This is a genomic window from Comamonas piscis (assembly GCF_014109725.1).
Taxonomy (GTDB): Bacteria; Pseudomonadota; Gammaproteobacteria; order Burkholderiales; family Burkholderiaceae_C; genus Comamonas; species Comamonas piscis.
The window spans coordinates 2669519-2727189 of the sequence record NZ_CP058554.1; the positions used below are offsets into that span (position 1 = coordinate 2669519).

The following is a 57671-nucleotide window of genomic DNA, read 5'->3' on the forward strand; positions in this document are numbered from 1 at the left end:
GCCGGAGCTCAGACGCTGGCCGTTGAACAGGATCTCGCCGCTGTCAAACGGTGCCAGGCCCACAATGCAGCGGCCGAGCGACGACTTGCCCGAGCCAGACTCTCCAACGACGCCTAGTGTCTGGGCGCGGCCCAGGTCAAAGCTGATGCGCTCGGCGGCCACCACCTCACGCGCGGGCCGCAAAAATCCGCCGCCAGTGCGGTAGACCTTGCACAGGTCTTTGACCTGCAGCACCGGCTGCGCGGTGCTGGCCTGGGTCTCGCGCACATTGCCATGCGGAATGGCGGCCAGCAGCTTCTTGGTATAGGCGTGCTGGGGGTTGCGCAGCACCTGGCCGGCCGGGCCGGCTTCCACCACCACACCGGTTTGCATCACCACCACATGGTCGGCAATCTCGGCCACCACGCCAAAGTCGTGGGTGATAAACAGCATGGCCATGCCGCGCTTTTTCTGCAGCGCGCGCATCAGTTGCAGGATCTGTGCCTGCGTGGTCACATCCAGCGCGGTGGTGGGCTCGTCGGCGATCAGCAGGCTGGGCTCCAGCAGCATCGCGATGGCGATCATCACGCGCTGGCGCTGGCCGCCCGAGAGGCGGAACGGGTAGGCGTCAACCATGCGCTCGGGCTCGGGCAGGCCCACATCGGTCAGCGCGGCGATGATGCGGCGGCGCTTGTCGGCAGCGGGCAGCTGCAAGTGGGCATCCAGTGCCTCGGCCATCTGGTCGCCAATGCGCATCACCGGGTTCAGCGCCGTCATCGGCTCCTGGAAGACCATGGCCATGCGGCTGCCACGCAGCTCGCGCAGCTGGTCTTCGCTCAGGCTCAGCAGGTCTTTCCCGTCAAACAGGATCTCGCCAGCGAGCGGCTCCACCTTGGGGCGGGGCAGCAGGCCCATGATGGCGTTGGCGATCATCGACTTGCCCGAGCCCGATTCGCCAACCACGCAGAGGGTTTGGCCGGGGAGGATCTGCAGGTTGGCCTGGGTGACCGCCAAGGCGCGGTCGGCGCCTAGGGGCAGGCGGATGTCCAGACCGCGCACGGTCAGCACTGGCTCGGGGGCGGCGGGTGCGGCGGGGGTTTGGGCAAGCATATGCAGGGCTTCGTGTGAATAGGCGTTCATTTCGTCTTCCCGTCCTGGCGGGCATTGAGACCGTCGTTCAACCCTTCGCCGACCAGGTTGAAGGCCAGCACGGTCAGCAAGATGGCGACGCCGGGGAACACGGCCATCCACCACGCCTGGCGCAGCACGGTGCGGGCCGAGCCAATCATGTAGCCCCAGCTCATCAGGTTGGGATCACCCAGGCCCATAAAGCTCAGGCTCGATTCGAGCAGGATGGCGGTGGCCACCATCAAGGAGGCCATCACCACGATGGACGAAGCGGCATTGGGCAGGATCTGCGCCAGGATGATGCGCGGCGTGCTTTGGCCGGCCAGCTGGGCAGCGGCAACAAAGTCACGCTGGCGCAGGGTCAGGAACTCGCCGCGCACCAGGCGCGCTACTGGCGGCCAGGACACCAGCGCAATGGCAACGATGATGGAGTTGACCGAGGGCTCAAAAATGGCTACCAGCACCAGGGCCAGTGCAAAGCTGGGCACGGACTGGAACATTTCGGTAAAGCGCATCAGGGTGGCATCGACCCAGCCACCAAAGTAGCCCGAGATGGCGCCAATGCCCACGCCAATCAGCAGCGACACCAGGGTGGAGATCACCGCGATCAGCAGCGAGATGCGGGCGCCCAGCACCAGGCCCGAGAGAATGTCGCGGCCCATGGTGTCGGTGCCCATCGCAAAACCGGCGCGCTCCATCGGTGCCAAAAACGGCTGCTCCACCATGTCCCAGGGGTTGTGCGCAGCCAGCAGCGGGCCAAAGCAGACCACGAGCGCCACGACCAGCAAGATGGCCAGGCCCAGCAGGGCGCCACGGTTGCGGCAAAAACGGCTCCAAAAGGTCGAACGGTGCTTGTTCTTGGCGGAGGGCGTTGCGGCCGCCAGGGCCGGCTCAGAGAGTGCAGTCATAGCGAGGCTCCGTTTCAGCCCAGCTCGATCCGGGGATCGACCAGGGTGTAGACAAAATCAGTGATCAGGTTGAACAGCACCGCCACGGCGGCTGCGACCAGGAAGCAGCCCAGCAGCAGGTTGTAGTCGCGCTGCAGCAGGGCATCAAACATCAGGCGGCCAATGCCGGGCCAGGCAAACACGGTCTCGGTCAGCACCGCGCCGCCAATCAGGCCGCCGGCCTGGATGCCCGCCAGGGTGACGATGGGCAGCAGGGCATTGCGTAGAATGTGCTGGCGCTGGATGCGGCCCATGCGCACGCCCTTGGCGCGGGCGGTTTTGACAAAGTCCATCTGCGCGACTTCGAGCATTGAGGCCCGGGTCATGCGGGCATAGACCGCCATATAGAAGAGCGCCAGGGTGAGCGAGGGCAGCACCAGATGCTGGGCAATGTCCCAGGCACGGGCAAAGCCGGTGGCATCGCTGCCGACGGTGAAATAGCCAAAACCGGGCAGCCAGCTCAGCTGCACCGAGAACACCAGCACCGCCATCATCGCCAGCCAGTACAGCGGCGTGGCATAGAACACCAGCGCCACAAAGGTGATGGCGCTGTCCACCCATTTGCCGACATGGCGGCTGGCCGTTGCGCCCAAGGCCACGCCAAAGATCAGCGACATCACAAAGGCGCTGCCGGTGAGCAGCAGGGTAGCGGGCAGACGCTCTGCAATCAACTCCAGCACCGGGCGCTGCTGGCGATACGAGAAGCCCAGGTCCAGCTGCGTGATGTGGCCCAGGTAGTTGGCCAGCTGGGTGGTGACGGGTTTGTCCAGGCCAAACTGCTCGCGCAGCTGGGCGACAAACTGCGGGTCGGATGCCCCCGCTTCACCCGCTATCACCGCGACCGGGTCGCCGGGCGCTGCGCGGATCAGCATGAAATTGACGGTAGCTATGCACATGAGCACCAGCAGACCCTGGAGCACCCGGACGGACATGTAGCGGAGGCGGTTCATAGCGGGGAGACCTTGGAGCGAGACAAAAGCGCTGCCATCCCGCACGTGCCAGTGGGGGCTGGCAGCGTGCGGAACTCAGCAAAGAAGAAAACCATGCTGCGGCGCTGGGCCGCAGCGAGTAGCGACCGCTTTAGCCTATCGAGGCACGGCTCAGGCTGTCGTTCAAACCCACGCCGGAGCTGATCGGGTTCTTGATCTTGGTCCGGTAGAGCGTGGGGAAATTAATCTCATGCAACCAGGCCACGGGCACCTCTTCGGTCAGGATCTTCTGCACCTCGGCATAGGCCTTGGCGCGGTCGGCATCGGTCAGCGCCTTGGCGCCGGCATCAAACAGCGCATCCACCTTGGGGTTGACATAGCCTTCGATGTTGTTGAACGGCGAGCCCTTGGCAATTGTGTGGCTGGTGTAGGTACGGGCGACGCCCAGGGCAGGATCGGGGTACTGGTAGACATAGATGATGGCCATGTCGAAATCCCATTCGGCGGTGCGCTGGTTCCAGCCGGCCACATCGGTGCCGGTGGTCTCCACCTTGATGCCGGCCTGGATCAGGTTCTGGCGGATCATCTCGGCCAGGCGCTGCCAGGATTCGCCATAGGGCAGCGGCAGCAGTTTGACGGTTTCGCCCTTGTAGCCGGCTTCCTTCAGCAAGGCCTTGGCCTTGTTCAGATCACGCGGGTACTTGGTGACATCGTCAGAGGCGAACTTCACATGCTGGTTGAAGGGGCCGGCCGCTGTCTTGGCAAAGCCCTGCCAGGCGACCTTGACCATGGCTTCGCGGTCCATCGCATACATGACGGCCTGGCGGAACTTGGGGTTGTCAAAGGGCGCCTTGCGGTTGTTGAGCACCAGCCAGGAGTGAGGCGAGTAGAACTCCCAGCCCTTGGTGGTGACGGCAGCTCCAGGCAGCTTGGCCAGGCGCGCCACATCAAAGAACTCGACCGCGCCGCCGGGCACCACATCGACCTTGCCCGATTCAAACGCCGCAGCGCGCGAGGCCGCATCCGGGATGATGTGGAAGTAGAGGTTCTCCACCATGGGCTCGCCCTTGGTGTGATAAAGCTCATTGGCCACCAGCTGGATGTAGGAGCCGCGCACCCATTCCTTGTACTTGAAGGGTCCGGTGCCAATCGGCTTGGCATTGGCCGGGTTGGTGGCGAAGTCGGTGTTTTCGTAGATGTGCTTGGGGATCATCGGCATCGAGCCGGTGTCAAACAGGCTGATGAAAGGGCCAAACGGGTACTTGAGCTTGAACTCCACCGTGTTGGCATCGATGGCGCGCACGCTCTCCAGCGGCTCCAGCGATGCGCGCAGGCGCGCATGGGTCTTGCGCAAAAACTTGTCGACCGAGAACACCACGTCATCGGCAGAGAAGGGCTTGCCGTCATGCCACTTGACGCCGGACTTGAGCTTGAAGGTGTAGGTCAGGCCGTCATCGGAGCGGGTCCAGGCCGTAGCCAGCAGGCCATGGGGTTCCAGCTTCTCGTCGTAGCGCAGCAGGCCTTCGTAGATATAGCCGGAGACCAGCTGGGTAGGGCCGTTTTGCACAATGCCCAGCATCAGGCCCGAGGGCTCGGGCTGCACCATCACATTGATCGTTCCCTTGGTCTGCTGCGCCAAGGCCGCCATGGGCACGCCCGCAATGCTGAGGCCGGCTCCCGCCAGGCTGTAGGAGATGAGTTCACGCCGATTGATCATGGTTGCTTCCTGTCTTGGTATCGAGGGGTGCCTGGGCCGGGCGGGCTTGCGGCGGTGGGGCCGCAAAGGCGGCGGCATGCAAGGGTCGGGGGGTCTTCAGTTGCGGGTCAGTCGCGCTGGTCAGTCGCGGTAATGGCTGCGGCCCGGGGGCTGCAAAAAGCCCAGTAGGCCCTGCCATTCGCGTTCATGCGGATCGGCACGCTTGGGCTGGCCGGGCATCACATCGGTGTCGCCGCTTTCGTACTGACGGGCGGTCAGCTCGCAGACTTCGGGCGGCACGGGGTTGATGGCCTGGCCGCTCGATTGGATAGCCAGCTGCACGCGGCAGGCGCGGTCCAGGTTGAGCATGAGGATGAAGGCCTCGGCCACGCTGTTGCCCAGGGTGAGCAAGCCGTGGTTGCGCAGCACCATGGCCTTGGCCGTGCTGCCCAGGTCGGCGACCAGGCGTTCGCGCTCATGCAGATCCAGCGCAATGCCTTCAAAGGTGTGGTACGCCACGCGGTTGTAGAACTGCAGTGCCCATTGGTTGCTGGGCTGCAGGCCGCATTGCAGTGACGACACGGCCACGCCGGCTTCGGTGTGCGAATGCACCACGCAGGCCGCATCATGCCGGGCGGCATGTACGGCGCTGTGGATCACAAAGCCGGCCGGGTTCACCTGGTAGGGCGTGTCCTCAACGATGCAGCCTTCGGCATCGATCTTGACCAGCGAGCTGGCCGTGATGTCCTTGAACAAGGTGCCAAAGGGGTTGATGAGGAACTGGTCATTGCGGCCCGGCACCCGCGCCGAGATGTGCGTGTAGATGCTGTCGTCCATCCCGAAATGGGCCATCAGGCGGTAGGCGGCGGCCAGGTCTTCGCGAACCTGCTGTTCGCTCTCGGTGTGCGCATTCTTGTAGCCGGATTGGACTTCGGCATCAGCCATTGCAAGCATTTTTGTCCTCGTTAATAGGTGTCGTCTAGCGACAGTCGTCTGTCGACAGGGCATAAGTTAACAGACTGAATCGCCCATGAAAAGGGTTTGGGACTAGGTGATTTCCAGCATGCGCGCTTTGATCTGTCTCAGAAAATTTGCAAAGCACCACAATGGGTTACGTGGCTATCGCGTTGCCTGGATATGGTGCAGGAATCCGCAAAAAATGCCTTGGCTTGGTGCATGCGCGACTGCACAAGCGGCGCTGTGCACCATCGCGGTGGCATGGGTGTTTTCCCTGGTTTGGGGGTTTTGGTGCTGCTGAAATTGACCGTGGCCCAGACCTTGGCTTGGCGGTTGGCGCGCGACTAGCCAAGCTCTGCTCGGTTAAGATGGCGCCTGCTCCGGGGTGCACGCCAGTGCTGAGATCTACACCCGAGAACTTGAACCGGGTCATTCCGGCGGAAGAAGAGCCAACTCCCTGCCATGGGGCGCCTTGCGCGCATGGGGGGGAGCCTTCGGAGCATGACATCACCGCTCTCGAAGGAATTCCATGGACAAGGCCGATACGCTGGTCGCAGACCTGCTTGCATTCATCGCAATGGATGGCTGCACCGATGACCAGTTTGACCAGCTTGCGCTGCGTCTTTTTGCCTACCAATACGCATCCAATACACCGTTCCGCAGCTTTTGCCAGCGCCGTGGTGCCAGCCCGCGCACGGTCAAGACCTGGAGCGATATCCCCGCCGTGCCCATCGATGCCTTCAAGGCGCTGGAGCTGCGCAGCGAGCCGTCATCGCCGACCGAACGTGTCTTTATGACCAGCGGCACCACCGGCCGCGCCGCACGGGGCCGGCATTTTCATCCCGCCTTGCAGGTGTATGACCTGTCGATGCAGCAGCACTTCGCCACCCGCTTTATGCAGGGCACGGCGCGCATGCCCATGGGCATCCTGTTCCCCGATGAAGTGACCATGCCCAACTCCTCGCTGGCGCATTACCTGGCGCTCGCCAAGTCGGCGTTTGGTACGCCGGAGAGCCGCTATTTTCTGGGGCCGGAGGGCCTGGACATGGACGGGCTCTGCGCCGTGCTGGAAGCGGCCGAGCGCACAGGCCAGCCCTATGCGCTGCTGGGCGCCAGCTTCAGCCTCGTGCATGTGATGGATGCGCTGCGCGCCCAGGGCCGCCGCTTTCAGCTGCCAGCGGGCAGCCGCATTTTGGACACCGGTGGCTACAAGGGCCAGTCGCGCGAGCTGCCGTTGGCCGACTTTTATGCCGGCCTGACCGAGCTGCTGGGCGTGCCGCCCGAGCTCTGCATCAACATGTATGGCATGACCGAGCTGAGCACCCAGTTCTACGACAACGGCAATGCCAGCTTGCCCTCCGTCAAATCCGGGCCGCACTGGATTCGCTCACGCCTGGTCGAGCCCGTCAGCGGCCGCAGTGTGGCGCCGGGTGAGCGCGGCATTCTGGTGCACTGCGATCTGGCCAACTACAACGCGGTCAGCACTATCCTGACCGAAGACGTGGGCCTCTGGGCCGATGGCGGCTTTTTGCTGCTGGGCCGGGCCGAAGGAGCCGCAGCCAAAGGCTGCTCCTTGGCCGTCGATGAGTTTGTGCAAGCGGCGCGCGCATGATCCCGCAAACCGCTGAACGCATGCGCGCCGGCTACTTGCCGGGCTTGGATGCCAACCAGCTGCGCTGGCAGGTGCTGGTGTTTGAGCGTGCGGGTAAGCGGCTGGAGGTTGAGGTGCCCCTGCTTAGCGGCGCGCAGATGCAGGCGCTGACCGAGCGGGTGCGTGCGGCTGCGCAGCGCCAGTTGCAAAGCATGCCTTTGGCCGAGATAGTTGGCGCTATTGACCGCGCCATTGCCCGCCTGCTAGACCCTGCCGACCCCTATCGCCGCCAGATCGATGCCTGTCTGCCCCCTGTCTGCGGTTATGACGCGGCGATGGTGCGCCTGGGACTGAACGGGCTGTTCAAGACTTTCAGGGCGCCCCAGCTATGGCGCTTTATTGGCGAGGATTTTGCCAATCCCGCTGTGCTCGATGGCTTTGTGCCTGCCATCAAAGGCGGGGCCGTGCGCGCCTATGGCCCGGGCCTGCTGCTGCACAGCTGGGCCGGCAATGTGCCGGCGCTGTCGCTGTGGAGTCTGGTTTGCGGCCTGCTCGTCAAAGCGCCCAGCGTGGGCAAGCTGGCCAGTGCCGAGCCGCTGTTTGCCGGCTGGTTTGCGCGCTTGCTGGCGGAAGTGCATCCACCACTGGCCGACTGCCTGGCCGTGGTCTGGTGGCCCGGCGGCGCCCAGACGGGCGACAGCGCCGAAGGCGCGCAAGTGCTCTACGCCGAGGCCGATACCGTGATGGCCTATGGCAGCAACCAGACCCTGGCCGCGCTGCGTCAGCAGCTGCCGGTGACGACACGATTTTTGCCCCATGGCCACAAGCTGGGTTTTGGCATGGTGGGTAGGGCGGCACTGGATGCCGTCAAAGCCCCAGCCAACGCGCGGCTGGCGGCCTGGGATGTCATGCGCTACGACCAGCAAGGCTGCTATTCGCCCCATGTGTTTTATGTAGAGCGGGGCGCTACCGTTTCGCCACGCGCCTTTGCCGCATACCTGGCCGCCGAGCTGGCCAACCTGCAGCAGCGCTTTGCGCGCCGGCCGCTGGACCTGGAAGAGGGCGCCGGCCTGGCCCGCTGGCAGCAGTCGCTGGAGTGGCGTGCACCGGCAGACGATGGCGCCGCCCCGCAGCTAATTGGCCCGGCCGATGCGCCCTGGAGCGTGGCCTATAGCGACAGCCTGGAGCCGCTGGCGCCCACCGCCCTGTACCGCAGCATTGTCGTGGTGGGGGTAGACAACCTGGACGGCGTTGTGCCCTTGGTGGCAGCCCAGCGCGACTACCTGCAGACCGCCGGCCTGGCCGTGGGCCCCGAGGATTTGTACCGTTTGGCAGGCCTGCTGGGCGCCGCCGGCGTCACCCGCATCAGCGCGTTGGGCGCCATGGGCGTGCCCGAGGCCGGCTGGCACCACGATGGGCGCTTTAGCCTGCTCGATCTCGTGCGGATGACCGAGATCGATGCCGCTGCCGAGGCCGCCGCCCAGCCGCTGGCGCGCTATGCAGACTGAGGGCGGCGCAATGGCATGGATTGATATCGAGCGCCTCAGCTTTGCCTACCCGGGCCAGGCTCCGGTCGTGGATGGCGTGAGCTGGCAGATGGCGCAAGGCGCCTTCCACTGCCTGCTGGGCCGCAGCGGTTGCGGCAAGACCAGCTTGCTCCAGCTCGTCGCTGGTCTGCTGCAGCCGCAGGCGGGCCGCATTGTGCGCGCAGGCGGTGCGCTGGCAGCGCCCGGTCCGCAGCTTGGCGTGATGTTCCAGTCGCCCACTTTGTTGGACTGGTTGACGGTGCTGGACAACGTGCTGCTGCCGCTGTCGCTGCAGCGCAAACCCACGGCGCAGGACCGTAACGCCGCCGAGCAGCTGCTGGCCCAGCTGGGGCTGGCGGCGCTGCTCCACCAGCAACCCGGCCAGCTATCCGGCGGCCAGCAAAGCCGGGTGGCGCTAGCGCGGGCCTTGATTCGCGAGCCGGCCTTGCTGTTGCTCGACGAGCCCTTTGCATCACTCGATGCCATCACCCGCGCCGAGTTGCAAGACGAGCTGCTGCGCAGCTGCCGCGCGCGGGGCACTACCGTGCTCTTTGTCACCCATGACATCAACGAAGCCGTGTACCTGGGGGATAGGGTGGCGCTGATGCATGGCGGGCGCCTCGTCGCTGATATGGCCATTGATCTGCCGATGCCCCGCACCCAGGCCATGCGCCATGGCGCGGCCTTCAACGCCTATGCAGCCCAAGTGCGCGCCGCGATGGACGGGGCCAGCGCATGAACCCGATTCTTCTAGCCCGGCTTTGGGCCGCTGCGCTGCTGGTGCTGTTGCTGGCCGTGTGGGAAGGCGCTGGGCGCTTGGGCGGCATCTCTGCCTTGGTGCTGCCGGTGCCGTCCGCCATCCTGCAGGCCTTGTGGACGGGGCTCGCGTCCGGCTACTTTTGGCCGCACTTATTGGCCACCGTGCAGGCGGTGCTGCTGGGCCTGGCGGCCGGTGCCTCTTTTGGCCTGTTGGCAGGGATGGCCTTGGCCGAGTCGGTCTTGCTGGAGCGCGTGCTCAAGCCCTATGTCGTCGTTAGCCAGGTGGTGCCCAAGCTGGCGCTGGCGCCGCTGTTTGTGCTGTGGTTTGGCTTTGGCATGCTGCCGACGGTGCTGATCACCGCCTTGGTCTGCTTTTTCCCGCTGATGGAAAACACCTTGACGGGCCTGCGCCAGGTCGATGCGCAGCGCTTGCAGCTGTTCCGCATGCTGGGGGCCAGCCGCCTGCAGACGTTAGTGCGGCTCAAGCTGCCTACAGGCTTGCCGGCCATTCTGGCGGGCCTGCGTGTGGCCGTGGTGCTGGCGCTGGTGGGCGCTGTTGTGGCGGAGTTTATGGGCGCCAGCCAAGGGCTGGGCGCGGTGGTGATCGCCTCCCAGGGAATGATGGACACCACCCTGATGTTTGCCGCGCTGCTGCTGATTGCAGCGCTGGGCTTGCTGCTCTACCAAGCCTGCCTTCTGCTGGAGCGCTGGTTGATGCGCGGCCATACGATGGCGGCCAACCCGGCAGGCCCACGCCGTTGATTTTGATATTTGCTCGATTGCTTTTTAAGGACCGCTGATGTCTGCACCTTTTTTGACCTATCCCGTATCGCGCCGCCGCTGGCTGGGCGCCTCTGCCGGCCTCTTGGGCCTGGGCCTGGCGGGCACGGGCATCACAGCGGGCGCTGCTACTCCCGTCAGCGGCAAGATCCGCCTGGCGGGCTGGAGCAAACCGATCAGCGAAATCACCAACATCCTGGCTGAGCCGGACAAGGGCTTTTTCAAGGCCCAGGGGGTAGATTTGACCTACCTGCCCGGTGCCGGTGGTGGTGACGCGATCCGCAATATCCTGAGCGGGCAGGGCGATGTGGCCTTTACCGACCCGGGCTCGTTCTTTATGGCGCTGGACAAGGGCGAGAAGCTGGTCGCCATCTACGACATCTACCCGCAAAACGTGTTCAATGTCGTGTCGCTGCGCTCCAGCGGCATCCGCACACCGGCGGATCTGAAGGGCAAGACGATTGGCGTCTACAGCCTCGCCAGCGGCACGCGCCAGAACCTGCTGGTGATGCTGCACCAGGCGGGGCTCAAGGAATCGGATGTGCGCATTGTGGTGACGGGCCTTTTGAACTTTGCGCCGCTGATGCAAGGCCAGGTTGATGCGACCGCCGCCACCGACACCGGCCTGGCCGTGGGCCTGCGCAAAGGCATGGGCGACGTGCAGGTGATGCCCGTGCGCGACTACCTGAATATGTCCAGCGACATGTTTGTGGTGCGCCGGCAAGTGCTGGAGCAGCAGCCGGCATTGCTGCAGGCCTTTTTGCGTGGCTACCGCGACAGCGCAGCATGGATGATCGCCCAGCCCGAAGAGGCCGCCACCCTGGCCACCAAACGCGCGATTGATGGCACCCAGCGCGATATCAACCTCGATGTGATTGCGCTGCGCAATGCATCGGCCCAGCCCACCCTGCGGGTGCAGGGCAAGGTCGCGCCGCTGGGCAGCTTTGACCTGAACGCGCTGCAAAAGGGCGCCGACGCCTACCATGCACTGGGCATGGTGCAGCAGCCCATCAAAGTAGCCGATGTGGTGGACAGCCGCTGGCTGCCAGGGGCCTGAGATGGTAGAGAGCAGTGCTTTGAATTTGCGCGGCAAGGTGGTGCTGGTAACAGGCGCCAGCCGGGGCATTGGCGCGGCCATCGCCCAGGCCTTTGCGCGAGAGGGCGCCACCGTGGCGGTGAACTACCTGGCCAACGAAGCCGCAGCGGCCCAGACCGTCGCCGCCTGCCAGGCCGCCGGCGGCAATGCCTGGGCTGTGCAGGCCGATGTGGGCAACCCGGCCGCGGTGGACGCGATGGCCCAGGCCATTGCGCAAGAGGCCGGTCCCATCGATGTCGTCGTGAACAACGCCTTGCGCCCCTATGCCTTTGACCCCGAGCGCCGCCAGCCGCTGGATGCACTGGCCTGGAGCGACTACCAGGCGCAGTTCGATGCCGCCGTCGGCGGCGCCTTCCATGTCTGCCGCGCCGTGCTGCCGCAGATGCGCCAGCGCGCCCGGGGCAGCATTGTCAATATCAGCAGCAATCTGGTGGAGCACCCTGTTGTCGCCTACCACGACTACAGCACCGCCAAGGCCTCGCTGGTGGGCTTTAGCCGCAACCTCGCCAGCGAGCTGGGCCCCTTTGGCATACGCGTCAACTGCGTTGCGCCGGGCCTCGTCTACCCCACCCAGGGCAGCGCGCAAACCCGCGAATCCTTCCGCGAATCGCTGATGGCCGCCACCCCGCTGCGCCGCCTGGCCAGCCCTGAGGATGTCGCCGGGCCAGTGCTGTTCCTGGCATCGGACCTGAGCCGGTTCATGACGGGGCAGGTGCTGCTGGTGGATGGGGGCTTGGTGATGCGCTGATGGGCCAAGGGCAGCCCAGGGCGCGCAAGCCGCTCAATGGCAGCGGTAGTCGGGCGCGGCCTGGCTGTGGGCAAAAGGGTCAACCAGATCGGCCGAGTAGCGGTCGCCGATCAGGCGCTGGTGGGGCAGGCCATAGTGGCGGAACCACCGGCTGAACTGTGCCAGGCCCTCGCCCCGGGGCGTCAACAGCACGCAGCCTTGGTCATCGATGCGGATGGTACCCGATACCAGCTGCTCGGTGAGCCGGATGTCGATCAGGCGGTGCTCGCGCATGTACTCGTCCTTGAAGACCTGGTCCATCTTGCTGCGTGCGATGCCGCCACCACGCTGCTGCAGTTTCTCCAGAATGTAGAACGACAGCGAGCGGTCAATCACCGTGGGCACGCTCAGCGCCAGCGCGTAGCCCGTCAGCGCGCAGACCAGCAGATGCTGGCATTTCTCCAAGCTGCTGAAGGCCTGCCAGGCTGACAGGCAGCACAGCAGCAGTGCCTGCAGCGCCAGCGCAAGCGCTGCAGCGGCCAAGGCAGCGTAGAGCACCACATCAACCGCGAACAGCCGGATGTAGAGCAGGTAGCTGAGGGCCGCCAGCACAGGGTAGGCCAGCCAGGACAGCAGCGCGAACCGCAGCTTTTTCATTCAGGCCTCCGCTGCCCTGCGGCCGGTGCTGGCACATCGATGGTTGCGGCGACCATGGCCATGTCGGGCTGGGGGTAGCTGCTTGCCAGCTTCCAGGCCAGCAGTCCATACAGCAGCACGCACAGCAAGGCCAGCGCCGAGCAGCCCCAGAAGCCGAACAGCGCCATGCCTGAGCCACTCTGCCCGGTGCTGAGCCAGGCCAGTACGGCCGCCAATCCTGCCAGCAGCAGCGCCGCATGGCGCAGGCGCTGCAGCACGCGGGTCTTGAACACCCGGATGGCGCGCAGCCCATGGCCCACCAGCGCAGACAGGTTCATCTTGGAGACACCGGCATAGCGCTGGGCCCGGTCCACGGTGTGGCGGCCCAGGCGCAGATCGCTGGCCAGCAGGCTGGCGGCCATATGCACCGGCAAGCTGGGGCGGGCGGCAAGCGCTTGCGCGCCGGATGCAGAAAGCACCATGAAGTTGCCAAAATCCAGCACCCGCCCAGTGCTGAGGCGAAAGAGCAGCTGGTAGGCGCGGTAGCAGGCGACAAAGGTCCAGCGCTCACGGCGCCTGCCTCGGGCCGCGACGACGGCATCGATGGCGCCGGCAGACTGGCTGAGCTGGGCCAGCAGGCCGGGAATGGCCTCGGGCGCATCTTCGCCATCCGAATCCATCAGCACCAGTTGCTGCTGGGGCTGCAGGTGGGGGGCCAGGTACTGCAGGCCCAGGGCCAGCGCCTGCTGGTGGCCGGCATTGCGGCGCAAGCGCAGAATGCGCCCCGGCAGACCCGCATCAGCGAGCGCGCTCGCCGTCAGCGGCTGCTGGGGCGAGCAGTCATCGACGAAGAGCACAAAGCAGTCAGGCCCGAGCTGCGCCCGCAGCGCTTGCAGCAAAAGCTGGCAGGCCCGAGTGTCCTCGTAGTAGGGCATCAGCACCAGGGTCTTGGCGGTTGGCAGTAGCAAGGGCGGCAGTGCGTTGCAGCTGGGCATGGGTATGGGAGAGTCCATTGTCTAGCGTGACCTGGGGAGCCCAGCCCAGCAGCTGCCAGGCCTGGGAAATATCGGGCTTGCGCTGCCGAGGATCGTCCGGCTGGCCAGGGCGAAACACCGGGGCTGCAGCGCTGCCCGTCAGTGCGGCAATCTTTCTGGCCAGGCTGAGCACATCGATCTCTTCGGGGTTGCCCAGGTTCAGCGGGCCGGTGATGGCGGCGTCGCTGATCATCATGCGCATCAGGCCCTCGACCATGTCGCTCACATAGCAAAAGCTGCGGGTCTGCTGGCCATCACCATGGATGGGCATGCCGCTGCCTTGCTGTGCATGCGCAAAAAAACTGCTGATGACCCGGCCATCGCCGGGCAGCATGCGCGGCCCGTAGGTGTTGAAGATGCGCACGATCTTGATGGACAAGCCGTGCTGGCGCTGGTAGTCGGCAAACAGGGTTTCCGCGCAGCGCTTGCCCTCGTCATAGCAGGCGCGCGGGCCAATGGGGTTCACATTGCCTAGGTAGCTCTCGGGCTGCGGGTGTACCAGCGGGTCGCCATAGACCTCACTGGTAGACGCCTGCAGCACCCTGGCGCCGCAGCGCAAGGCCAGATCGAGCACCTGCATGGCGCCCAGCACATTGGTCTTGAGGGTCTGCACCGGGTTGCGCTGGTAGAGCTGCGGGGAGGCAATGCTGGCCAGGTTGTAGACCTGGTCGACTTGCAGCAGCCCAATGGGGTCCACCACATCCTGCTGCAGCAGACTGAACGCGGGGTGGCCGAGCAGGGCGGCGATATTGCCCAGTGAGCCGCTGGAGAAATTGTCCAGGCAGACGACTTGGTGGCCTTCGGCCAGCAAGCGTTCGCAGAGGTGGGAGCCCAAAAAACCCGCACCTCCGGTGACCAGAATGCGCTTGGGGGAAGTCGTGGTTGTCATAGGGCTCTGCGCAGCGGTTGGATTAGAGAATAAATTCGATCAATTGGTAAATAAATTACTAATCTGAATAATCACAATGGCTTGGATCGGATTGTGCCGTATCAAGCTATCTTTCGTTGCTATTTACACATCGCAGTGGGCGCACACTGCCCGCCAAACGTAGAATTATGCTTGCAAAAAGTAACGTGTAGCAGCATTTAAAAAGATCGCCATGTATGCGTTTTCACTCGGTTCGCAGGCTATGGGAGAAGGCGCTGACAGCGCTGGCGCAGATACCCGTGCTGGGCCAGCGCCCCCGGCCCCGCGGTGTGAGGCATCTCGCGGCCTGTCTGCTGCTGGGCCTGGTCTGCTTTGCGGTCTACAACGCGAATATGCGCTCAATAGGCGCGGGCGACAACTATCCGGCGCGCTACCTGCCGCTGTCGCTGTGGAAAAACGCCAGCCTGAGCCTGGACCCTGTTGCTGACCTGGTGGCGCAAGGGCACAGGCTGCCCAGCAAGCCGGGCGAGATTGGCGAAGCTGGCTGGGTGGTGCGCGGCACGGACGGACGCCTGGTCTCGCTCTACCCCATCGTCACCCCCTTGCTGGTAGCGCCCCTGTACCTGCCCGCCGCGCTGTATCTGTCGCACTGGGACTGGGCCCCTGCGCATGTGGATTCGGTGGCCCGCATCATGGAAAAGCTCGTGGCGGCGCTCGTCGCCTCGGCATCGGTGATGCTGATGTACCTCTTGCTGCTGCGCCAATGCAGTGAGCGCATGGCACTGGGGCTGGCGCTGGCCTATGCCTTTGGCACCAGCACCTGGGTGATCAGCAGCCAGGCGCTGTGGATGCACGGCGTGGCCCAGCTGCTGGTGACCTGCGCGCTGTGGATCGCCACCAGTGAGCGCTGCACCCCCAGGCGGGCCTGGGCCTATGGCTTGGTATGCGGTCTGATTGCCTGCAACCGCCAGCCCGACACCTGGCTGGCGCTGGGCTTTGCCGCCTATGCGTTGGTCTGGGCGCGGGGGCATTACCGGCTGTTTCTGGCCGGCGCCTTGCCACCGGCGCTGCTGACCCTGGCCTACAACCTGTGGTGGGTGGGCTCGTACATGGGCGGCTACTACGTCTTTGTGCTGAACCACAGCACCGATGCCTCCTGGCTCGGCCTGCCGGAAGGGGTGGCTGCCTTGCTGTTCAGCCCCGTCTATGGGCTGTTGGTGTTCTCGCCCTTCTTGCTGCTGCTGCCGCTGCGTGGCTCCGCCATCTGGCGCCAGAGCCGCTGGCGCTTGCTGGCCATGGTCCTGGTGGTGGCCGTAGTGCTGCAGATCCTGTTCTATGCCGCTGCGCACTGGATCCAGGGCATCAGCTGGGGCAGCCGTTTTTTGACCGACATGCTGCCCATCCTGGTCTGGTTGCTCCCGCCCGCGTTGTTGGGGCTGTCTGCATGGGGCAGGGGGGCTTTCACGCTGGCGGTGCTGGCGGCGGTGGTCGCCGAAGCCATTGGGGCCTTTGGCTACACCGGGCAGGCCCATGCGGCCTATATCGAGCGCCAGGGCGCCACCACGGTGGCCGAGCGTTTTGCGGCCCAGAAGCGTGCGGCCTGGCAGTTGGAGAACTCGCCACTCCTCAGCCGCCCGAAGTGGCTGCATGACCTGGGCTGGCTGCTGCACGGCGGGGTGGAACGGGTCAGTCTCAGCAATGACGACCAGGTGGTGGTGGAGGGCTGGGCGCTGGCCGGGGGCCGTACCCCCTATGACTTGCACCTGCTTGTCGATGGCCAGCCATGGCCCGCCGCCACGGCCCAGTTTGCGCCGCGCAGGGGGCAAGGGGCAGGCCAGGCACCAGCGAGTGGCTGGGCGCTGACCTTTCCGCGTGGCAACCTGGCCGTGGGCGAGCATGCGTTCAGCGCCCTGGTGCGGGCCAGTGCCGATACGCAGCCTCGGTTGCTGCCCGCCACAACGCTCCGGGTGGCCGCAACACCGCAGGCCTCAGCCAGCTTGCAGGGAGCGCATGGCTCGATCGACACGGCCCAGGTCACCGCAGGCGATGCCGTCGAGGTGGCAGGCTGGGCTTTGGTCGATGGGCAGACCCCCGCTCAGGTCGCGGTAGTGCTGGACAGCGGCCAGATGCTGGCCAGCAGCACGGCGTTCTTTACGCGCCCGGATGTTGTGCAGTCGCTGGGCATCGCGAATGCAGCGGGCTGGCGCCTGCGTTTTCCGGTGGGGACTTTGGCGGCCGGCAAGCACCGGCTGCGGGCGCTGGTGACGCCGCTGTCGGGCGCGCCTGCCTACCTGGCGGCCAGCGCCGAGTTTGAAGTGACTCGGCCGTCACCCGCCGTGCCCGCCAAGGGCAGCCCGCTGTCTGACGCGGTGCGCTACGCAGTCCAGATGTTGGACTACCGGCAGCAGGAAGGCGGCTACTGGCTGACCGAGCACACCCAGGCAGCAGTCTTTACCCAGCCCGCGCCTGAGCTGAATGTCTTTGCCAATGCGCAGATCGTCGACATCCTGGCGCCCGTGGCGGCGGCCGCCGCCGTGCAGCCGATGCTGGCGCGCACACGCCAATTTCTGCAGCAGCAGATTGAAAGCACTGGCCTGGTGCGCTACCACGGCAACCCCGCGCTGCCGACCCACGGCAGCCTGAGCTGCAAGATCACACCGGATGCCGATGACACGGCCCTGGTCTGGCGCTTGGCGCCTTTGGACGATGCCGCGCTGAGGGACAAGGCGTTGGCGACGCTGCAGCAGTTCCGCGACAGCGATGGCCTCTACCGGACCTGGTTGGCCCGGCGCGAAGACTACGAGTGCATTGACCCGGGCAAGGACGCCAATCCGGTTGATATCGGCATCCAGATCAATGTGTTGCGATGGCTGTACGAGGCGCGGCCGCCCGCCGCCCAGGCCTTGTGCCAGGCACTGCAGCAGCGGGAAGGAGACGCCAGCCTGTGGGTCTACTACCAACGGGCACCGGCGGTGGTGCGCTGGTCGCGGGATGGCTTGCAGCGTGCCGGTTGCCCGCTGTCATTGCCTGAGGCATCGCTGAAGACTTCGGTGCCCGGCCAGCAGCGCTGGCTGGATCTGATCGACCGCATCCAGCGCCTGGGCACATTGCAGCGCCCTGCGCCAGCGGAGCGTGCCGCCGATGTGCAACTGCTGGCGGGTCTGGCAGCCGACGGCTTTGCGGCACTGCGGCAGCAGCCGCTGCTCTTCTACCACAACGATTTGACTGCCACGGTCAGCCGTTATTACTGGTCGCAAGAGATGGCCTATGCGCTGTGGCTGCGGCTTTATTACCAGCATCTGGGGCAGTCGCAAGGCGACGCGCCGCCATCTGGCCAACAAGACCCAGGAGGGCGCCATGGCTGAGGCCCGCCAGTCCAGCGCTGGCGCCCGCCAGCTCCTCCGGCCGCAATGGCTGCGTCTGTTGGCCAGCATTCGTCTGGGCGAGGTGCTGGTTCTGCAAGGCACGCCGCTGATGGGCGCCATCCTCGCGTTGGGCACCCTGGCGTCATGGCATGGGTGGGCCATTGGCTGGCAAGGCCTATGGCTGGTGACCGCCAACCTGCTGTTTGTGGCCCATGTGTTTGTCGCCAACGACTGGGCCGGTATCGACGCGGATCTGCGCGACCCCCAGCGCCAGGGCCATACCTTTGTGAACCAGGGTGTGGGGCGGCGACTGTTTGGTTGGCTGGGCGTGGGCCTGTTTGTGGGGGCCATGTTGGCGCTGCTGCCGTTGGGGGACCAGGCGCTGCTGCTGGGGCTGGCGCTTTGCGCCGTCAGCGCGCTTTACTCGCTGCCTCCCTGGCAGCTCAAGGGCCGGCCGCTGTGGAACTCGCTGATGCATTTGCTGGGTGGCAGTTTGCACTTTCTGCTGGGCTGGGTGGCATTTGCGCCCATCCATGGCTCCAGTATTGCGATCAGCGTGTTTTTTGGCCTGGTGTTTGCAGCCGGCCACCTGGTGCATGAGGCCCGGGGCGTGGAGGGTGACCGTCTCAATGGCATCCAGACCAATGCCGTTCGCTTTGGCGCCAAGCGCTGTTTTGCAGCCGCCTTTGTGCTGTTCAGCGCTGCCTACCTGCTGCTCGCCATCCTGTGCCTGCGCCAACTGCTGCCCACCGCGCTGCTGCTGGCGGTCTGCCTCTACCCCTTGCATGTCTGGGCGACCTGGCAGGCCTACCGGCAGCAGTTGAGTTTCGCCAGCTTGCTGCGTCTGCAAACCTGCTACCGGGCGATGTATGCGCTGACGGGGCTGTTGATGCTGATGGCGGTGTTATTTGAAAGGGCCATAGGATGATTCAGCGACACGGCGTTGGCATCGGCGCTGGGCGGACTGTATGTATCTGCCACATCGGCATCATGGCTCTCCAAAATTGGCCGCCCTGTACGATAATTCACGATGTTTCACAAAGTGAATCTGGTAAACATCTGATGCCAGTACAGGCGCTTCGGTGCCGTGCTGGGGGGTGTTTGCCAAGGCATCCTCTGGCACATCCATGATTGCTCACAGTCCGCGCGCGATTTTTACCATCTGCTCGAACAACTACCTGCCCATGGCCAGGGTGTTGCTGCAAAGCGCTGGCCAACAGCATCCCGAGGCAGATATCTACCTCTGCCTGGCGGACACGCTCTGGGATGACCCCGCCTTCTATGCGGGCGACTTTCAGGTCATCACAGCCGAGGCGCTGGGCATTCCCGATTTCCAGGAGTTTGCGTTCCGCTACGGGATCATGGAGTTCAACACGGCGGTCAAGCCGTTCATGTTCCAGCATCTGATGGCGCTGGGCTATGCCCAGATGGTCTACCTGGACCCGGATATCGAGGTGATGGCGCCGCTGGACCATGTATTTGCTTTGCTGGCAGATGGCGCCTCTCTGGTGCTGACGCCGCACCTGACCCAGCCCGCAGAGCGGGAGGCCTTTCCGGACGATGTGGGCATCATGCGTGCGGGGGTTTTCAACCTGGGTTTTCTGGCGGTGGGTGCATGCCCGGAGGCTGAGCGCATCATGGCCTGGTGGGGCGGGCGGCTGCAGTACCAGTGTGTGAACGAGCCTGAGCGCGGCATTTTTGTTGACCAGAAGTTCATGGACCTGGTACCCGGCTTTGCTGCGGATGCGCGCATTCTGCGTGAGCCCGGCTACAACCTGGCTTACTGGAACCTGCACCAGCGCGATCTGCAGATGCAGGGCGATGGCTGGACGGTGGATGGAACGCCGCTGCGTTTTTTCCATTTCAGCGGCATTGACCCGGCCGATCTGCGGCAGCTGTCCAAATACACCACGGCCTTTGGCCCCGGTGCCATCTCGCCCGCATTGGCGGCCTTGATGCGGCGCTATGCCCGGCAGGTGTTGGCGAATGGCCATGGCCGCGTGCCGGCTGCCAGCTATGCCTATGCGCGGTTTGCGTCGGGTACGGTGATTCCGGAGGTGGTGCGGCGCATGTTCCGCGAGGGCCACCGCTGCTGGTCGGGGGGCGATCCTTTTGCGACCTATGAGGCCTACCTGCAACTGCCCAGCCCCCTCAGCCCGTTGTGCAACAAAGGCTATGTCACACGCCTGATGGCCGAGTTGCATGCGCGCGAGCCCTGGTTGCAGCAGAGCTTTGATCTGCGCTCAGCGCAGGGCGTTGCCGCCTATATTGACTGGTTCTGCTTACATGCCCGCAGCCAGCTGGGGGATTCGCGGCTGGTGGAGCCGGTGCAACTGCGTGCGGCGCGCGTACCGGTTGCCGCGCCGCCAGACCGCCTGCCGCCACCGGCTGCACCGGGCGAGACGCAATTGACGGTCGTGGGCTACCTGCAGGTAGCGTCCGGTGTGGGTGAGGCTGGCCGGCAGATGCTGCGCACTGCCATGCATGCCGGTTTTCGCAGCAAGGGCCTGGCCATCCAGCCGCCATCCTTGCCAGTCAGTGTGGATGAGGCACTCGTTCCCTGGATCAGCGATGGCCAGGCCGCCCGGGTGCAGATTTTTCAAGTGAATGCGGACCAGTTGCCCACGGTGATCCAGGATCTGGCGGACCAACTGCCCAAGAACAGCTGGCGGGCAGTGGTGCCGTTTTGGGAGCTGGAGCATTTCCCCGATGCCTGGATGCCGGCCTTTGACCTGGTGGACGAGGTCTGGGCGCCAACGCGCTATGTGCAAAAAATGCTGGCCAAGCGCTTGAACAAACCAGTGCTGCATATGCCGCCGCAACTGAGCTTTGTGCCGCCACCGCCTGCGCCGCGTGCACAGTGGGGTGTGCCGGAGCAGGCCTTTGTGTTTTTCTTTGCGTTTGACTTGCTGTCCTTTGTCGAGCGCAAAAATCCGCAGGCGCTGCTGCGCGCGTTCCGCGAGGCCTTTCCGCCCCAGGTGGCCGGTACGGAAGTCTGCCTGGTCATCAAAACCCTGAATGGGCATCGGGCGGCAGCGCATAGCCGGTCCTTGCTGGAGGCGCTGAAGCACGAGCCGGGCGTGGTGCTGGTTGACCAGCTGCTAAGCCGCGCTCAGAGCCTGCAACTGATGGCTTGCTGTGACGCCGTGGTATCGCTGCACCGCAGTGAAGGGCTGGGTTTGTTGGTGGCGGAAGCCATGCAGCTGGGCCTGCCCGTGGTGGCAACGGATTATTCTGCTACCACCGAGCTGGTTTCGCCGCAAACCGGGTGGCCGGTGGCCTGCAAGCTGGTGCCGGTGCCCGAAGGTGCTTACCCCTACCACCAGGGGCAGGTCTGGGCGGAGCCCGATGGGGTGCATGCCGCCTGGCAGATGCGGCAGGTGTACCTGAACCGGGCCGAAGCAGCGCGCCGCGCCCAGCATGCGCGTGCCCGGCTGGAGGCGGAATTTGGCGCCGATGCCACTGCCCAGCGCCTGCGCCGACGGCTGGCAGCTTTGCTGGCCGGTGGTGAGCGCTTGGGAGATGCGGCATGACGGAACAAGCCCGTTCGCCAGCAGCGACCACCATGCGGCGCTGGCTGGTCATCGGGGATATCGGCGGCGCGGCGCAGTTCCATGTCGGTGATGAGGCGATGTTTGCTGCGAATCTGCAGCTGCTGCAGCGTGCCAGCCCGCAGGCGCAGCGCATGGCAGTCTCGCCAGACCCGGCGTTCACGGCCACCACCTATGGCGTGGCAGCGGTGCCGGGCCTGGGTTTTGCCGATTGCGCGGATGACGCCGAGCGCGAGGCGCTGTTGGCGCAGCTCTCGCTGCCATCGCCGGCCCATTGGACGCAGCGCAGGCCCGCCGCGATGGAGGCCTTGCGCGATGCGCAGGATGGCCTGCTCATCTCCGGCGGTGGCAACCTGCGCAGCACCTGGCCGGCCTTTTTGTACGAACGCCTGGCCTTGGCGCGCCAGGCGCGGCGCTTGGGTGCGCCCGTGGTAGTGGTGGGGCAGACGCTGGGCCCGGAGCTGAGCGCCCGCCACCGCGCCATGCTGGCCGAGCTGCTGGCGATGACCGCGTGGGTGGGGGTGCGAGAGCAGCCCAGCTACCAGTTGGCGCTGGCGCTGGGCGTGGATGCCAGCCGGTTGTCGCTGCAGTTGGATGATGCCCATGGACTCTGGCAGCAGCCCAGTCGCGATGGCTATCTGCCGCAGCCCTTTGCGATGGACAAGCCCTGGATGGCGCTGAGCTTTCATCCGCTCTGCGATCCGACTGGCAGCGACCCGTTGCTCGACAGCCTGGCCCAACAGCTGGAGGAGATCGCGCAACGGACGGGCTGTAGGCCCGTGTTCATCCCCCATGCCCGGGCAGATGCCGCCCATGGCGCGCCTTGGTCCGATGCCGACATGGGCCAGGCGCTGGCGGCGCGCATGCGCCATACCCCCATGCTGCTGCTGCCGGTGATGCTGCCCGAGCAGGTGGCATGGCTCACGGCCCAGGCCCATCTGGTGATCAGCTCGCGCTACCACCCGCTGGTGTTTGGACTGGCGGCTGCCAAGCCTTGTCTGGGTATTTGGAGCGACCACTACACCCGCACCAAGCTGCAAGGCGCGCTGGCGCACCATGGCAGCGCCCATACCGCCTGCAGTGTGCAGGAGGTAGGCGATGGCTTGCTGAGCGGCCGCCTGGCCGACTTGTGGCAGGGCCGCCATGCCTGGCAGGCCCACCTGGCTGCGCAAGGCCGGCTCTTGGCCGACGGCGAAGCGCGCAGGCAGCAGGCGCTGACGAGCTTGTTGGCGACGGGCCAGATGCTGGAGCAGCCGATTCCTTCTATCCTGATCAGCAAGCCCCCCGCTGCAGCGGACGACATGCTGGCCAGCGCGCCACCCCTTTCTCCCGACGCTTTCCGCAGGAGGTCTTCCATGCTTACCGAGGCAGACTGGCAACAATTCGCCAAAGACGGTTTTCTCCACCTGGGGTCGGTGCTTTCGCCAGAGGCGCTGGAGGCATTGCGGCAGCGCGCCGATGCGCTGGCGCTGGGGGAGGTGTACAACCCGGCGGTGCAGATGCAGCTCGATACCGGGGGCGCCTACGAGGAACTACCCGGGGCCGTCGAACGCTTTGACGAGGGGACGCTGCGCTACCGCAAGATCCAGGGGCTGGAGCATGACCCGCTGTATGCACAGCTGATCGACCAGCCGGTTTTCAGGACCATCTGCGCGGGCATGTATGGCGCGCATGCGGCGGTATCGATCTTCCGGGCCATGGTGATGAACAAGCCTGCCGGCCATGGCACCGTGCTGCCCTGGCACCAGGATGGTGGCGCCGTCTGGCAGCTGGACCGCGACCCCTTGGTCACCCTCTGGGTGGCGCTGGACGATGCCAATACCGCCAATGGCTGCATGGATGCGGTCCGGGGCTCGCACCGGCTGGGCCTGCTCAGCACGCAGGGCAGCACCTTGACCGAAGACGCGGTGCGCGCGCATTGCCCGCCCGAATTGACCGTGCCGCTAGAGGTGAAGGCAGGACATGCAGTGCTGATGCACAACTGGCTGATCCACCGCTCGGGCCTCAATACGTCGCCCACGCCCCGGCGCGCCTTCACCATGTGCTGCATGGATGCCCGCACGCGCAACCTGCTGACCGGGGCGCATTTTCCGGTGGTGTACGGCGCGCAGTCCAGCGCGCCCGATGCCTATGTGCAGCAGCTGCAGGCCGACCTGGCTGCGCAGACCGAGCGATTTGGCCATGCGGAGCGCTATGCCGAGGACCTGCTGGCGACCAATGACAAGCGCCAGGCAATGATCGATGAGGCGACGCAGTATGCGCGCAGCCTGGAGGCCGAGCTGGCGCGTTGGCAGCACGGCGGCAACGCCACGCAACAGGGCCAGCGCGCGGGCTCTGCCGTGGTGCAGATGCGCCAGGAGATTCTGGATTTGAACCATGCCCTCAAAACCGCCTACGAGCAGGGCGGTGGGGGCGGCCAAGACATGGCGCGGCTGCGCCAGCAGGTGGTCGATTTGAATGCCAGCATCGAGGCGCTGCACCAATCGGTCTCCTGGCGCATCACGGCTCCGCTGCGCCGCTTGTATGAGCGCCTGGTGCTGCGCTCCAAAAGCTGATGGATCCCCGCACTTTGCCCCCCGCAGCGCTTAAGGCTCCGGAAACCGGTTGGCAGCGCCAGGCGCAGTTGCTGCTGCAGGACCTGTCGCAGTCGCTGCGGCAGTGGCCGCTGTGGACGCATCTGGGCTGGCAGGATTTGCTGCGCCAGTACCGCCGCTCGTTTCTGGGGCCGGCCTGGATCGCGATCAACATGGCGATCTTTACCGCCGCCTTTGGCTGGATCGGCTCACAGCTGTTCAACCAGAATCCCAGGACCTATGTGCCTTACTTCTGCCTGGGCAATGTGTTCTTTGGCTTTCTGACCACGATGTTCAACGAAGGCTGTCGCACCTATATCGATGCAGCGGCCTTTCTCAAGCAGGCCTCGTACCCCAAGTTCAGCTTTGTGTTTCGGGTGATGTGGCGCAGCCTGCTGATGCTTTTGCACCAGCTGCCGCTGATCGTGGTGGTGCTCTGGTATGGGGGTTACCTGGGCGGCGCGCTGTGGCTGGTCTGGCTGGCAGGAATGGTGCTGACCGTGCTCAGCGCCACCTTGGTGCTGGCCGTGTTGGCGGCGCTGGCCACGCGCTACCGGGATGTGCCCATGGTGGTGGCCAGCGTGCTGCAGATTGCCTTTTTTGTGACCCCGGTGATGTGGCATGCCAGCCAGCTGAGCAGCGACCGGGCACAGCTGCTGACCACCCTCAATCCGCTGGCAGCCTGGCTGGATCTGATGCGCCAGCCGCTGCTGGGGGCCGTGCCCGCGCCCAGCACCTGGCTGGCGGCCGGGCTGGTGTTGGCGCTGCTGCTGCTGGTGTGCAGCCTCACCTACCTTTTCGCGCGTCGGCGCATCAATTACTGGCTCTGAGCGCCGCAAGAAACCCAAGGCAAGGCAGCATGCAACCCTTTATCCAGCTCCGCGATGTCGACATTGCGTTCCCCGTGTTCGATGCGCAAAGCCTGGGCCTTATCAACTCCCTCGTGCGCTTCAGCGGCCTGCATGGCCGGCGCGCTGCGGGTCCGGCGCCGATGCGCTCGGTGCAAGCCTTGCATGGCATCAACCTGTCGCTGCAGCCGGGCGACCGCATCGGCCTGATCGGCCACAACGGCGCGGGCAAATCCACCTTGCTGCGGGTGCTCTCTGGGGTGTATGAGCCGGTGCGCGGCGAAATGCGCCAGCATGGCAGTATCTCGGCCCTGACCGACATCATGCTGGGAATGGACCCCGAGGCTTCCGGCCTGGATTTCATCATCACCCGAGGCATTGTCATGGGCCTGTCCAAACGCGAGGCGGGCGAGTGGGTGCAAGAGATCGGCGCCTTTACCGAGCTGAGCGAGCGGCTGCATATGCCCGTCCGCACCTATTCCACCGGCATGCTGCTCAAGCTGGCTTTTGCCGTGGCTACTGCGATCACCCCCGACATCCTGCTGATGGATGAAGTCGTCGGGGCGGGCGATGCCAAGTTCCAGGAGCGGGCGCAAAAACGCCTGCACGACCTGATGGCCCGGGTCAGCATTCTGGTGGTGGCCAGCCATAACGAGCAGCTGCTCAAGTCCTTTTGCTCGCATGCGCTGGTGTTGCGCCAAGGCACAATAGCGCACCGAGGGACGGTGGACGACTGCCTGGATTTCTACCATGCCAACCCCTGAGCCTGCGCTTGAGCGGGCGCCAGTGGAAGCTGGCACGCCCCCATTTCTGAACCCATAGCTAGACAAGGAAACCCCTTCACCATGGCCAGCCGCGCCCTGGTATGGATGCGTCGCGATTTGCGCTGCGACGACCATGCCGCTCTCTACCATGCCTTGCGCCGCTTTGAGCAGGTGTATTGCGTCTTCGTCTTTGACACCGACATCCTGGATCTGCTGCCAACGCGCGAAGATCGACGGGTGGACTTTATCCATGCCAGAGTGCTGGCGCTGGACGAGGACCTGCGCCAGTTGGCGGCGGACCATGGTGCGGTCGATGCGGGCCTTATGGTGCGCCACGGGTCAGCTGCGCAAGAGGTGGTGCAACTGGCGCAGGCACTGGGCGTGCAAGAAGTGCTGACCAACCGCGACTACGAGCCCGAGGCCATCGCCCGCGATGCCCGCGTGGCCGGTGATCTGCAAGCCGCCGGTATTGCATTCAGCGATTACAAGGACCAGGTGCTGCTGGACCGCGATGAAGTGCTGACCCAGCAGGGCCATCCCTACAGCGTGTTCACCCCCTACAAGCGCGCCTGGCTGCAAAAGCTCGATGCCTTCCAGTGCAAGGCCTACCCGGTGGCGCGCTATGCCGGGCATCTGGCGGCATTGCCCAAGGGCGAAGCGATACCCTCGCTGGCCGATCTGGGGTTTCAGCCCAGCAATCTGGCATCGCTGAAGATTCCTACCGGCAGCGCTGGTGCGCAGCAGTTGCTCAAGGATTTTTTGCCGCGCATGGCGGGCTACCAGGACGCGCGGGATTTTCCGGCGGTCAAGGGGGTGTCCTATCTGTCGGTGCATCTGCGTTTTGGCACCATATCCATCCGCCAACTGGCCACAGCGGCGGTGGCGCAGGCGCGCAGCGGCAGCGAGGGCGCGCAAACCTGGCTGTCGGAGCTGGCCTGGCGCGACTTCTACGCGATGATTCTCTGGCACCACCCGCAGGTGGTGACCCAGTCGTTCCGCCCCATCTACGACAAGGTGCAGTGGGACGACGCGCCCGAGCTGTGGCAGGCCTGGTGCGAGGCGCGCACCGGCTACCCCTTGGTGGATGCCGCCATGCGCCAATTGCTGCAGACCGGCTATATGCACAATCGCCTGCGCATGGTGGTGGCCAGCTTTTTGACCAAGGACCTGGGCATTGACTGGCGCGCGGGTGAGCGCTTTTTTGCCCAGCACCTCAATGACTATGACCTGTCCTCGAACAACGGCGGCTGGCAGTGGGCTGCCTCAACGGGTTGCGATGCACAGCCCTGGTTCCGCATCTTCAACCCCATCACCCAGTCGCAGCGCTTTGATGCGGACGGCAAGTTCATCCGCCGCTACCTGCCTGAGCTGGCCCAGGTGCCCGACAAACATATTCACTTTCCAGCCGCAATGAAGCCGCTGGAGCAGCAGGCCTGCGGTCTGCAACTGGGGCGCGACTACCCACACCCGGTGGTGGACCACGGCCGGGCGCGCGAGCGGACCTTGATGCGGTTTCACTTTATGAAGAATCCGGACTAACTGGATTGGCGGAGAGCGGCAGTTGCGCTACGGCGTATCTCGATCAGCGCCCTGCAGTGACCCTGTCTACTGGCAGCCGCATCGCTATGCGCCGCTCCGGCGGCAGCCCATGCAGAGCCTCCGCGTCCAGGCAGTGTTGCAGGCGTGGCCCCGGCTGCTGCAGCTGCTGAAAACCCCGCTTCGCATATGCAGGCGCACACCAGGCGAGGTCTGAAAAGGTGGTCAATGTCAGCGCGCTCAGGCCCTGCGCCACCGCGTGCCGGTACGCACTATCGATGAGCAGGGTCGCGATGCCCCTGCGCTGCCAGTCCGCGTGGACAGATAACTCCCAGATGTGAAGCTCGGTGTCAAAAATCTCCGTGCTAATGAAACCGATAAGCACAGCTTCATCCGTTTCGGCCACCCATACCGATTGCTGGAGGATGCGGCTTTCATGCTCAGCCTGCGCTATCAGGGGGCCATCTGCCAGCCATGCCAGGCCCGCAGCATGGCTATACAGCTGTGCAGCAGACTTTTCAATGGCTGGCAAATCTGCAGCGTCTTTGAGGCGGGCAGGGCGAATCAACATGCGGGGGGCTCCAGATCCATACCGTGCTCTCTGGGCATGAGGTCGGATGGCTCGGCATTGTAGTTCTGGGCAAGAGGAATATCTGCGCGGACAGCCGCAGTCACCGCCTGATCTGGGTACGGCAGCCAAAGCGCCTTGGACAGGATCGGTAGCGGCCTGGACCTTGCCAAGCCCTGCGGGCGTGCAGCCATCTAAAAGAAGATGCCCGCCATGATCCAGATCATGAAAGTACCAATATACTGCTTAATGTTTCAAATTGTGTCGTTTGCAGTGCATCCACAACACGAAACGAATGCTACTTCGCACTCCCAAGACTGATCCCTCCCACAGCCCAACGTCCTGTCAAAAGCCCACGCCCAGTGGGGCCCTGCCAGGACAGCCTCTCGCCACCCCACCACGATGAAAAAACGCTTCCTCAACGCACCCGCGCGCCTGGCTTTGCTCGGGTTCCTGGCTATCACTGGCGCCCACGCTGCGCCTCAGATTATTTATGACGGCAGCAGCCCGCCTGCGCCTGCCGTGTGGACCCAGGCGACGGTTGGCTCACCGACGGTGGCCTCTGCTGAAGGCCTGACACGCTTTACTACCAGGACGGCCCCCGGTGGAAGAACCAGTGATGCCAACCTCTTCAAATACGCAGCGGGCACCAATAGCTTTATCGCCTCCATCAAGCTCAAGGCCTATTCGGTGAACCGCCACAACCAATTAGATGCAGGGCTGATGTTCAGTGTGGGCGATGAATTTAGTGGTTCCGCTGGAAATACCATCCAGCGCTCGGCCATGCTCTACATCGATGCCACAGCCATGGGCTGGGCGGACGATTCGGCATCGGTTGCCAATGACGCCAGCGTGTTCCATGAATATGCGATTCGCTATACCAATGGACAGTTGGACGTTTTTGTCGACACCAGCTTTGACACCATCATTGCGGGCACTGCCAAGCCTGTTCTCAGCCGGGCGCAGCCTTCCTCAGGCAGTGACCGGGGCGCCATTGTTTTCGGCGACCAGTCCAATGACCCCAACGTGGATTCCGACTTCGCGGTGGAGTTCGTCAAGTTCCAGAACCTGCGCCTGCCCACGGAGCCAGGCTATGTATTTACAGAAACCGGTGATGGCCAACTGACCGCCTACTGGGGCACCCCCGCTTACGCTGGCGAGTCGCCGATCAGCGGCTACACCGCCACGGCATTGACCACCGATACGCCGCCGAAGACGGCTGGCAGCTGCAGCACCTCCGCTACACCGCCAGAGCTTGCAGCCGACTTTTGCACGATCGGCGGTCTTGCCAACGGCACGCCGTACACCGTCAGTGTGCAGGCTACCAATGCTGCTGGTGTCGGTGCCAGCGCGTTGACGGATCGGGCAGCCACGCCGGTCGCGAGTGTTGCCGTTCCTGACACCTCGGTGCTCGTCAACGGCGTCGTGGGTCAAAGCTACGACGCGGTCATCACGCCGACCGGCGGCCAGGCTCCCTACCAGTTCGAGATCATCGATGGCAGCTTGCCCCAAGGGCTGGCCGCACAGCTGTCTGACGATGGGCTGAGCATCCGCATCGCCGGTACACCCAGCCGCAGCGAAACGACCCAATTCACGCTGAGCATCTCGGACAGCACCCCTGCACCGGTGGAGCTGGCGAGCAAGGCGGGTCCGACATTGACGACGGTTGTGCAGGCCTACAGCATTACGGTGGCTGCCCCCGATGTGGTGGTGGTGCCCGCCAAGGCGACGCCCGTTCCGTCGCTGGGCGTTTGGGCTGTGTTGCTGCTGAACCTGTTGGCAGGTGGCCTGGCTGCGCTGGGACTGCGCGGCCGAAACAAGCCTGCGCAGGCTTGAGCTGGCAACGGCTGCTAGTTGAGACAACCACCTTCGGGTGGTTTGTTTTTTTCTGGGGCAGTGTTAGGGACCCTCTGCAAAACTCCCTGCCGTGGTCTGAACGCGGGCTCGGGCGATCCGCTGCGTTGTCTTCCTTGTCAATAGCTCGCTATTGACTGCAAAAGACGCCTTGCGTCTCATCCCGATCCGCGTCCATCCCCGCTTGGCGAGGGTTTTGCAGAGGGTCCTTAGTGCGGACTGGGGCGCTTTGGTGAAGCTTGGGCACGGCGCTTGCATAGGGAGTACAGCCCCCATAAAAAGAAGCCGCCCTTTAGGCCAAGCTCGGCACAAGACCACTCAAAAATCAATCAATCTTCAACCCAATGGCGGTGATAGCAAGAGCCGTGGAAGGAGGCCGGTTTGGGCTGCCATCCGCGCAGCGCCGCACAGACCCGGGCTTTGCTGGCGCCCTTTGTACGCTTTTGCTTACATAACGCACAGCGTCAATCTGCAAAATACATGGCTTAACATCTCACTCCGCCCATGCAATCAGAGCTTTTGCAACAGTACCAGCGCCGCATTGCTGATTTAGAAACCGAGCTGGCCGTCGCTCGCGACATATCGGCGGAAGCTATAGGGCATGCGTCCGTAGACAACTTGCCGGTGGACTTTGCATTGGATGCGGCCGGCATTGGTCTGTTCAATGTGGATGTCGGCACACAGACCATCCATCTGAGTGCGGGCGCCTGCCGGCTCTTTGGGCTGGCGGTGCAGGCGTCTTACCCGACGTCCACGTTCGAACGCCTCTTGGTGGACCGCAGCGAAGCATCGAACCACCACAGCCGCAGCGATGGTTCAGCGGCACTGGTGGTGACCTACCAGATCAGCCGTGCAGACAACGGCGCATTGCGTTGGATCGAGCGGCGCGCACGCATTCGCCGCGATGCCAGCGGGGCGGTGATCGACTTTGGTGGTGCGCTGCGCGATGTCACCGATTTTCGGGCTGCGATGGAGCTGGCTGCTAAATCCCACAAGGCGGTTGCTGCACTGTTGGACAGCCGCAGCTTTCTGATTGACCTCACGGTGCGCCAACGTGCGCTCTCCGATCCGGACACCGTCATGCGCATGACGGCGCAGCTGCTCGGTGAGCGGCTGGGCGCCCATCGCGTGGGCTTTTACCGCATTTTGAGCAGCAGCTCCATGCAGTACCTCAACGGCTGGAGCCAGAGCGAGCTGCCATTGCTGTCGGGTATCTCGCCCGTCGAGGCTTTCGGCGCGCAGGCAGAGCAGCTCCGCAGCAGGGGCGAGATGCTGGTTTTTTCCGACAGCCGCCATGATCTGGACGGCAGCCTGCACCCGCTGGCAGAGCACGGGGTGCTATCAGGGGTGGAGGTGCCGCTGCTGAGTAACCAACGCTGGTGCGCCGGCATGGTCGTGCATTGCGCCAATGTGCGCAGCTGGACTGAGGCGGAGGTGGGCGTTATTCGCGAGGTGGCAGAGCTGGCCTGGTTGGCGGTGGAACGCGCCGAAGCCTTTTTGCGCCTGGGCGACCAGGTACAGCGCCAGGTGGAAAAGATCGAGTTTGGAAGGAGAGAAGCCATCGGCCAACGGGAAGGGCGGCTGGTGGCGGAATCCAAGGTTCATCAATTGCAGAAGCTGGAAGCCGTGGGCCAGCTGACGGGCGGCATCGCGCACGACTTCAACAACATGCTGGCCATCATCATGGGGGGCCTGGCGCTGCTGCAGCGCAAGCTCCAACGCGGTGACACGAATGTGCAAAAGCATGTGGACTCGGCAATGGACGGTGCAAAACGGGCCGCAACCCTGACGGCCCGGCTGCTGGCGTTTTCTCGCCAACACCCGTTGTCACCCGTCCCGACCGACATCAATCGGCTGATGGCCAATCTCAGCGATCTGCTGTCACGAACGCCGGGTGAATCGGTACAGCTGGAGGTGATACAGGGCGCCGGGCTGTGGAACACCTTGGTGGACCAAAACCAGCTGGAAAACGTGCTGCTCAACCTCTGCATCAATGCACGCGACGCGATGCCAAGCGGTGGCCGCCTGACGGTGGAAACCAACAATGTGCATGTGGAGCGGAGCTATGCGCTGGAGTTTGACCTGGCCGTGGGCCAGTATGTCGTCCTGTCAGTGACGGACACGGGCACCGGGATGACGCCCGAGGTGCTGGCACGCGCCTTTGAACCTTTCTTTACCACCAAGGCCGTGGGCAAAGGCTCTGGCCTGGGCCTGAGCCAGGCCTTTGGTTTTGCCAGCCAGTCGGGCGGGCACCTTAAAGCGTACTCAGAGTTGGGTCACGGCACGACGTTCAAGATTTACCTGCCGCGCCACATCGGCAACGCTGTCGGCCAGCCGCTGCCTGGCCTGCGGCAGCCGCTGCGCGCGGGTCGTGTGGGCGAGATCATCATGGTGGTGGACGATGAAGACCGCATGCGTGCGGTGGCGTCCGAGACCTTGCGCGAATTGGGCTACACGGTCGTCGATGCCGCGAACGGCCCGGAGGCGCTTGCCATGATCGATGCAGGCCAGGAGGTCACTGTTTTGTTCACGGACATCATCATGCCCGATATGACGGGCCGCCAACTGGCTGACCTGGCCCTTCAAAAACTGCCGCAGCTCAAGGTGCTCTACACCACGGGCTACACGCGCAATGCCGTTGTGCATAACGGCATTCTGGATGCGGGTACCAACTTCCTGGCCAAGCCTTACAGCATTGAAGACTTGTCTGCCAAGATTGCGGATGTGCTGGACGCTGCTGCCAACTGATGTGTCTTGCCTGGTCGCGCTGCAGGCAATCCTCTAAGGCTGCCAAGCTGGTGGCACAGGCCGTTGGCGGTGTAAGCCAACACAGCTTGATGGCCCGGGAGCTGTGTTGCCGCCCCAGCCTTGTTGCTTCGCTGCAGCGCGGGGCGGATCATGCCGATCAGCCCGGCGCCACTCTGCCCAACGGCATCAATCAATCTTCAAGCCAATCGCGCTGATCACCGAGCCGTAGCGGTCCAGCTCGGCCTTGGTGAACTTGGCCAGCTCGTCCTGCGTGCTGGCCTTGCTGCGCACGCCCAGCTTGGTCAGGCGATCCTTGGCGTCGGCATTGGACAGGGCTTCGTTGAGCGCCTGGTGCAGTTTGGCCAACACCTCAGGGCTGGTTTTGGCGGGCGCGTACAGGGCATACCAGGCGTTCACGACAAAGTTGGGGTAGCCGCTTTCGGCAAAGGTCGGCACATTGGGCAGCTCGGGCAGGCGCTCGGTGCTGGCCACCGCCAGGGGCCTTACTTTGCCGGAGGTGATCAGCGGCGTAGCACTGGTCAGGGTGTCAAAGATCATGTCGATGCGGCCACCCATCAGGTCCATGGTGTGGGCATTGCCGCCCTTGTAGGGCACATGGGTCATGTCCACGTTGGCGGCGCGCTTGAAGAGCTCGGCACTCAAGTGCAGCGGCGAGCCATTGCCGGCCGAGCCATAGGTGAGCGTGGCGGGTTTGCTTTTGGCCTGCTCTACCACCTGCTTGACGTCCTTGAAGGGCGAGTCGGTGGCCACTTCCAGCACGATGGGCGCTTCGCCGATCATGCCCACGGGCGCAAAGTCCTTGATCGCGTCATAGCCGGGTTGGCGGTACAGGTGGGGGCTGATCGCATGGCTGGACAGGGAGCCCAACACCAGGGTGTAGCCATCGCCAGGCGCCTTGGCTGCCAGCGCGGTGCCAATGGTGGTGCCCGCGCCGCCACGGTTGTCAACGATGACCGTCTGCTTGAGGATCTCCCCCATCTTCTGGCCCACGATACGGCCCACCGCATCGTTGGCGCCCCCTGCTGGGTAGGGAACGATCAGGGTGATGGGCTTGCTGGGGTAGGCGGCATCTGCTGCCTGGCCGGCCAGCGGGGCAAGACCCAGCAGCAGGCTGCTGGCGAGGAGGAAGCGACGGCGCGTGGCTGCAGCGGATTGGCGGGAAGCGAACATGGTGGGACACCTCAATGGCTGGTTGTGCGGGGATGCATTCAGGGACTGCAGACGCCGTCGCCAGAAAGCGCCGCAGTCTGCAATTTGATCAAAACAATCAAAATTGATAATTTTTTGAACGTCTCGATCAGAACTCTTTTTGCAAAACTCTCCAATCAGGACTTTCCCCGAGATGGTGCATGCACCACCATGCGGAGTTGTTGCACACAAGCGGTGCGAAAATGGCCTTGCTGCACAGCTTTGACAAGAGAATTGCGGTCATTTCGATTGTCCCGATCATTTTTGATACGTTAATTAAAGGGTTTACCCTTGTTTTTAATCACTCTGAATGATTTATGATCGTTTCAATCAAATTAAAGATTCCGCTTGTGACGGAGTCGCCCGAAAGCCCCGCATGAGCCCCCGTTCCCTTCCGCGCTACCTGGTCGTCGCCGACGACCTCTCCGGCGCAGCCGACTGTGCTGCGGGGTTTGCGAGCGCCGGCTTCTCGACCAGTGTGTTGCTGGACCCGCAAGCCAGCGGCACCGCACAACGCGATGTGGATGTGCTGACGGTGGACACCAACAGCCGGCGTGACAGCGCTGCGGTGGCGGCTGCCAAGCTGCAGGCCGTGCTGGCAGCGCCGGCTACCCAGGGCCGCCGGGTGCTCAAGAAAATCGATTCCACCTTGCGCGGTGGTTGGGCGCAGGAAGTGGCGGTGTTGCAGCGCGGGCTGAATGCCATGGCGCTGGTGGCGCCTGCCTTCCCCCAGATGGGCCGCACGATGCTGGATGGTGTGGTGCGGGTGCATGGCCTGCGCCTGGCCGATACCGATACCTGGAAGCTGGAGCATGCCGGCTGTGACGACCGGCCTGCGCAGCAACTGCAAGCCGCAGGCCTGCGCTGCGACCATCTGTCCGCTAGCCTGCTCGATGCTGGCCCAGCAGCCACTGCGCAAGCGATTGCCCAGGCGTGCGGGGAGGGCGTGCAGGCGCTCGTGTTCGATGTGCTGACTGACGAACATCTACAGACCTTGGCCCAGGCCAGCCTGCAAATAGAACATGCCTTTTGCGTGTGCTCTGCCGGCCTGTCGCATGCGCTGGCGCGGCAGCTGCCGGCGGCTGCTGCGTCGGCCGTGTCGCTGGATATGCCACATTCCGCTGGGCGCTTGCCCAGCGTGGTCACCGTTGTCGGCAGCATGTCGGCGATCGCGCAGCAGCAGCTGGCGTATCTGGCAGAGCAGCCACGGACCCAACTGCATGTGGTAGCTCCGAGCTGGCTGCGCAGCGACGCACAAACGCCCCAATGCCAGACGCTGGTGCAGACCATCAGCAGCGAAGTAGCGCAGGGCCTGGATGTTGTGGTCAGCCTCGGGGCAGATACGCATACGGACCCGGCCGAGGGCCCCATGCTGGCCCGGCAGCTGGCGCGCTTGCTGCATGCTCCCATGGCAGCAGCGGCAGGCTTGGTCATCACCGGTGGTGAAACGGCCCGCGCGGTGCTGGAAGCGCTGCAACTGCGCAGCCTGCGCGTGCATTCCGAGAGCGAACCCGGCGTGGTGCTGTGTATCACCGAGAACCAGGACACCGAACCAGACAGCCGGCGGCAGTGGATTGCGACCAAGGCCGGCGCTTTTGGTCATCCCGCATCGCTGCACCGTGCAGCCATCGCTATTCATTCATTGCTGGCCGCCAACACCCCTGGCAGCATCACCGACCCACTCCCTACAGAAAGCAAGCAAAGATGAGCACTTCTCTGCCCGTCATCGGAATCACCATGGGAGACGCAGCAGGCGTGGGCCCGGAAATTATTGTCAAGAGCTTTGCAAATGACAGCCTGTACAGCCTGGCAAAGGCCGTGGTCATTGGCGACGCCAAGCGGTTGGAGAAGGCCAATACGTTGCTGGGCACCCAGGTGCGTGTGCGGCCCATCCAGGACATTGCCGACGCCGCCTTTGAGCGTGGCGTGATCGACTGCATCGATCTGCAGCTGATCCCCGATGACCTGGCCTTTGGCAAGCTATCGCCCGTGGCGGGCGACGCCGCCTTCCGCTTTATCGAGCGCGCGGTGGAGCTGGCCAAGGCCCGGAAGATCGATGCGATCTGCACGGCGCCCCTCAATAAAGAGGCACTGCATGCCGGCGGCCACAAGTTTCCCGGTCACACGGAGATGCTGGCGTACCTGACGGGGGTGGAGGAGGTGTCGATGATGCTGGTAGCGCCCAATCTGCGGGTGATCCATGTGACCACGCATATCGGCTTGCTCGATGCCATCCGCAAGATCGAGCCCGGCCTGGTGGAGCGCACCATCCAGCGCGGCTACGACACCCTGCGCAAGGCCCACATCGACAACCCGCGAATAGCAGTGTGCGGCATCAACCCGCATGCGGGTGAAAACGGCCTGTTTGGCTATGGCGAGGAAGAGGAAAAGATCATCCCCGCCGTGCAGAAGCTGCGCGAGAAAGGCATGGACATTGAAGGCCCCTTGCCGGCCGACACGCTGTTCTTCCGCGCTGGGCGGGGGGATTTTGATCTGGTGGTCGCTATGTACCACGACCAGGGCCATGGCCCCGTCAAGGTGCTGGGCCTGGAGGCGGGCGTGAACATCACCGTGGGGCTGGATGTGATCCGCACCTCGGTAGACCATGGCACGGCGTTTGATATTGCGGGCAAGGGCGTTGCCGATGAGCGCAGCTTGTTAGAGGCTTTGCGCCAAGGCGCAGAACTCGCCACCCGCCGCTAAAAAATCCAGGAGACAAAAACCATGCATATCCATAGTACCGTCCTGAGCGGCCACAAAGTCCTCGACGACATCGCCTACCTGGTGAGCGGCAAGCACAAGCTGCTGTTTGTCAGCGACCAGAACATCATCAACATTGCCGGCGTGCAGACACTGCTGGGCCAACTCCGGCGCGCGGCGACGGAAGTGCTGGTGATCGACGATGTGCCGCCTGAGCCATCGGATGCCGATGTGGAGCGCATTCTGCAAGAGCGCGATCTGCGCGGGGTGGATTTTGTTGTGGGAGTAGGGGGAGGCAGTGTGCTGGATGTGGCCAAGCTGCTGTCGGCGCTGGCGCACCCCGAGTCGCCGACGCTGGCCGAGCTGCTCGCGGGCACCAAGGTCACGCAGCGGGTCAAGGCGCTGATGGTGCCGACGACGGCGGGCACGGGCTCGGAGGCGACCCCGAATGCGATCCTGGCCATCCCGGCGCGGGAGACCAAGCAGGGCATCATCTCGCCGGTGCTGCTGCCGGACTATGTGGCGCTGGCGCCGGAGCTGACCGTGACCATGCCGCACAAGATTGCGGCATCGACGGGGGTGGATGCGCTCTGCCATCTGGTCGAGTGCTTTACCGCCAGCATCGCCAATCCGGTGGCGGACAACTACGCGATGATCGGCATGAAAAAGCTGTTCGAGAACATCGAGCTGTCGGTCGCCGAGCCACACAACCTCGAAGCCAAGCTCAACATGCTCTGGGCCTCGTACTACGGCGGCGCCTGCATTGCGCATGCGGGCACGCACCTGGTGCATGCCATGTCCTACCCGCTGGGCGGCAAGTACCACATCCCCCATGGCGTTGCCAACGCCATTTTGCTCGCACCTTGCTTTGAATGGCTGCGCCCGCTCTGCGTCGCCAAGCTGGCGCGCGCTTATGAGCTGGTGCCCGGTGCCGATCTGGCGCTGGACGATGAAGGCAAATCCCATGCGCTGGTTGCCTACTTTGCCGACCTGGTCAAGCGCCTGCGCCTGCCGGCCAGCCTGCAAGAGTTGGGCATTGGCCGCGACCACCTGCCCGATCTGGTGCAGGCTGCGCTCGATGTGCAGCGCCTCATCAAGAATGTGCCCGGGCCCGTCACGGGCGCCGATATCGAAAAGGTCTACCTGAAGCTGTTTAACTGAGACAACACCATGGCAAACAACAAAAAACTCCAAGGCATTTTGACGGCCATCATCACCCCCATGGATGCGGAGGACCGCTTTGCGGAAGCGCCGTTCCGCGAGCAGATCGACCGGCAGGTGAACGCAGGCAATGGTATCTTTTGCGGCGGCACAAATGGCGAATTCTTTGCGCTGACCGAAGGCGAAAAGCGCCGTGTGGCCGAGGTGGCGATGGAGCAGGTCGCTGGGCGTGCCAGCGTGGTCGGCCATGTGGGGGAGGTATCGACTGCTGAGTGCATCCGCGCGGGCCGCGAGATTGCCCGCCTGGGTGTGGATGCCGTCGCCGCCATCACGCCCTGGTTTGTGCCGCTGTCGCAGGATGAGCTGCATGGGCATTTCAGCGCCATTGCCGATGCGCTGGAGGTCCCCGTCTATCTGTACAACATTCCCGCGCGCACCGGCAACACCATTGCGCCCGAGACCGCCAAGCGCCTAGCCGCGCATCCTAATATCGCGGGTATTAAGGACAGCGCTGGCAGCCATGAAAGCCTGAGCGGCTTTTTGAAGGTGGCCAACGAGGTGCCGGATTTTGTGGTGTTCAATGGGCCGGACAGCCTCATCCACCAAGGCTTTGTCGAAGGCTGCGCGGGCGCCGTATCGGGCCTGGCCAATGCCGCGCCGCATGAGATCAATGCGATCTGGACCCTGTTTGCTGCTGGCGATATCGAGGCATCGCGTGCGCAGCAGGCAACGGTGACCAGCCTGCGCGAGACGCTCTACAAGGTCTGCTTTGCGCCGGCCGCTGTGAAGCGTGCGGTGCAATTGCTGGGCTACAACGTGGGCAACAGCAAATACCCCGTGCGCATCAGCGCCGAGCAGGAGGCGCAGATGCGCGAAATCCTGAAGGCGCATGGGATATCGGGTTAAGCTCTCAGCCGTTATCGCTATTGCGCTGTCGCCAGCCACACATCCCATGAAGGTCACCAACCGCAGAGAGTCGATTCTCCAGGCCGTGCATTCGGGCATGACCGATGTGGCTGCGCTGTGCGCCAGGTTTGATATATCGGAGGCCACCGTCCGCCGAGATCTGCAGGCGCTGCAGCAGGATGGCCGCCTGTTGCGGGTCTATGGCGGTGCGGTGGCCGCACCCATCCGCCATGAGCCGGAGGAATCGCTGGAGCTGCGCAAGGTGCATGACGGCGAGGGCAAGGCAGCGATTGCCCGCGAGGCCATCCGCTTGATCGAGCCGGGCGACACCTTGTTTATCGACGGCGGCACGACCACCGATGCGCTGGCCCGCCATCTGCCCAAAGATGATTCGCTGCGCATTATCACCAACAGCCTGCTGGCGCTGAACACCCTGAGCGCGCGCGATATTCGCGTGACTCTGCTGGGCGGCGACCTGCGCCCGGGCAGCATGAGCGTTTACGGCCCGCTGGCCGATATGGCGCTGGAGCGCCTGACCTTTGACAAGGTGTTCTCCAGCGCCGATGGCATCGACGCGGAGTTTGGCGTCTGCGAAGGCTCGATCGAGCAGGCCTGGTTCAAGGAAAAGCTGTTCCGCCGCACCCGCGAGGTCTATATGCTGGCCACCGCAGAAAAGCTCGGCCGCAAGTCTCAAATGAACTGGTCGCCCATCCACCGGCCCTGGACCCTGATCACCGATGCCGCGCCCGAAAGCCATGCGGTACAGGCGTTTGGCAACCATCCGTTTGTGACGGTGCTGCCAGTCGCCTGAACGCATAACTTCCTACGACGCCCGTTTAAGGCTTGAGCAATACCTTGCCCTTGCGGCCCGGTTGCAGGCTGGCCGTTGCGGCTTGGGCAACATCGCCCAGGTCATAGATGGCCTCGGTCGGCAGCTTTAGCGTGCCACCCAAAACGCGCTGGATCAGCTCGCCGATCAGGCGGCGTTTGTCCTCGGCGGACAGGGCCTCGCTCACCTTGCTGCCCCAAAAACCTTTGACCGTTGCCTGCTTGAAGATCATCGCGCCTGAATCAATCTGCATCGGCTCGCCGGCCATGGTGCCAAACGACACCAAGGTGCCGCCTTCGCCCAGCAAGGCCAGCAGCGCGGCACTGGCTGCGCCGCCAATCGAATCGACGGCCGCATAGGCCCCGTTGGCGCCCAGCAGCGCGCTGGCGTTGTGCTGCCAGTCGGCTTGCGCGGTAGACAGCACGTTGGCAATGCCCAGGTCTGCCAGCTCCTGCACCGCCTCATCGCGGCGCACCAGGTTGAGCACGTTCACACCGCGCGCGCTGGCCAACATGGCCAGGGTCTTGCCGACGGCGCCGTTGGCGGTGTTCTGCGCAATCCATTGGCCGGGCTGCACGCTCAAAAACTCCAGCAGCATCAAGGCGCTAAGCGGCATCGCGATGAGCTGGGCGGCCACCTCGTCAGGAATCGCATCGGGCATGGGCACCAGCAGACGCGCGGGCGCCAGAAAGTACTCGGCCCAGGTGCCGTGAACGCCGGCGACTGCGACGCGCTGGCCGATGAGGGTGCTGTCGACGTCTGGCCCGACGGACTCCACCACGCCCACGGCCTCGCTGCCGCCAATCGCTGGCAGCGTGGGCTTGTAGCCATAGCGGCCGCGCACGGTCCAGAGGTCATGGTTGTGGATCGGGGCGAGCAAGGTCTTGATACGGACCTGGCCTGCTACCGGTTGGGGGATGGGCTGGTCGCCCAGGCCCAGTACCTCGGCGGGCTCGCCAAAAGTGGAGTGGATTGCACTGCGCATGGTGTCTGTCCTTATTTAGCAAGCATGGACAGCAGGGCCTCGGCCACGGCTTCGCTGCTGGCAGGGTTCTGGCCGGTGACCAGGCGGCCATCGACCTCCACATGCACTTGCCAATCAGGGCCCTTGTGGTAATCGCCACCCAGGCGCGTGAACGCATCCTCGATGAGGAAGGGCACGACGGCGGTCAGGCCGACGCCTTCTTCTTCGCTGTTGGTAAAGCCTGTTACGCGGCGGCCAGCGACCAGGGGATTGCCATTGGCCGCCTTGACCTTGATGAGGGCGCCCGGTGCATGGCAGACCAGACCCAGCGGCTTGCCGGCGCGCTCGAAAGCTTCCAGCAGTGCAATCGACTTGGCGTCGTTGGCGAGGTCCCAGAGCGGGCCATGGCCGCCGGGGTAGAAAACGGTATCAAAGTCATCGGCGTTGATCTGTGCCAACGGCGTGGTGGCTGCCAGGGCAGCTTGGGCTTGCGGATCCTTGCGGAAGCGCTCGGTGGCTGCCGTTTGTGCATCGGGCTCGTCGCTTTTGGGGTCCAGCGGTGGCTGGCCGCCCAGTGGCGAAGCCAGGGTGATCTCGGCGCCCGCGTCCTGGAACACGTAGTAAGGCGCGGCAAACTCTTCCAGCCAGAAACCGGTCTTGCGGCCCGTGTCGCCCAGGCGGTCGTGCGAGGTCAGTACAAATAGAACTTTCATGGAGAACTCCTTGGGGGTTAGGGGAGGGGGTGAGGAGAGGCGGGGCTGAATGCTTTGCAGGTCAGCAAATGCACGGTGGCGGCCCGCGCCTGGATGAGCGATGACTTGTCCTGGCTCAGCTTGGCCAGCAAGGCCGCGCCCAGCCACATTTGGTAGATAACGCGGGCCAACACTAAAGAAGGCGGGCCAGCGGGCAGCGAGCCATCGCCGCGTGCCTCGTCAATCACGGCGGCGATCCTCGCCAGCAAGCGCTGTACACCGCCATGGAGCACCTGGCGCATATCTTCGGACAGGTCCGCTACTTCGGCAGCCAGTTTGACCACCAGGCATTCTTCGGCCCAGCCACACACGCCATCGCCGGGCGCTGCAATCCAGGCATCCCAGTAGCGCATCAGGCGGTCATAGCCATTACCATCTGCCGCCAGCAGGCCATTCACCTTGCGGCCATAGCCATCCACATACTGCTGCAGCAGCGCGCAGCCAAAGGCTTCTTTCGACGGGAAGTAGTGGTAGAACGAGCCCTTGGGCACGTTGCAGGTCTTAAGAATCTCTTGCAAGCCGACAGCCGCAAAACCTTTGCGCAGCACGAGCTGGTGCCCCGTGTCGAGGATGTGCTGGCGGGTGGCTTCCGCTTTTTTGGTCAAGGTCATGCACTGGATTCTAGTAAAAAATAGACCGGTCGTCTACTTGATGTTTGCATGACAACATTCCATCGATTGAAATGGCTGCTGCAGCCGCTTGCGTCGATCGGCTTAGGGGTGCTGGTGGCCGAAGGCATACACCATTGGGCTTGCGCCGCCCGGCAATACCTGTCAGCCATCGCCGCGACTGCATGTCCGCAAAGCGGGCAGGTGAAACAAAAAGTCTCAGCTATGCTATGTTTAATCAAGTTTCAGGATGACGACACACAGCCGGTCGGAGGGCTGTTGGCGCAGACCTGATTTTTCATGGCGATGCGCCCGCAGAGGAGGCCGTATGAGATCCCGTGCAAAGTCTTTGTCGGAACTACAAATCACTGTCATCAGCCCAGACCAGATCAAGCTCTTCAAAATGGCCTATCTCGCAGGTATCACCGATGCGGGCGCCATTTTTGATGTGGACAGCGAAGTTGCTGCCAGCGACGAGGTCGCAGAGCGTATCACCAAAGCCTTGGACGACGCCGTGGCGACATTTGAGGACGATTGCCTGTCGATTGGCCCTTGCCCTTTGGCGCCGGAGTCCGATACCTAGTATTTCCAGCGCCTTGCACCCCAGCCCCGTATGCGGGGTTTTTTTTACGTCTGAAGCAGGGTATGTGTTCCCAGCGGCGTCATCGTTTGCATTCCTGGCGCTTTGCATCTAGGGATCGTCTGCAAAACACTCGCCAGGCGGGACGGATGCGGATCGCCCCAGTCCGCGTTCAGACCATGGCAGGGAGCTTTGCAGAGGTTCTATAGGTCTCGCCCTCCACAGCGTTGGACAGCGGACGCAATAATTGCCCGTCAAAATAATTATCAAGACTCATTCTCATTTAAAATACTGCGCGGCGCTGCCATGGCTTGCCAAGTCATGCACAAGGCGCCACCGGGAATCCACCACCGTGGCGGGCCCCGTTCACAGGATTGTCTAGATGCAAACAGCCGTAAATCACCCACCAGCAGCCAGCCTGCTGGGCTATCGCGCGCGGGTCGCGTCACGGGCCGTGGCCGCTATTGGTGGCGGCTATGCCTTGGCAGCGGCCTCGGCTGCAGCGGGGGCGGTGGGCTTTCAAGCGTTCGGCATGGCCCGGGTGGATGCGACGATGACGGCCACGATGCTGGCCTTTGTGGTCTACGCGATCGCGGCGATGTGGGCCTTTGGCTGCGCAACGGCGCTGCGTGCCTGGCTGGGCATTGCGCTGCCGGCTGGCACGCTGGCGCTGATCGCCTGGGTGCTGGCGCCGGGGGCCGCGGCATGAGGGTCGATGGCAAACCCGAGGGCTTGCGGCAGTCGATGTCCTGGTTGCATACCTGGAGCGGGCTGCTGCTGGGCTGGCTGCTGTATGCGGTGTTCTTTACCGGCACCTTGAGCTTTTTCCGCAACGAAATCACCGACTGGATGCGGCCCGAGCTGCACCAGTCCGTACCCGACGCGGGCACGGCACAGCGCGGGCTCGATGCCATGCAGGCGATTGCGCCCAAGGCCACGACATGGACTTTGTCCTTGCCCAATGAACGCCAGACGGCCATCGAAGCCTCCTGGCGCGAGCCCGGTGCCGCCACGGGCCGGGCCGGCACGCTGCGCACGACCCTGGATGCCGGCACCGGCGAGCAGCTGCAGCCGCGCGAGACGCGGGGCGGCAGCTTTTTGTACCGCTTCCACTTTGAGCTGTATGCGATGCCGCGCATCTGGGGCCGCTGGATCGTGGGCTTTGCGACGATGCTGATGCTGGTGGCCATCATCAGCGGGGTGATCACGCATAAAAAAATCTTTAGCGACTTCTTCACCTTCCGCCCGCGCAAGGGCCAGCGCTCCTGGCTGGATGCGCACAATGCCACGGCCGTGCTGGCGCTGCCTTTTCATCTGGTGATCACCTTCAGCGGCCTGGTGCTGCTGATGAATATGCTGATGCCCTGGGGCGTGCAGACGGCCTACAACGGCGACAGCAATGCCTATTTCTCGGAGCTGCGTGGCAACCGCCAGGCGCAGCCGGGCGCTGCCAATGCCAATGGCCCGCGCGAGGGCGGTCGTGCCAGCCGGCAGGCGAATGCCGATGCCGATGCAGATGCCAACACGCCAGTCGTGATGGCAGCGGTGGGCCCGATGATGGATGCCGCCTTGCAGCAATGGCCGGCGCATGGCGTGGGCAGCATCACCGTCAACGCGCCAGGCACCGCCCGCGCCACGGTCGAGCTGCGCGAGGGCGGCGGATCCAGCCTGGTCAACCGAGGCACGGCATCGACCTTGTTGTTTGATGGCGTGACGGGCGAGCCGCGCCAGGCCCCCGAGGCGGCCGCCATTTCCTGGCCGCGCGCGACCAGCAATGTCGTATCCAGCCTTCACCTGGGCCGCTTTGCCGAGCCGCTGGTGCGCTGGCTGCTGTTTTTGAGCGGCGTGGTGGGCACCATCATGGCGGCGACCGGCATGGTGATCTGGGTCGTCAAGCGCCTGCCTGAGCGGCGCAAGCTGGGCCGCACACCCTACGGCCACCGGCTGGTGGAGGTGCTGAATGTGGGGGCGATTGCCGGCTTGTCGGTCGCAACGGCGTCGTTCTTCTGGTTCAACCGCTTGCTGCCGGCTGAGTTGTTGGGCCGCAGTGATTGGGAGATTCGGGGCTTCTTTACCGTGTGGGCGCTGTGCCTGTTGCACCCCATGCTGCGGCCGCACCGCCAGGCCTGGCGTGAGCAGATGCTGGTCGCCACCGTGTTGTTTGCGCTGTTGCCGGTGCTCAATGGTTTGAGCGGTGGCGCATCGCTGCTGCAGACCGTTGCCCATGGGCAGTGGAGCATTGCTGGCTTTGACTTGATGATGCTGGCCTTGGCGGCGTTGCACGGATGGGTGCTGTGGTGGCTGGCGCGGAGCAAGCCCACTGCGACCCCCGCTGCACGGAAGACAGCTGCCCCTGCCAAGCCTGCAGCATCCGACGCCGGTTTGCTGGCGCCCCATGCCGCAGGGGCAGCCGTGATGGAGCAGCAACCATGATCGCTATCGCAAGCCTGCTATGGGCCTTTGCCGGTTTTGCAGCCTTGGCCGCTGCGATGGACCGGCATGAACAACAGCTGGGCGCCGTGGCGCTGGCACCTGCGCAGCGCTATGGGTGGCAGGCGGGCGGGGCGGCCTTGTTGCTGGTGTCGCTGCTCTGTTGCCTGCAGCGCTGGAATGCATCGGTAGGCTTTGCGTCTTGGTTGGGCCTGTTGACCTTGGCGGCGGTGGCCTGGGGGCTGGTGCTGACCTACGCGCCAGAACGCGCGCGCGCCTTGGCCTTGGGGGCGGCGGTGCTTGGCTTGATTGCGAGCGTACTGGCGAACTGAACGCAAAAACGCCGCGCCAGGCAGTCACCCGGCGCGGCGTTCATTTAAACGCTAACCGTCAGCTCAACCTTGGTTGGTCTGCTTGTAAGAGCGATTGGCGCGTTCCCAAGCAGCCTTCACTGCAGGCTCTGCTTGGGTCCAGCCCAGGCGGCTTTGGGCACGGTCAGCCTCCCAACGGGTTTCCCAATCGCTGCGGGCTTCTTCCCAGTCGACACGGCCATCGCGGACGGACTCATAGCCAGCGCGGTAGGCAGGTGCATAGTCGTCGTAGGTATAGCCTTCGGCAAAGTAGGGCTCGCGCTGGTAGGCGTCGGACCAGTAGGCGTCTTCAGACGTGGGGTTGACGGCCTCGGCAGCGCCCTTGCCCGCCAAGCCACCGATCACTGCTCCCACTACGCCACCGACGGCGGTGCCGATAGGGCCTGCGACCGAGCCGGCAGCTGCACCGGTCAAGGCGCCGCCAGCGGCACCAATGCCGGTGCCGATGGGGTGGGCGCCGGGCTCATCGGTGATGGGATCGGGATTGAGTTTGGGGTCTTGGGGATGGGTCATGGAGTGCTCCTTGGTTCGGTGGTGGACTTCGGTCCTGGTGCCTCCATGGTGCGGCCCGCGCTGCATCCACACCGTAGGACAAGCGCAGCAGCACCGGTACGACGGGCCTGCGCTGGCCTGTCAACACGGCCTTGCAGCCACGTGGCCGGGGACCACACCGGCGCAGGGCATTTGCCTGACAGACAGCAGCTGCATCGGCCCGCACACTGAAACCAGCGCAGCCGTTTGCCACCTGGATGCGGGCTGGGTCTGCTACCAGCCAGGAATCTTCCTCAGCGATGGCCCCTTAGAACCCACGCCATGATTCGATTGCAGTTCTCTTTGGAGCTTGCCTACACGGTGCTGACCCCCAGCGCCGATTTCTTTTTTGACTTCCATCCGGCCTACACCCCGCAGCAAACCGTGATGCTGGAAAACCTCACGGTGAGCCAGGCGGCTGCCACCTGGAGCCTGCAGCAAGACGCCAGCGGCCAGCGCAGCATGCGGCTGCAGGCACAGTCGGGCCCGCTCAAGGTCAACTACCAGGCCACGGTGGAGATTGCGCACTACAGCGATGACCCCGCCCAGATACCCGAGGTCCCCGTCTACCAATTGCCGCTGGAGGCACTGCACTACATCTACCCCAGCCGCTATTGCCAGTCCGACCGCTTGGCGGCCTATGCTTTTGCGTTGTTCGGCCATCTGCCCCAGGGCTATTCGCGTGCCCGGGCGGTGTGTGATTGGGTGCAGCAGCATGTGCAGTTCCGCTCCAACAGCTCCAGCGGCACCACATCGGCGATAGACACCTTGGTCGAGCGCGTAGGCGTCTGCCGCGATTTTGCGCACCTGATGATTGCCATGTGCCGCGCGATCAACCTGCCAGCGCGGTTTGTGACCGGTACCGATTACGGCGCCGATCCGGCCTTGGGGCCACCGGACTTCCATGCCTATGTCGAGGTGTACCTGGGCGGGCGCTGGTACATGTTTGACCCGTCGGGCACCGCCATCCCCATGGGCATGATGCGCCTGGCCACCGGGCGTGATGCTGCCGACGCGGCGTTTGCCACGATCTTTGGTGGTGTCCAAAGCGAGCCCCCGCGCATCGAGGTTCTGGCCGAGCAGAACGGCCACCAATGGCAATTGCCGGTGCACACCAACCAAGGTCTGTCGACTGCGGTGGTCTGAGCCCCTGCCTGCGGGTCGCGACCTTTGCGTTAGCGCAATGTTTTGTCATGGTCGCCGCTGACGGATTTACCCAAAAAAATGCCGCCCCAACTGGGGCGGCAGTGCATTCAAGAAGAAGGCCGATCCTGAATCTCAGGGTGTCCATGCAAGTTAAGAGAGGGAGGGAGGGTACGCATGAACTCGGCGAAACCGATGGTCAAATTCTAGGGCTGCACACGGTGGTTACTGCGCTAACGCCGAGAGCAATCGTCAGCAATTGACAAAAAAAAGAGCCCGCATTGCTGCGGGCTCCAAGGTCGTTTTCCTGTTCTTGTACTTCTATCTCCCTCCAGAGGAATCGAGATCATATGTCAAAACTATGACGATCTAATTATCATAAATTCAACAAATGTCAGCTTCTTGAAAGCTGCTGCGCTTCTGGGCAGAAACGCATCAAGTTGAAGATCAAACTTCTTAGGCTATACGTTGGATAACTATGTCGGTGCTGCCTGTTGTGGCTCCCACAGTGCGCAGGAACGACCGAATAGGCCCAAGCACCGGGGCCGACTTACTTGTGGCATTCGTTACCGAATGCGGTAATTGGCAGCAAGCACTAGGCGCAACAGATTGTTGGCGGTGCAATATTATGTACTAAATTTGATAGCACAAAGCCGCGATGCTGCCTGGCCAATGGCAGCATCGCGGCATGGCTGTGCCCATCGGTCATGGGCATCGGCAGGAGCAGCGACATCGGCATGACGCCTTGCACGCTGCTAAGCAGTGGCCGACCCTGCGCGCATGGGGCCGACAAGGGCAGCTGAGGCCAGGCTGCCCGCGCTTCAAGCGACCGGCTTGCGGCCCACGGTGTTGATCAGCTCGCCCACGCGCTGCAGGTACTGGGCAAAGGTCTGGTTGGCAGCGGCCTGGCTGTCGGTGGGCTGGGCAACAGTGCGGCCCTCGGCCTCCAGGCGCGCGCGGATATCGGGGCTGAGCAGCGCAGCACCAATGGCATTGCGCAGCACGGTCACCCGCTCTGCCGGGCAGCCTTGCTTGACAAAGTAGCCTCCGCTGATGGTGTAGGCAAAGTCGGGCACCAGCTTGCTTTGTGTGATCAGCGGTATATGGGCCAGCGGTGTGGGCAGTTCCTTCGAGAAGCTGGTCAGTACCTTGAGCCGGCGTTGGGCCTGCATGGCATCAAAGCTGGTTTGGTAGGGGAGGATGGCCAGGTCCACCTCGCCGCCCGCCACGCCTTGCAGCGCGGGCGCACCACCTTTGTAAGGCACATGCAGCAGGCTGGCGCCCACGCGGGTGGCGAGTGCCTCACCCATCAGGTGGTAGATGGAGTCGATGCCGACGGTGGCATAGGTCAGCGGCTTGGCGCTGCTTTGCTTGGCCAGCGCAATCAGCTTGTCCAGCGAATCAACCTGCAGGCCATTGCGGACGAGCAGCACAATATGCGCCTCGCTGATCGGTGCCACCAGGCTGAAATCCTTTGGCGTGTAACGGGCCGAGGGGTTGAGCATCGGCGCCAGAAACACCTCGTTGGTGGAGCCATGGAAGAAGGTATAGCCATCGGCCGGCGCGCTCAGTACCTTGTTGGCGCCAATCAGGCCGGTGCCGCCGCCGTAGTTTTCGACAACGACCTGCTGCTTGACGCTCTTGCCGATCGATTCGCCAAAGATGCGGGCAGCGGTATCGCTGGCGCCGCCGGCGGGGTAGGGCACAACCAGCGACAGCGGCTTGGTCGGGTAGGCGTCGGCTGCCCAGGCCTGCTGGGTGGCCAGCAATGGGGCACCGGCCAGCAGGCTGGCGTATTGGAGAAACTGGCGGCGATGGGTGGCGGTCATGGTGGTCTCGCTGGAGGTGGTTATTTCAGATAGCTTTGTGCCAGGCTGGCCCAGAAGGCCGCGCCGATGGGCAGGGCCTTGTCGTTGAAGTCATACAGCGGGTTGTGCACCATGCAGCCGCCATCCTGCCCCAGGCCATTGCCCAGCCGCACATAGGCGCCGGGGCGGTGCTCCAGCATGTAGGCAAAGTCTTCGCTGCCCATCACCGGGCCACGGGTCACCACGTTGTCGGCGCCCAGCAGCTGCACCGCCACTTCGCGGGCGCGCTCGGTTTGCGCCGCATGGTTGACCAGCACCGGGTACTTGCGCTCATACAGCACATCGGCTTGCAGCTGGTAGCTTTGGGCCTGGGCATTGATAAAGTCGCGCAGCCGGGTTTCGATCTGGTTGCGCACCTCCGGGTTGAGCGCGCGGATGCCGATCTTGATCGTGGCGCTTTCGGGCACGATGTTGTAGGTGGCGCCGGCCTGGATGGAGCCGACGGTGATGACGGCCGACTTGAGCGCATCGACCTCGCGGCTGACCAGTGATTGCAGGCCCAGCACGATGCTGGCAGCGGCCTGCATCGAGTCAATGCCATGGTGGGGCATGGCGCCATGGGCGGAGCGGCCGGTCAAGGTCACAGTGGCCCGGTCAAACGAGGCCATCGCCGGCCCGGCGATCATGCCGATCTGCCCCACCGGCAGGCCCGGCGTGTTGTGCAGCGCATAGATTTCATCGCAGGGAAACTGCTCAAACAGCCCGTCATCGACCATGCGCAGCGCGCCGCCTTCGTTCTCTTCCGCCGGCTGAAAAATCAGGTTCAAGGTGCCGTTGTAGTCCACCGATTCGGCCAGGTAGCGCGCCGCGCACAGCAAGATGGCCGTGTGCCCATCATGGCCGCAGGCATGCATCTTGCCGCTCAAGGTGCTGGCATAGGGCAGGCCGGTTTTCTCCTGAATCGGTAGCGCATCCATATCGGCACGAATGCCGATGCTGCGGCTGCCCTGGCCTTTTTTAAGGCGGCCCACCACGCCTGTGCTGCCCAGGCCCCGGTGTACTTCATAGCCCCAGGCCTGCAGGCGCTCTGCTACCAGGTCGCTGGTGCGCAGCTCTTCAAACGCCAGCTCGGGGAAAGCATGGATCTGGTGGCGGATGCCAACAAATTCCGGCGCCAGGGTCTGGACTGCCGATAGCAAGGAGGGGTGAATAGCTGCGTTCATGGTGGGCCCGTCACAAATAAGTCAAACCATTATCGAAAGCGCGATCCGTCGCGTCCATGACAACAGACGCAACCAAACGTTGCCAGAATCGCAACAATGCGCGGAGGTAAGCGATGTTGAACCTGGGTATGGACGATGTGCTGGGCCGCAAGCGGGCGCTGTGCCTGCTGCAGATCATGGAAACCGGCTCGGTGCGTGGCGCAGCCGATGTGCTGGCGGTGGACCCATCGATGGTGAGCCGCACCGTCGCCCGGCTGGAGCAGGACACCGGCCTGGTGCTGCTGGAGCGGCGCGGCCGGGGCGTGGTGGTGACCGATGCCGGCCGCATGCTGGCGTTGTTTGCCCGCCGCCAGCAGGACCTGCACGACACCTTTGTGGCGGAGGTCAACAGCCTCAAAAACGCGCAATCCGGCCACCTGGACCTGGTGCTGGGCGAGGGCACCCTGGACATGGTGATGGGCCCGGTGCTGCAAGATTTTGTCAAAGCCCATGGCGATGTGCGCTACCACATCAAGGTGGCGGGCACCGAGGAGGCCGTGCAGTGCATTCTGGAGGACCGGGCGCATATCGGCATCGTGTTCCAGCCGCCCAACGATGCGCGCCTGCGCTCCCACCATGCCCGGCTGGCGCCCGTGCGGGTACATGTGCGCAAGGGCCATCCGCTGGCCAGCCACTGCGGGCCCTTGAGCCTGGCCGATCTGGCCCCTTACCCGGGTGCGGCGCTGGAGGAATCCTTTGGCGTGCGCAAGCACATCCAGGCCGCCGAGCTGGAAGAAAACATCCGCCTGCAGCCGATGCTGACCACCAACTCCTTCAAGGTGCTATGGGATTTTGCGGTGATGGGCCTGGGTTACATCATGACGCCGCGCTCCATCCCCCTGCAGGGCGTTGCCCTCGATACCCTGGTGTCCCTGCCGCTGGCCAGCCCGGTGCTCAACCACAGCCAGCTGCATGTGGTCACCCGCAGCGGCCGGCCGCTGTCACCGGTGGCGTCGCAGTTGTTGCGGGAGATGGTGGCGGTGTTTTCTGCGTCTTAGTTCGCCTGGGCGTTCGGTGTTGGGTGCCAGCCAAGAACTGGCGCCTTCGCTTATCCCGGCCGCCGCGCCAACAGCGCCCATACCCCCGCTGCAGACAGTAAGCTGCCACCCGCCATATTGAACCGGCGCAAAGCCGTTGGCGACGACAGCAGCTTTCGCGCAGACGAAGCAAACACGGCATACAGCGTGGCGTTAAGCGTAGCCATCGCAACAAAGGTGATGGCCAGAATCCAGAGCTGCTGGTTAACGGGAGCGCCCGCGCTGATGAACTGCGGCAGGAAGGCCACAAAAAATACGATTCCCTTGGGGTTGAGCGCTGTCACCAGATAGGTGTTGGCAAACAGCTTCCAGCGCGAGCTGGAGACGGGCGCGGCCGCCAGCTTGGATGGTGAGATGCCTGCGCGCAAAAGCTTGATGCCCAGGTAGATGAGGTACAGCCCGCCGGCCCATTTAACGACGGTGAACCAGAAGGCTGACGCTGCCAGCAGCGCACCCAGCCCCAGTAGCGACACCACTAGCGCCGTGGAATCGCCCAACGCCACAGCTGCTACCAGCGGCACATTGGCGCGGCGCCCTTGGGCCATCGAATAGCTGATCACCGTGAGAATCGTCGGGCCCGGGATGATGAGCAGCACGGCGGATGCTGCGACAAAGGCTAGCCAGAGTTCGATTGGCATGGGGGCTCCTGTTGGCGGGGGATTGGTGGGGATGGCGGTGGAGCTAGCGTCTGGCCCAGAAGAGGGCGCTGATTTGCTGGCACGGCCGCTGTGCATGGTAAAGCGAATCGCTTCAGGGCGCTGTCTGTAGAGCGTCTCTGTTTGCGTGATCCGTTATTAGCTACCAAATAACGCGGGCCAGCGTGCCTTGGCGGTAGCGGAGCGGCCAGCGGCCCTCCGTCAGTAACCAGATCGACGAGCGCAGCGTGGGCTTGCTGTGAGCGCCTCGCGCATCTCCATGGGCACTGCGGTAGGTGAGCAGCGCCACGCGTATGCACTGCCATTTCTACCGTGTTACAGTTACGCCGCTGCGCCAGTAAAGCGCAGTCGGGATTGGCGTCCCGGAGCATCTCCACGACGTAAGCCGTGGTCTCAATTTCGCAGAGTCTGCGGCTCTCTTGTCTGTGCCCCTTTTATGGTGGCTCGGATGGGGGAGCGAAAGCTCCGCCGGTTCTCGCAGGAGGTGCCCGGTACGCCAACCTGTTCGAGCCACCGCCTTCCATTGGCGTGGAAGGCGGTGGTTTTAGCAAACTGCACCACCTGGAGTCCACCATGGCTCAATCCTCCCTCGCGCGCATCTCTGCGCTCACTTCCTGCATGGGCGAAAGCGCCTTCATCCAACTTCATCCCGACGCGCACAACGCGCTGAACATGGCCGTACAGGCATTCCCTGCACGCAGCAACCTGTCTCGGAGTCAGGGGGCGTCATCATGAATAGCAAGCCTCAAGCTGCCCGCGCGTCAGCCAAAGCCGCTGCATCCGTAGATACCAGCTCGGAAACCTCCCGCGTGGATAGCGCTTACGCCGATGTCATCCGGGCCATCGCGGGCCATGGTGACCAGCCTTTAGACATTCACGACATCTGCAGGCACCGCAGGGCCTGCGGCTTTACGGACGACCTGGCGCTGACGGAGTGTGAAGCCCAAGCGATCAACACGCGCTTGTATGGCTTGAGTGCTATATCGGCTCTGCTGATGGGGGCAGATGATGGCGGGGCGTTCAAGCTGAGCAAGTGGTTGCAAGGCGGTCTGCATAGTGCTTTGTATGCGCTGACGGAGGATGCGCAGGGGGTGTTGCAGCGGGCTAATGAGAGAGCTGCCGAGGCGCGGAAAGGTGGCTTGGGGTGATTCGCGGCACTTTCCTTGCTCGAAAGAAGGCAGAGCGCTCTGGGCAAGCTGTCTATAACAGGACTGGTAGACAAATGTGCGTCATGTTGAGGTCTACGAGACTTTTCAGAAGATTTAACAGACGGCGTCTGTTGAATCTTTGACGTCGGTTAGGCGTGCGCGGAATCGAGTGCTCAGGTCGTGACGTCAACTTTAAGGACTCCAGGTTCACCTCAAGGTATTTACTTCGGGTTTTAGGCCGTTCACAGCGCTGAGGCTTGGGTAGCTCTGGCCGTTTTAGACAGGTCGTTTGTGGATGAATGCAAAGTAGTAAAATGCATGCATCGAATGCATTCGAGGAGATCGCCATGGCTATGTTGACAGTTCGAAACCTTCCTGAAGAGGTGCACCGTGCTCTGCGCGTCCGCGCTGCCCAGCACGGTCAGAGCATGGAAGCCGAAGTGCGTGAAATCCTCGAATCCGCGATCAGCCCCAAAGGGCGCGTGAAGCTGGGTTCGCTTCTGGCCGATATGGGTCGCCAAGCCAAGCTGAGCGACGAAGAATTCGCGGTGTTTGAGCAGGCGCGCGACAAGACGCCTGCACGGCCAGTGAGCTTCGAATGATCCTGCTCGACACTAATGTGATGTCCGAGCCGCTCCGCCAGGTGCCTGAGCCGCGAGTGATCGAGTGGATCGACGCCCAGGCAATGGAGACCTTATTTCTATCCTCTATTACCGTGGCAGAATTGCGGGCGGGTATTGCCCTGCTGCCGGCCGGCAAGCGGCGCGCAGGCCTGCAGGAGAACTTGGAAAAGCGCGTGCTACCTCTGTTTGCTGGCCGGGTGCTGCCTTTTGACTTGGCTTGCACCCAAGCCTATGCGGCATTGATGGCGAAGGCCCGCAATGCCGGCCTGGCCATTGCCACGGCCGATGGCTACATCGCGGCGATCGCGGCGGCCAACGGGTTCGCCGTTGCGACCCGAGACACCGGCCCATTCGAGGCTGCGGGTGTCACTGTCATCAATCCATGGCAGGCGAAAACCTCATGAAGCTGATTCCCAACAAGGCGCAGATCGCGTCATCGACTTGGTGCGCCCGCATCTCAAAACCGACAACTTGTTGAGCTGTCCGACCATACCGCTGAGAAGGTGCGCCGCGTGAAGTTACTCAAGGCGGCAGCCAGCGGCGAGTGTTAGAAGCTGTGCGACCACTGTTCAAGGACAGCAAGTTAGGAGTTTCGGGAGCGCCGCCGGTGCGTCCGTGTATCACGCTGGAGGCCGCTGTGATCGCTGGCGCAATCCTGCTGACCGAATCCGAGTCGAGGAGACGCAATACTCGTGCAAGAAAGGCAATAAGGGGCCTACCCATTCATACAGACTGCAGATGTAAAGCACGCCAGTTTTCGCATTACTGAACACTCAGCGACCTATAGCGAAGCAGGTTTAGCACAGAGCCGTTTGTGGCCCAAAGATACGCTTTGCATCACGATTGCAGCCAACATCGCGGACACAGCTCTATTGGCTTATGAGGCTTGCTTCCCTGATAGCGTTATAGGCTTTATTGCTGACAGTAAAAAAGCCGACCCTCGCTTCGTCAAGTATTACTTCGACATCATTCAGCGTGAATTGAAGATGGTGTCGCAAGGCGCTGCTCAAGATAACTTGAGCCAAGAAAAATTGCTTTCATTCGGAATAGCTTGTCCCCCTGTCGAAATACAGCGAAAAGTGGCTGAAGTACTGGCGGCCTACGACGACCTAATCGCTACCAACCAGCGCCGGATCGCCCTGCTGGAACAAGCCGCCCGCTTGCTGTATCGCGAGTGGTTTGTGCACCTGCGGTTTCCGGGGCATGAGTCTGTGCCAGTGAGAGATGGGGTGCCTGAAGGGTGGACACGAGGCACGCTAGATCAAGCATTGTTTCTTCAGCGCGGATTTGATTTGCCGAATGGAGATCGGTTGCCCGGTGATGTGCCTATCTATGCGTCTACAGGTATCAACGGGTTCCATAACGAGGCCAAGGTGAGCGGCCCAGGCGTGGTGACAGGTCGAAGTGGAACGTTGGGTCAAGTGCATTATGTGATTGAGGACTATTGGCCTCTGAATACGTCACTGTGGGTCAAAGAGTTTCGTCGCGTGCCGCCCTTAGTTGCCTATTTCATGTTGTCCGAATTGAATTTGGCGCAATTCAATTCAGGAGCCTCTGTACCGACGTTGGACCGCAAGACAGCGCACCAGGCGGCGGTGTTGATTCCCTCCACATCTTTGGTCGAACAGTTTGATCAAGTGGTCCAGCCTATGTTCGTGCAAATACATGCCTTGAGTTTGCATACGGCCAAAACATCGAAAGCGCGCGACTTGCTGCTACCAAAGCTAATGTCCGGCCAACTTGACGTGAGTCAGATACCGCTGCCCGAAGCCGAAGAAGTGATCACCTGACACGTGTACGGCCAAAACACTGAATGACAAAGAATAGAGGGAGATTATGGGCAAGAGCGAGTATTCGGAAGATGTATTGATCCAAGCTCCCACCGCTGAGTTTCTGCACGAGGAGCTGAAGTGGGATAGCGTAATGGCGCAAGATGAAGGGCCGCTGGTAGCAGATGGCCTGCTTGGCCGCACGGCAGACACACAAGTGGTGCTGGTGCGCGATGTGGAAGCTGCTCTGCGACGGCTCAACCCCGGCCTGCCGGATACCGCATACGCCCAAGCCCTCGAAGCAGTCACACAGAATGACAGCACCAAGTCGCTGGTGCAGATGAACCAGGAAAAGTACCAACTGCTGCGCGATGGTGTGTTGGTTAAGTTCCGCGACAGCTCAGGCAAAGCGGCGGGAAAGTTGGTGGAAAAGCGCTTGCGCTTGATCGACTTTGACAAGCCCGAGCGCAACCGCTTTTTGGCTGTGCGTGAACTGTGGGTGCGTGGCCCGCTGCACCTGCGTCGCCCAGACCTGATTGGCTATGTCAATGGCCTGCCTCTGGTGTTCATCGAGCTCAAACGCTTTGAGGTGCACGTAGACAGCGCCTACAAAAAGAACTATGCCGACTACCTGGACACCATCCCGCACTTGTTTCACTGGAATGCGTTGGTAGTGATCAGCAATGGGCACGATGCGCAATACGGCTCTATCACGTCCAGCAAGGATCACTTCTACCGCTGGAAACGCTTGGATGAGGATGACCCGGAACCTGGCCCAGCCCAACCGCTGCTGCCCTTGCTGTTGCAAGGCATGTTGGGCAAGCAATGGCTGCTGGACATTGTGGAGAACTTTGTGCTGTTCGATGCCTCGGAGGACGGCTTACAGAAAATCGTAGCGCGCAACCACCAGTATTTGGGCGTCAACCGAGTGATTGATCGCCTGGCGTCCGACGATGCGACGGTGAAAGCCGAAGTAGCTGCAGGCCAGTTGGGCGTGTTCTGGCATACGCAGGGGTCGGGCAAGTCGTATTCGATGGTGTTCCTGACCGAGAAGGTACGACGCAAAATATCGGCCAGCTACACTTTTGTGGTGGTGACTGACAGGTCCGAGCTGGACGATCAGATTGCTGGCACCTATACCTCCACTGGCCGTGCTAGCGCCAAGGCTGACCAAGCCAAGAGTGGCAATGCGCTGCGCAATATGCTGCGCGACCAAAACCGCAGTTATGTCTTTGGCTTGGTGCAAAAGTACCGTGAGCGGGTGACAGAGCCTTATTCCGAGCGCGAAGACATCATCGTGCTGTCTGACGAGGCACACCGCAGCCAGTACGGACGCTTGGCGCTGAACATGCGCAAGGGGCTGCCGAAGGCGAAGTTTTTGGGCTTCACCGGCACGCCATTGATTGATGACGCTGAAAAGCAGTTGACCCGCCAGGTATTCGGCGACTACGTGTCGATTTATGACTTCAAGCGTGCCGTCGCTGATGGCGCCACACTGCCGCTGTTTTACGAGAACCGTGGTGAGAAGCTGAAGATCATCGACCCCAAAGTGAGCGAGCGCATCGTTGAGCATATTGGAGCCGCTAAGCTCAGCGCACCGGCCGATGATCCTTGGACAGACGAGAAGGAAGACAAGCTGTATCGTGCGCTCGCCAGTGAGTACCCCATCCTGACATCTCCCACACGGTTGAGCAAAGTGGCGGCGGATTTTGTGGAGCACTTTCACCAACGCTGGCAGGTGGTGGCCAAAGGCGCCAGCAAGTCATTGGTGGTGTGTCTAGACAAGATCACCTGCGTTAAGCTGCACGACTTGATTGCGGAAAAGTGGGCCGCTAAAGCGGATGAGCTGGATGCAAAAGTCTCCTATGAAGAAGCGCTGTTTGTAGCCAAAGGCAAACCACCGAACGAAACACTAAAGACGCGCCGTGCACATGTGGATTGGATGCGGGCGACTGAAATTTGTGTGGTGGTGTCGCAGGAACAGGGCGAAGTTGCAGAGTTCAAAAAGTGGAAGAACCACCGGGACGAAGCTTTGGATATCACGCCGCACCGCGAGAAGATGGTCAAGCGCAACTTGGAAGAAGAATTCAAGAAGCCCGAAAACCCCTTTCGTGTAGCCATTGTTTGTGCCATGTGGCTGACCGGCTTCGACGTGAAATGCCTGGCTACGATGTATTTGGACAAGCCCATGCAGGGCCACACCCTCATGCAAGCTATTGCTCGCGTGAATCGGGTGGGTGGTGGCAAAAAGCATGGTCTGGTCATTGACTACAACGGCATGCTCAAAAGCCTGCGTAAGGCGCTGGCTACCTTTGCTCAAGGCGATCGCAAGGGCACAGGCAAAGGTGATGAGGAAGAAGATACCGTGCGCGATGACAGCGTGGCGTTGGCCGAGTACGCGAATAGCTTGCTACAGGCAAGGCACTACCTGGAAGGCTTGGGCGTGGATCTGGATGCTGTGGTCGAAGCCAAGGGTTTTGCTAAACAGGGGCTGTTGCTGGATGCCGTTGACAAGCTGGCCGCCAACATTGAGCGACGAAAGACCTACGAGGTTTTCGTAGACGATATTCAAGCTCGGTATCGGGCATTGTTCCCTAACCCCGGTCTTTTTGAGTACGACGCAGAGGAAGGTACCTTGGCGGCGATCTACAACAAGCTGCAAGACGCTCGTACCTCCCCCGACATCAGTGCCCTGCTGCAATCGCTTTACGAGGTGGTGGATAC

At 63.2% G+C, this 57671-nt stretch carries 49 protein-coding genes, 1 pseudogene and 1 riboswitch (2 of these 51 running past the window's edge); of the genes and pseudogenes, 33 read left to right on the plus strand and 17 right to left on the minus strand.

The features are described 5' to 3' along the window. From HS961_RS11950 to HS961_RS11970, 5 genes are all read right to left on the minus strand, one after another. Positions 1–1089, minus strand: partial view of a dipeptide ABC transporter ATP-binding protein gene (locus tag HS961_RS11950; RefSeq protein ID WP_182328243.1) — the 5' portion only. The gene continues 588 nt to the left of window position 1, outside the view; only the first 1089 of its 1677 coding nucleotides appear in the window; the start codon lies at positions 1087–1089; the stop codon falls past the left edge of the window. Positions 1090–1115: 26 nt separating this feature from the next. Then, positions 1116–2015: an ABC transporter permease gene (locus tag HS961_RS11955; RefSeq protein WP_182322220.1), complete on the minus strand. Its 900-nt coding sequence runs from the start codon at positions 2013–2015 to the stop codon at positions 1116–1118. Between the two features lie 14 nt (positions 2016–2029). After that, positions 2030–3004: an ABC transporter permease gene (locus HS961_RS11960; protein ID WP_182322222.1), complete on the minus strand. Its 975-nt coding sequence runs from the start codon at positions 3002–3004 to the stop codon at positions 2030–2032. A gap of 130 nt (positions 3005–3134) precedes the next feature. After that, positions 3135–4697, minus strand: coding sequence for an ABC transporter substrate-binding protein (locus HS961_RS11965; protein WP_412101657.1), 1563 nt, complete (start codon positions 4695–4697; stop codon positions 3135–3137). Positions 4698–4820: 123 nt separating this feature from the next. After that, positions 4821–5633 carry a class II aldolase/adducin family protein gene (locus HS961_RS11970; protein WP_238347582.1) on the minus strand — a complete coding sequence of 271 codons (813 nt, stop codon included), beginning with the start codon at positions 5631–5633 and terminating at the stop codon, positions 4821–4823. 374 nt (positions 5634–6007) lie between these two features. Beyond that, a riboswitch (TPP riboswitch) is annotated at positions 6008–6099 on the plus strand. Between the two features lie 66 nt (positions 6100–6165). Here HS961_RS11970 and HS961_RS11975 point away from each other — a divergent pair. From HS961_RS11975 to HS961_RS12000, 6 genes are read left to right on the plus strand one after another with little or no spacing between them, the layout of a single operon-like run. Continuing rightward, positions 6166–7248 (plus strand): long-chain fatty acid--CoA ligase, encoded by a 1083-nt coding sequence (locus HS961_RS11975; protein WP_182322226.1) that lies wholly within the window; start codon positions 6166–6168, stop codon positions 7246–7248. After that, the gene (locus HS961_RS11980) at positions 7245–8735 is read left to right on the plus strand and encodes an acyl-CoA reductase (RefSeq protein ID WP_182322228.1); all 1491 of its coding nucleotides are present in this window, start codon (positions 7245–7247) and stop codon (positions 8733–8735) included. Before HS961_RS11975 ends, HS961_RS11980 begins: the two co-directional genes overlap by 4 nt. A 10-nt stretch (positions 8736–8745) precedes the next feature. After that, positions 8746–9492 carry an ABC transporter ATP-binding protein gene (locus HS961_RS11985; protein ID WP_182322230.1) on the plus strand — a complete coding sequence of 249 codons (747 nt, stop codon included), beginning with the start codon at positions 8746–8748 and terminating at the stop codon, positions 9490–9492. Continuing rightward, a complete protein-coding gene (locus tag HS961_RS11990; protein WP_182322232.1) occupies positions 9489–10274 on the plus strand; it encodes an ABC transporter permease in 786 nt (261 codons plus the stop codon). Before HS961_RS11985 ends, HS961_RS11990 begins: the two co-directional genes overlap by 4 nt. Positions 10275–10311: 37 nt before the next feature. Next, the gene (locus HS961_RS11995) at positions 10312–11349 is read left to right on the plus strand and encodes an ABC transporter substrate-binding protein (RefSeq protein ID WP_182322234.1); all 1038 of its coding nucleotides are present in this window, start codon (positions 10312–10314) and stop codon (positions 11347–11349) included. 1 nt (position 11350) lies between these two features. Further along, positions 11351–12136 (plus strand): SDR family oxidoreductase, encoded by a 786-nt coding sequence (locus HS961_RS12000; protein ID WP_182322236.1) that lies wholly within the window; start codon positions 11351–11353, stop codon positions 12134–12136. Positions 12137–12169: 33 nt separating this feature from the next. Here the strand turns inward: HS961_RS12000 and HS961_RS12005 are convergent, their stop codons facing one another. Genes HS961_RS12005 through HS961_RS12015 form a run of 3 tightly spaced genes read right to left on the minus strand, consistent with a single transcriptional unit; the run spans position 12170 to position 14674 of the window. Further along, positions 12170–12772, minus strand: a complete 603-nt coding sequence (locus HS961_RS12005; protein WP_182322238.1) for a hypothetical protein — start codon at positions 12770–12772, stop codon at positions 12170–12172. After that, on the minus strand, positions 12769–13719 hold the full coding sequence (locus HS961_RS12010; protein ID WP_182322240.1) for a glycosyltransferase: 951 nt from the start codon (positions 13717–13719) through the stop codon (positions 12769–12771). The genes HS961_RS12005 and HS961_RS12010 overlap by 4 nt, the downstream gene beginning before the upstream one ends. Beyond that, on the minus strand, positions 13616–14674 hold the full coding sequence (locus tag HS961_RS12015; protein WP_182322242.1) for a UDP-glucuronic acid decarboxylase family protein: 1059 nt from the start codon (positions 14672–14674) through the stop codon (positions 13616–13618). The genes HS961_RS12010 and HS961_RS12015 overlap by 104 nt, the downstream gene beginning before the upstream one ends. 215 nt (positions 14675–14889) lie before the next feature. Here HS961_RS12015 and HS961_RS12020 point away from each other — a divergent pair, with 215 nt between their 5' ends. From HS961_RS12020 to HS961_RS12050, 7 genes are all read left to right on the plus strand, one after another. Further along, positions 14890–18018, plus strand: a complete 3129-nt coding sequence (locus HS961_RS12020) for a hypothetical protein (RefSeq protein WP_182322244.1) — start codon at positions 14890–14892, stop codon at positions 18016–18018. Beyond that, a complete protein-coding gene (locus HS961_RS12025) occupies positions 18011–18946 on the plus strand; it encodes a UbiA family prenyltransferase (RefSeq protein WP_182322246.1) in 936 nt (311 codons plus the stop codon). Before HS961_RS12020 ends, HS961_RS12025 begins: the two co-directional genes overlap by 8 nt. 199 nt (positions 18947–19145) lie before the next feature. After that, the gene (locus tag HS961_RS12030; protein WP_182322248.1) at positions 19146–21551 is read left to right on the plus strand and encodes a glycosyltransferase; all 2406 of its coding nucleotides are present in this window, start codon (positions 19146–19148) and stop codon (positions 21549–21551) included. Continuing rightward, on the plus strand, positions 21548–24124 hold the full coding sequence (locus tag HS961_RS12035) for a phytanoyl-CoA dioxygenase family protein (protein WP_182322250.1): 2577 nt from the start codon (positions 21548–21550) through the stop codon (positions 24122–24124). The genes HS961_RS12030 and HS961_RS12035 overlap by 4 nt, the downstream gene beginning before the upstream one ends. Next, complete coding sequence (locus HS961_RS12040) at positions 24124–24972, plus strand: ABC transporter permease (protein WP_182322251.1); 849 nt, start codon at positions 24124–24126, stop codon at positions 24970–24972. Before HS961_RS12035 ends, HS961_RS12040 begins: the two co-directional genes overlap by 1 nt. Positions 24973–25001: 29 nt before the next feature. Continuing rightward, positions 25002–25754, plus strand: coding sequence for an ABC transporter ATP-binding protein (locus HS961_RS12045; protein ID WP_182322253.1), 753 nt, complete (start codon positions 25002–25004; stop codon positions 25752–25754). Between the two features lie 81 nt (positions 25755–25835). Continuing rightward, positions 25836–27293, plus strand: a complete 1458-nt coding sequence (locus HS961_RS12050; RefSeq protein ID WP_182322256.1) for a cryptochrome/photolyase family protein — start codon at positions 25836–25838, stop codon at positions 27291–27293. 43 nt (positions 27294–27336) lie between these two features. Here the strand turns inward: HS961_RS12050 and HS961_RS12055 are convergent, their stop codons facing one another. Then, on the minus strand, positions 27337–27861 hold the full coding sequence (locus HS961_RS12055) for a GNAT family N-acetyltransferase (protein WP_182322258.1): 525 nt from the start codon (positions 27859–27861) through the stop codon (positions 27337–27339). Between the two features lie 399 nt (positions 27862–28260). Here HS961_RS12055 and HS961_RS12060 point away from each other — a divergent pair, with 399 nt between their 5' ends. Together HS961_RS12060 and HS961_RS12065 are read left to right on the plus strand one after the other, a co-directional pair. Next, complete coding sequence (locus tag HS961_RS12060; RefSeq protein ID WP_182322260.1) at positions 28261–29694, plus strand: fibronectin type III domain-containing protein; 1434 nt, start codon at positions 28261–28263, stop codon at positions 29692–29694. A 522-nt stretch (positions 29695–30216) separates the two neighbouring features. Beyond that, positions 30217–32460, plus strand: coding sequence for an ATP-binding protein (locus HS961_RS12065; RefSeq protein WP_182322262.1), 2244 nt, complete (start codon positions 30217–30219; stop codon positions 32458–32460). A gap of 186 nt (positions 32461–32646) precedes the next feature. Here HS961_RS12065 and HS961_RS12070 read toward each other — a convergent pair whose 3' ends face one another. Beyond that, positions 32647–33651 (minus strand): Bug family tripartite tricarboxylate transporter substrate binding protein, encoded by a 1005-nt coding sequence (locus tag HS961_RS12070; protein WP_182322264.1) that lies wholly within the window; start codon positions 33649–33651, stop codon positions 32647–32649. Between the two features lie 394 nt (positions 33652–34045). Between HS961_RS12070 and HS961_RS12075 the strand changes: the two genes are divergently transcribed. Genes HS961_RS12075 through HS961_RS12095 form a run of 5 tightly spaced genes read left to right on the plus strand, consistent with a single transcriptional unit; the run spans position 34046 to position 39247 of the window. Further along, on the plus strand, positions 34046–35377 hold the full coding sequence (locus HS961_RS12075) for a four-carbon acid sugar kinase family protein (RefSeq protein ID WP_182322266.1): 1332 nt from the start codon (positions 34046–34048) through the stop codon (positions 35375–35377). Beyond that, the gene (gene pdxA, locus HS961_RS12080; protein ID WP_182322268.1) at positions 35374–36372 is read left to right on the plus strand and encodes a 4-hydroxythreonine-4-phosphate dehydrogenase PdxA; all 999 of its coding nucleotides are present in this window, start codon (positions 35374–35376) and stop codon (positions 36370–36372) included. The genes HS961_RS12075 and pdxA overlap by 4 nt, the downstream gene beginning before the upstream one ends. A gap of 21 nt (positions 36373–36393) precedes the next feature. Beyond that, positions 36394–37530: an iron-containing alcohol dehydrogenase gene (locus tag HS961_RS12085; RefSeq protein ID WP_182322269.1), complete on the plus strand. Its 1137-nt coding sequence runs from the start codon at positions 36394–36396 to the stop codon at positions 37528–37530. Positions 37531–37539: 9 nt separating this feature from the next. Beyond that, positions 37540–38436 carry a dihydrodipicolinate synthase family protein gene (locus tag HS961_RS12090; RefSeq protein ID WP_182322270.1) on the plus strand — a complete coding sequence of 299 codons (897 nt, stop codon included), beginning with the start codon at positions 37540–37542 and terminating at the stop codon, positions 38434–38436. A 46-nt stretch (positions 38437–38482) separates the two neighbouring features. Beyond that, positions 38483–39247 (plus strand): DeoR/GlpR family DNA-binding transcription regulator, encoded by a 765-nt coding sequence (locus HS961_RS12095; protein WP_182322271.1) that lies wholly within the window; start codon positions 38483–38485, stop codon positions 39245–39247. Positions 39248–39272: 25 nt separating this feature from the next. Here HS961_RS12095 and HS961_RS12100 read toward each other — a convergent pair whose 3' ends face one another. The 3 genes from HS961_RS12100 to HS961_RS12110 are packed head-to-tail and all read right to left on the minus strand — an operon-like array spanning position 39273 to position 41592. After that, positions 39273–40250, minus strand: coding sequence for a zinc-binding dehydrogenase (locus HS961_RS12100; RefSeq protein WP_182322272.1), 978 nt, complete (start codon positions 40248–40250; stop codon positions 39273–39275). Between the two features lie 11 nt (positions 40251–40261). Further along, positions 40262–40942 (minus strand): type 1 glutamine amidotransferase domain-containing protein, encoded by a 681-nt coding sequence (locus HS961_RS12105; protein WP_182322273.1) that lies wholly within the window; start codon positions 40940–40942, stop codon positions 40262–40264. A 17-nt stretch (positions 40943–40959) separates the two neighbouring features. Beyond that, on the minus strand, positions 40960–41592 hold the full coding sequence (locus HS961_RS12110; protein ID WP_182322274.1) for a TetR/AcrR family transcriptional regulator: 633 nt from the start codon (positions 41590–41592) through the stop codon (positions 40960–40962). A 48-nt stretch (positions 41593–41640) separates the two neighbouring features. Here HS961_RS12110 and HS961_RS12115 point away from each other — a divergent pair, with 48 nt between their 5' ends. The 5 genes from HS961_RS12115 (at position 41641) to HS961_RS12135 (ending at position 44931) form a co-directional block, all read left to right on the plus strand. Continuing rightward, positions 41641–41883 carry a hypothetical protein gene (locus tag HS961_RS12115; protein ID WP_182322275.1) on the plus strand — a complete coding sequence of 81 codons (243 nt, stop codon included), beginning with the start codon at positions 41641–41643 and terminating at the stop codon, positions 41881–41883. A gap of 34 nt (positions 41884–41917) precedes the next feature. Further along, entirely contained in the window at positions 41918–42172 is a 255-nt protein-coding gene (locus HS961_RS12120; RefSeq protein ID WP_182322277.1) for a hypothetical protein, read from the plus strand. A 379-nt stretch (positions 42173–42551) separates the two neighbouring features. Next, on the plus strand, positions 42552–42878 hold the full coding sequence (locus tag HS961_RS12125; RefSeq protein WP_182322279.1) for a DUF3649 domain-containing protein: 327 nt from the start codon (positions 42552–42554) through the stop codon (positions 42876–42878). After that, entirely contained in the window at positions 42875–44602 is a 1728-nt protein-coding gene (locus HS961_RS12130; protein WP_182322281.1) for a PepSY-associated TM helix domain-containing protein, read from the plus strand. Before HS961_RS12125 ends, HS961_RS12130 begins: the two co-directional genes overlap by 4 nt. After that, complete coding sequence (locus HS961_RS12135; protein ID WP_182322283.1) at positions 44599–44931, plus strand: DUF3325 family protein; 333 nt, start codon at positions 44599–44601, stop codon at positions 44929–44931. The genes HS961_RS12130 and HS961_RS12135 overlap by 4 nt, the downstream gene beginning before the upstream one ends. 63 nt (positions 44932–44994) lie before the next feature. Here HS961_RS12135 and HS961_RS12140 read toward each other — a convergent pair whose 3' ends face one another. Further along, positions 44995–45483: a hypothetical protein gene (locus HS961_RS12140; RefSeq protein ID WP_182322285.1), complete on the minus strand. Its 489-nt coding sequence runs from the start codon at positions 45481–45483 to the stop codon at positions 44995–44997. A 300-nt stretch (positions 45484–45783) separates the two neighbouring features. Here HS961_RS12140 and HS961_RS12145 point away from each other — a divergent pair, with 300 nt between their 5' ends. Further along, on the plus strand, positions 45784–46647 hold the full coding sequence (locus HS961_RS12145; protein ID WP_182322287.1) for a transglutaminase-like domain-containing protein: 864 nt from the start codon (positions 45784–45786) through the stop codon (positions 46645–46647). An 818-nt stretch (positions 46648–47465) separates the two neighbouring features. Here the strand turns inward: HS961_RS12145 and HS961_RS12150 are convergent. Further along, a complete protein-coding gene (locus tag HS961_RS12150) occupies positions 47466–48473 on the minus strand; it encodes a Bug family tripartite tricarboxylate transporter substrate binding protein (protein ID WP_182322289.1) in 1008 nt (335 codons plus the stop codon). Positions 48474–48493: 20 nt separating this feature from the next. Beyond that, complete coding sequence (locus HS961_RS12155) at positions 48494–49675, minus strand: M20 aminoacylase family protein (protein ID WP_182322291.1); 1182 nt, start codon at positions 49673–49675, stop codon at positions 48494–48496. Between the two features lie 128 nt (positions 49676–49803). Between HS961_RS12155 and HS961_RS12160 the strand changes: the two genes are divergently transcribed. After that, entirely contained in the window at positions 49804–50712 is a 909-nt protein-coding gene (locus HS961_RS12160; RefSeq protein ID WP_182328245.1) for a LysR family transcriptional regulator, read from the plus strand. Between the two features lie 50 nt (positions 50713–50762). Here the strand turns inward: HS961_RS12160 and HS961_RS12165 are convergent, their stop codons facing one another. Beyond that, entirely contained in the window at positions 50763–51389 is a 627-nt protein-coding gene (locus HS961_RS12165; protein ID WP_182322293.1) for a LysE family translocator, read from the minus strand. 591 nt (positions 51390–51980) lie between these two features. Between HS961_RS12165 and HS961_RS12170 the strand changes: the two genes are divergently transcribed. The 6 genes and pseudogenes from HS961_RS12170 to HS961_RS12195 form a co-directional block, all read left to right on the plus strand. Next, a complete protein-coding gene (locus HS961_RS12170; protein ID WP_182322295.1) occupies positions 51981–52142 on the plus strand; it encodes a hypothetical protein in 162 nt (53 codons plus the stop codon). Beyond that, on the plus strand, positions 52139–52555 hold the full coding sequence (locus tag HS961_RS12175; protein ID WP_182322297.1) for a hypothetical protein: 417 nt from the start codon (positions 52139–52141) through the stop codon (positions 52553–52555). Before HS961_RS12170 ends, HS961_RS12175 begins: the two co-directional genes overlap by 4 nt. A 347-nt stretch (positions 52556–52902) precedes the next feature. Then, positions 52903–53157, plus strand: a complete 255-nt coding sequence (locus tag HS961_RS12180; RefSeq protein WP_182322299.1) for a FitA-like ribbon-helix-helix domain-containing protein — start codon at positions 52903–52905, stop codon at positions 53155–53157. Further along, positions 53154–53582 (plus strand): type II toxin-antitoxin system VapC family toxin, encoded by a 429-nt coding sequence (locus tag HS961_RS12185; RefSeq protein ID WP_182322301.1) that lies wholly within the window; start codon positions 53154–53156, stop codon positions 53580–53582. Before HS961_RS12180 ends, HS961_RS12185 begins: the two co-directional genes overlap by 4 nt. 318 nt (positions 53583–53900) lie before the next feature. Next, positions 53901–54968 (plus strand): annotated as a pseudogene (locus HS961_RS23630) (restriction endonuclease subunit S); the annotation flags it as partial. Positions 54969–55014: 46 nt separating this feature from the next. Beyond that, a protein-coding gene (locus tag HS961_RS12195; protein ID WP_182322303.1) for a type I restriction endonuclease subunit R crosses the window boundary here: on the plus strand, positions 55015–57671 show its 5' portion. 652 nt of this gene lie beyond the right edge of the window; the window shows 2657 of its 3309 coding nt (coding positions 1–2657); its start codon is at positions 55015–55017; its stop codon lies beyond the right edge, outside the window.

Coding starts and splice junctions, on each gene's coding strand:
- HS961_RS11985 (WP_182322230.1), top strand. CDS start 8,746: ATGGCATGGATTGATATCGAGCGCCTCAGCTTTGCCTACCCGGGCCAG.
- HS961_RS12055 (WP_182322258.1), bottom strand. CDS start 27,861: ATGTTGATTCGCCCTGCCCGCCTCAAAGACGCTGCAGATTTGCCAGCC.
- HS961_RS12005 (WP_182322238.1), bottom strand. CDS start 12,772: ATGAAAAAGCTGCGGTTCGCGCTGCTGTCCTGGCTGGCCTACCCTGTG.
- HS961_RS12060 (WP_182322260.1), top strand. CDS start 28,261: ATGAAAAAACGCTTCCTCAACGCACCCGCGCGCCTGGCTTTGCTCGGG.
- HS961_RS12115 (WP_182322275.1), top strand. CDS start 41,641: ATGACAACATTCCATCGATTGAAATGGCTGCTGCAGCCGCTTGCGTCG.
- HS961_RS12015 (WP_182322242.1), bottom strand. CDS start 14,674: ATGACAACCACGACTTCCCCCAAGCGCATTCTGGTCACCGGAGGTGCG.
- HS961_RS12000 (WP_182322236.1), top strand. CDS start 11,351: ATGGTAGAGAGCAGTGCTTTGAATTTGCGCGGCAAGGTGGTGCTGGTA.
- HS961_RS12035 (WP_182322250.1), top strand. CDS start 21,548: ATGACGGAACAAGCCCGTTCGCCAGCAGCGACCACCATGCGGCGCTGG.
- HS961_RS12090 (WP_182322270.1), top strand. CDS start 37,540: ATGGCAAACAACAAAAAACTCCAAGGCATTTTGACGGCCATCATCACC.
- HS961_RS12120 (WP_182322277.1), top strand. CDS start 41,918: ATGAGATCCCGTGCAAAGTCTTTGTCGGAACTACAAATCACTGTCATC.
- HS961_RS12110 (WP_182322274.1), bottom strand. CDS start 41,592: ATGACCTTGACCAAAAAAGCGGAAGCCACCCGCCAGCACATCCTCGAC.
- HS961_RS11970 (WP_238347582.1), bottom strand. CDS start 5,633: ATGCTTGCAATGGCTGATGCCGAAGTCCAATCCGGCTACAAGAATGCG.
- HS961_RS12150 (WP_182322289.1), bottom strand. CDS start 48,473: ATGACCGCCACCCATCGCCGCCAGTTTCTCCAATACGCCAGCCTGCTG.
- HS961_RS11990 (WP_182322232.1), top strand. CDS start 9,489: ATGAACCCGATTCTTCTAGCCCGGCTTTGGGCCGCTGCGCTGCTGGTG.
- HS961_RS12040 (WP_182322251.1), top strand. CDS start 24,124: ATGGATCCCCGCACTTTGCCCCCCGCAGCGCTTAAGGCTCCGGAAACC.
- HS961_RS11975 (WP_182322226.1), top strand. CDS start 6,166: ATGGACAAGGCCGATACGCTGGTCGCAGACCTGCTTGCATTCATCGCA.
- HS961_RS12175 (WP_182322297.1), top strand. CDS start 52,139: ATGAATAGCAAGCCTCAAGCTGCCCGCGCGTCAGCCAAAGCCGCTGCA.
- HS961_RS12045 (WP_182322253.1), top strand. CDS start 25,002: ATGCAACCCTTTATCCAGCTCCGCGATGTCGACATTGCGTTCCCCGTG.
- HS961_RS12160 (WP_182328245.1), top strand. CDS start 49,804: ATGGACGATGTGCTGGGCCGCAAGCGGGCGCTGTGCCTGCTGCAGATC.
- HS961_RS12025 (WP_182322246.1), top strand. CDS start 18,011: ATGGCTGAGGCCCGCCAGTCCAGCGCTGGCGCCCGCCAGCTCCTCCGG.
- HS961_RS12140 (WP_182322285.1), bottom strand. CDS start 45,483: ATGACCCATCCCCAAGACCCCAAACTCAATCCCGATCCCATCACCGAT.
- HS961_RS12145 (WP_182322287.1), top strand. CDS start 45,784: ATGATTCGATTGCAGTTCTCTTTGGAGCTTGCCTACACGGTGCTGACC.
- HS961_RS12135 (WP_182322283.1), top strand. CDS start 44,599: ATGATCGCTATCGCAAGCCTGCTATGGGCCTTTGCCGGTTTTGCAGCC.
- HS961_RS12170 (WP_182322295.1), top strand. CDS start 51,981: ATGGCTCAATCCTCCCTCGCGCGCATCTCTGCGCTCACTTCCTGCATG.
- HS961_RS12165 (WP_182322293.1), bottom strand. CDS start 51,389: ATGCCAATCGAACTCTGGCTAGCCTTTGTCGCAGCATCCGCCGTGCTG.
- HS961_RS12020 (WP_182322244.1), top strand. CDS start 14,890: ATGCGTTTTCACTCGGTTCGCAGGCTATGGGAGAAGGCGCTGACAGCG.
- HS961_RS12125 (WP_182322279.1), top strand. CDS start 42,552: ATGCAAACAGCCGTAAATCACCCACCAGCAGCCAGCCTGCTGGGCTAT.
- HS961_RS12100 (WP_182322272.1), bottom strand. CDS start 40,250: ATGCGCAGTGCAATCCACTCCACTTTTGGCGAGCCCGCCGAGGTACTG.
- HS961_RS11995 (WP_182322234.1), top strand. CDS start 10,312: ATGTCTGCACCTTTTTTGACCTATCCCGTATCGCGCCGCCGCTGGCTG.
- HS961_RS12185 (WP_182322301.1), top strand. CDS start 53,154: ATGATCCTGCTCGACACTAATGTGATGTCCGAGCCGCTCCGCCAGGTG.
- HS961_RS12155 (WP_182322291.1), bottom strand. CDS start 49,675: ATGAACGCAGCTATTCACCCCTCCTTGCTATCGGCAGTCCAGACCCTG.
- HS961_RS12070 (WP_182322264.1), bottom strand. CDS start 33,651: ATGTTCGCTTCCCGCCAATCCGCTGCAGCCACGCGCCGTCGCTTCCTC.
- HS961_RS11955 (WP_182322220.1), bottom strand. CDS start 2,015: ATGACTGCACTCTCTGAGCCGGCCCTGGCGGCCGCAACGCCCTCCGCC.
- HS961_RS12095 (WP_182322271.1), top strand. CDS start 38,483: ATGAAGGTCACCAACCGCAGAGAGTCGATTCTCCAGGCCGTGCATTCG.
- HS961_RS12065 (WP_182322262.1), top strand. CDS start 30,217: ATGCAATCAGAGCTTTTGCAACAGTACCAGCGCCGCATTGCTGATTTA.
- HS961_RS11980 (WP_182322228.1), top strand. CDS start 7,245: ATGATCCCGCAAACCGCTGAACGCATGCGCGCCGGCTACTTGCCGGGC.
- HS961_RS12130 (WP_182322281.1), top strand. CDS start 42,875: ATGAGGGTCGATGGCAAACCCGAGGGCTTGCGGCAGTCGATGTCCTGG.
- HS961_RS12030 (WP_182322248.1), top strand. CDS start 19,146: ATGATTGCTCACAGTCCGCGCGCGATTTTTACCATCTGCTCGAACAAC.
- HS961_RS12180 (WP_182322299.1), top strand. CDS start 52,903: ATGGCTATGTTGACAGTTCGAAACCTTCCTGAAGAGGTGCACCGTGCT.
- HS961_RS12075 (WP_182322266.1), top strand. CDS start 34,046: ATGAGCCCCCGTTCCCTTCCGCGCTACCTGGTCGTCGCCGACGACCTC.
- HS961_RS11960 (WP_182322222.1), bottom strand. CDS start 3,004: ATGAACCGCCTCCGCTACATGTCCGTCCGGGTGCTCCAGGGTCTGCTG.
- HS961_RS12050 (WP_182322256.1), top strand. CDS start 25,836: ATGGCCAGCCGCGCCCTGGTATGGATGCGTCGCGATTTGCGCTGCGAC.
- pdxA (WP_182322268.1), top strand. CDS start 35,374: ATGAGCACTTCTCTGCCCGTCATCGGAATCACCATGGGAGACGCAGCA.
- HS961_RS12085 (WP_182322269.1), top strand. CDS start 36,394: ATGCATATCCATAGTACCGTCCTGAGCGGCCACAAAGTCCTCGACGAC.
- HS961_RS12105 (WP_182322273.1), bottom strand. CDS start 40,942: ATGAAAGTTCTATTTGTACTGACCTCGCACGACCGCCTGGGCGACACG.